52 protein-coding genes and 2 pseudogenes (1 of these 54 running past the window's edge) are annotated in these 57,671 nt (G+C 36.9%); 14 read left to right on the top strand and 40 right to left on the bottom strand.

The features are described 5' to 3' along the window. Together ilvD and CC204_RS00275 are read right to left on the bottom strand one after the other, a co-directional pair. Nucleotides 1-893, bottom strand: partial view of a dihydroxy-acid dehydratase gene (ilvD, locus tag CC204_RS00280; RefSeq protein ID WP_088268232.1) — the 5' portion only. 799 nt of this gene lie to the left of the window's left edge; only the first 893 of its 1,692 coding nucleotides appear in the window; it begins with the start codon at nt 891-893; the stop codon falls past the left edge of the window. A 414-nt stretch (nt 894-1,307) separates the two neighbouring features. Continuing rightward, a complete protein-coding gene (locus CC204_RS00275) occupies nt 1,308-1,823 on the bottom strand; it encodes a hypothetical protein (RefSeq protein WP_088268230.1) in 516 nt (171 codons plus the stop codon). Nucleotides 1,824-2,015: 192 nt separating this feature from the next. Between CC204_RS00275 and CC204_RS00270 the strand changes: the two genes are divergently transcribed. The 3 genes from CC204_RS00270 (at nt 2,016) to CC204_RS00260 (ending at nt 3,654) form a co-directional block, all read left to right on the top strand. Then, nucleotides 2,016-2,249, top strand: a complete 234-nt coding sequence (locus CC204_RS00270) for a TM2 domain-containing protein (protein ID WP_088268228.1) — start codon at nt 2,016-2,018, stop codon at nt 2,247-2,249. Nucleotides 2,250-2,429: 180 nt separating this feature from the next. After that, a complete protein-coding gene (clpP, locus tag CC204_RS00265) occupies nt 2,430-3,023 on the top strand; it encodes an ATP-dependent Clp endopeptidase proteolytic subunit ClpP (protein ID WP_087639577.1) in 594 nt (197 codons plus the stop codon). Nucleotides 3,024-3,132: 109 nt separating this feature from the next. Beyond that, nucleotides 3,133-3,654: a DsbA family protein gene (locus tag CC204_RS00260; protein ID WP_088268226.1), complete on the top strand. Its 522-nt coding sequence runs from the start codon at nt 3,133-3,135 to the stop codon at nt 3,652-3,654. A 16-nt stretch (nt 3,655-3,670) separates the two neighbouring features. Here the strand turns inward: CC204_RS00260 and CC204_RS00255 are convergent, their stop codons facing one another. From CC204_RS00255 to uvrB, 10 genes are all read right to left on the bottom strand, one after another. After that, complete coding sequence (locus tag CC204_RS00255) at nt 3,671-3,856, bottom strand: hypothetical protein (RefSeq protein WP_088268224.1); 186 nt, start codon at nt 3,854-3,856, stop codon at nt 3,671-3,673. Nucleotides 3,857-3,901: 45 nt separating this feature from the next. Further along, nucleotides 3,902-4,837: a DNA-binding protein WhiA gene (whiA, locus tag CC204_RS00250; RefSeq protein WP_088268222.1), complete on the bottom strand. Its 936-nt coding sequence runs from the start codon at nt 4,835-4,837 to the stop codon at nt 3,902-3,904. A gap of 27 nt (nt 4,838-4,864) precedes the next feature. Continuing rightward, complete coding sequence (locus CC204_RS00245) at nt 4,865-5,863, bottom strand: gluconeogenesis factor YvcK family protein (protein WP_162288306.1); 999 nt, start codon at nt 5,861-5,863, stop codon at nt 4,865-4,867. Next, nucleotides 5,860-6,744, bottom strand: a complete 885-nt coding sequence (rapZ, locus tag CC204_RS00240) for an RNase adapter RapZ (protein ID WP_088268220.1) — start codon at nt 6,742-6,744, stop codon at nt 5,860-5,862. Before rapZ ends, CC204_RS00245 begins: the two co-directional genes overlap by 4 nt. A gap of 369 nt (nt 6,745-7,113) precedes the next feature. Further along, nucleotides 7,114-8,667 carry a DUF4097 family beta strand repeat-containing protein gene (locus CC204_RS00235; protein WP_088268218.1) on the bottom strand — a complete coding sequence of 518 codons (1,554 nt, stop codon included), beginning with the start codon at nt 8,665-8,667 and terminating at the stop codon, nt 7,114-7,116. Then, a complete protein-coding gene (locus CC204_RS00230; protein WP_088268216.1) occupies nt 8,654-8,986 on the bottom strand; it encodes a PadR family transcriptional regulator in 333 nt (110 codons plus the stop codon). Before CC204_RS00230 ends, CC204_RS00235 begins: the two co-directional genes overlap by 14 nt. Nucleotides 8,987-9,207: 221 nt before the next feature. Continuing rightward, nucleotides 9,208-10,017: a YusW family protein gene (locus tag CC204_RS00225; protein WP_088268214.1), complete on the bottom strand. Its 810-nt coding sequence runs from the start codon at nt 10,015-10,017 to the stop codon at nt 9,208-9,210. Between the two features lie 346 nt (nt 10,018-10,363). After that, nucleotides 10,364-10,570, bottom strand: coding sequence for a hypothetical protein (locus tag CC204_RS00220; RefSeq protein WP_088268212.1), 207 nt, complete (start codon nt 10,568-10,570; stop codon nt 10,364-10,366). Nucleotides 10,571-11,000: 430 nt separating this feature from the next. Continuing rightward, on the bottom strand, nt 11,001-13,817 hold the full coding sequence (gene uvrA / locus CC204_RS00215; protein WP_088268210.1) for an excinuclease ABC subunit UvrA: 2,817 nt from the start codon (nt 13,815-13,817) through the stop codon (nt 11,001-11,003). Between the two features lie 234 nt (nt 13,818-14,051). After that, entirely contained in the window at nt 14,052-16,049 is a 1,998-nt protein-coding gene (uvrB, locus tag CC204_RS00210; protein WP_088268208.1) for an excinuclease ABC subunit UvrB, read from the bottom strand. A gap of 354 nt (nt 16,050-16,403) precedes the next feature. Here uvrB and CC204_RS00200 point away from each other — a divergent pair, with 354 nt between their 5' ends. The 3 genes from CC204_RS00200 (at nt 16,404) to CC204_RS00190 (ending at nt 20,541) form a co-directional block, all read left to right on the top strand. Then, nucleotides 16,404-18,563 carry an amino acid ABC transporter substrate-binding protein/permease gene (locus CC204_RS00200; protein ID WP_088268204.1) on the top strand — a complete coding sequence of 720 codons (2,160 nt, stop codon included), beginning with the start codon at nt 16,404-16,406 and terminating at the stop codon, nt 18,561-18,563. Between the two features lies 1 nt (nt 18,564). Next, nucleotides 18,565-19,302: an amino acid ABC transporter ATP-binding protein gene (locus tag CC204_RS00195; RefSeq protein WP_087639568.1), complete on the top strand. Its 738-nt coding sequence runs from the start codon at nt 18,565-18,567 to the stop codon at nt 19,300-19,302. Between the two features lie 135 nt (nt 19,303-19,437). Further along, nucleotides 19,438-20,541, top strand: coding sequence for an SLC13 family permease (locus tag CC204_RS00190; RefSeq protein WP_088268202.1), 1,104 nt, complete (start codon nt 19,438-19,440; stop codon nt 20,539-20,541). 43 nt (nt 20,542-20,584) lie between these two features. Here the strand turns inward: CC204_RS00190 and trhO are convergent, their stop codons facing one another. From trhO to CC204_RS00080, 22 genes are all read right to left on the bottom strand, one after another. Then, on the bottom strand, nt 20,585-21,526 hold the full coding sequence (gene trhO, locus CC204_RS00185; RefSeq protein ID WP_088268200.1) for an oxygen-dependent tRNA uridine(34) hydroxylase TrhO: 942 nt from the start codon (nt 21,524-21,526) through the stop codon (nt 20,585-20,587). 185 nt (nt 21,527-21,711) lie between these two features. Beyond that, nucleotides 21,712-22,083: a VOC family protein gene (locus tag CC204_RS00180; RefSeq protein ID WP_088268198.1), complete on the bottom strand. Its 372-nt coding sequence runs from the start codon at nt 22,081-22,083 to the stop codon at nt 21,712-21,714. 189 nt (nt 22,084-22,272) lie between these two features. Then, nucleotides 22,273-23,664, bottom strand: coding sequence for an L-cystine transporter (locus tag CC204_RS00175; protein WP_088268196.1), 1,392 nt, complete (start codon nt 23,662-23,664; stop codon nt 22,273-22,275). Nucleotides 23,665-23,923: 259 nt separating this feature from the next. Continuing rightward, nucleotides 23,924-24,313, bottom strand: a complete 390-nt coding sequence (locus tag CC204_RS00170) for a DUF1149 family protein (protein ID WP_087639561.1) — start codon at nt 24,311-24,313, stop codon at nt 23,924-23,926. A 123-nt stretch (nt 24,314-24,436) separates the two neighbouring features. Beyond that, entirely contained in the window at nt 24,437-25,780 is a 1,344-nt protein-coding gene (locus CC204_RS00165; protein ID WP_088268194.1) for a PFL family protein, read from the bottom strand. 169 nt (nt 25,781-25,949) lie between these two features. After that, entirely contained in the window at nt 25,950-26,219 is a 270-nt protein-coding gene (locus tag CC204_RS00160) for an ACT domain-containing protein (protein ID WP_088268192.1), read from the bottom strand. 171 nt (nt 26,220-26,390) lie between these two features. Next, the gene (locus CC204_RS00155; protein ID WP_088268190.1) at nt 26,391-26,822 is read right to left on the bottom strand and encodes a hypothetical protein; all 432 of its coding nucleotides are present in this window, start codon (nt 26,820-26,822) and stop codon (nt 26,391-26,393) included. Between the two features lie 62 nt (nt 26,823-26,884). After that, the gene (locus CC204_RS00150; protein WP_088268188.1) at nt 26,885-27,772 is read right to left on the bottom strand and encodes a helix-turn-helix transcriptional regulator; all 888 of its coding nucleotides are present in this window, start codon (nt 27,770-27,772) and stop codon (nt 26,885-26,887) included. Continuing rightward, nucleotides 27,765-28,166, bottom strand: coding sequence for a DUF3224 domain-containing protein (locus tag CC204_RS00145; protein ID WP_088268186.1), 402 nt, complete (start codon nt 28,164-28,166; stop codon nt 27,765-27,767). Before CC204_RS00145 ends, CC204_RS00150 begins: the two co-directional genes overlap by 8 nt. A gap of 219 nt (nt 28,167-28,385) precedes the next feature. Continuing rightward, on the bottom strand, nt 28,386-29,081 hold the full coding sequence (gene lepB / locus CC204_RS00140; protein ID WP_088268184.1) for a signal peptidase I: 696 nt from the start codon (nt 29,079-29,081) through the stop codon (nt 28,386-28,388). A gap of 16 nt (nt 29,082-29,097) precedes the next feature. Then, nucleotides 29,098-29,766, bottom strand: a complete 669-nt coding sequence (locus CC204_RS00135) for a hypothetical protein (RefSeq protein WP_088268182.1) — start codon at nt 29,764-29,766, stop codon at nt 29,098-29,100. Nucleotides 29,767-29,788: 22 nt separating this feature from the next. Beyond that, nucleotides 29,789-30,931 (bottom strand): WxLIP family cell surface protein, encoded by a 1,143-nt coding sequence (locus CC204_RS00130; protein ID WP_088268180.1) that lies wholly within the window; start codon nt 30,929-30,931, stop codon nt 29,789-29,791. Nucleotides 30,932-31,028: 97 nt separating this feature from the next. Continuing rightward, complete coding sequence (locus tag CC204_RS00125; RefSeq protein WP_088268178.1) at nt 31,029-31,814, bottom strand: WxL domain-containing protein; 786 nt, start codon at nt 31,812-31,814, stop codon at nt 31,029-31,031. Nucleotides 31,815-31,847: 33 nt separating this feature from the next. Beyond that, nucleotides 31,848-32,654, bottom strand: coding sequence for a WxL domain-containing protein (locus tag CC204_RS00120; protein WP_088268176.1), 807 nt, complete (start codon nt 32,652-32,654; stop codon nt 31,848-31,850). Then, complete coding sequence (locus CC204_RS00115; protein ID WP_088268174.1) at nt 32,651-32,977, bottom strand: LPXTG cell wall anchor domain-containing protein; 327 nt, start codon at nt 32,975-32,977, stop codon at nt 32,651-32,653. Before CC204_RS00115 ends, CC204_RS00120 begins: the two co-directional genes overlap by 4 nt. A 14-nt stretch (nt 32,978-32,991) precedes the next feature. Then, nucleotides 32,992-36,681, bottom strand: coding sequence for a pectate lyase-like adhesive domain-containing protein (locus tag CC204_RS00110; RefSeq protein WP_088268172.1), 3,690 nt, complete (start codon nt 36,679-36,681; stop codon nt 32,992-32,994). Nucleotides 36,682-36,703: 22 nt separating this feature from the next. Then, on the bottom strand, nt 36,704-37,390 hold the full coding sequence (locus CC204_RS00105; RefSeq protein ID WP_088268170.1) for a winged helix-turn-helix domain-containing protein: 687 nt from the start codon (nt 37,388-37,390) through the stop codon (nt 36,704-36,706). A gap of 223 nt (nt 37,391-37,613) precedes the next feature. Then, nucleotides 37,614-38,741 (bottom strand): tyrosine-type recombinase/integrase, encoded by a 1,128-nt coding sequence (locus tag CC204_RS00100; protein WP_088268168.1) that lies wholly within the window; start codon nt 38,739-38,741, stop codon nt 37,614-37,616. A gap of 640 nt (nt 38,742-39,381) precedes the next feature. Then, nucleotides 39,382-39,636, bottom strand: a complete 255-nt coding sequence (locus CC204_RS00095) for a metal-sensitive transcriptional regulator (protein WP_088268166.1) — start codon at nt 39,634-39,636, stop codon at nt 39,382-39,384. Next, entirely contained in the window at nt 39,626-39,931 is a 306-nt protein-coding gene (locus tag CC204_RS00090) for a rhodanese-like domain-containing protein (protein WP_088268164.1), read from the bottom strand. The genes CC204_RS00095 and CC204_RS00090 overlap by 11 nt, the downstream gene beginning before the upstream one ends. Further along, nucleotides 39,931-41,583, bottom strand: a complete 1,653-nt coding sequence (locus tag CC204_RS00085) for an FAD-dependent oxidoreductase (protein WP_088268162.1) — start codon at nt 41,581-41,583, stop codon at nt 39,931-39,933. Before CC204_RS00085 ends, CC204_RS00090 begins: the two co-directional genes overlap by 1 nt. Further along, nucleotides 41,583-41,897: a rhodanese-like domain-containing protein gene (locus CC204_RS00080; protein ID WP_088268160.1), complete on the bottom strand. Its 315-nt coding sequence runs from the start codon at nt 41,895-41,897 to the stop codon at nt 41,583-41,585. The genes CC204_RS00085 and CC204_RS00080 overlap by 1 nt, the downstream gene beginning before the upstream one ends. A 240-nt stretch (nt 41,898-42,137) precedes the next feature. Here CC204_RS00080 and CC204_RS00075 point away from each other — a divergent pair, with 240 nt between their 5' ends. The 5 genes from CC204_RS00075 (at nt 42,138) to CC204_RS00055 (ending at nt 47,934) form a co-directional block, all read left to right on the top strand. After that, nucleotides 42,138-42,707 carry a glycoside hydrolase family 73 protein gene (locus tag CC204_RS00075; RefSeq protein WP_088268158.1) on the top strand — a complete coding sequence of 190 codons (570 nt, stop codon included), beginning with the start codon at nt 42,138-42,140 and terminating at the stop codon, nt 42,705-42,707. Nucleotides 42,708-42,768: 61 nt separating this feature from the next. Beyond that, the gene (locus CC204_RS00070; protein WP_088268156.1) at nt 42,769-43,395 is read left to right on the top strand and encodes a hypothetical protein; all 627 of its coding nucleotides are present in this window, start codon (nt 42,769-42,771) and stop codon (nt 43,393-43,395) included. Nucleotides 43,396-43,410: 15 nt separating this feature from the next. Continuing rightward, a complete protein-coding gene (locus tag CC204_RS00065) occupies nt 43,411-44,055 on the top strand; it encodes a response regulator transcription factor (protein ID WP_088268154.1) in 645 nt (214 codons plus the stop codon). After that, the gene (locus CC204_RS00060) at nt 44,000-45,466 is read left to right on the top strand and encodes a sensor histidine kinase (protein WP_227011204.1); all 1,467 of its coding nucleotides are present in this window, start codon (nt 44,000-44,002) and stop codon (nt 45,464-45,466) included. The genes CC204_RS00065 and CC204_RS00060 overlap by 56 nt, the downstream gene beginning before the upstream one ends. Before the next feature lie 131 nt (nt 45,467-45,597). Beyond that, entirely contained in the window at nt 45,598-47,934 is a 2,337-nt protein-coding gene (locus tag CC204_RS00055) for a glycoside hydrolase (protein ID WP_088268150.1), read from the top strand. Between the two features lie 198 nt (nt 47,935-48,132). Here CC204_RS00055 and CC204_RS00050 read toward each other — a convergent pair whose 3' ends face one another. Both CC204_RS00050 and CC204_RS00045 read right to left on the bottom strand, forming a co-directional pair. Then, nucleotides 48,133-49,206 (bottom strand): endonuclease/exonuclease/phosphatase family protein, encoded by a 1,074-nt coding sequence (locus CC204_RS00050; RefSeq protein ID WP_088268148.1) that lies wholly within the window; start codon nt 49,204-49,206, stop codon nt 48,133-48,135. A 170-nt stretch (nt 49,207-49,376) separates the two neighbouring features. After that, complete coding sequence (locus CC204_RS00045; RefSeq protein WP_088268146.1) at nt 49,377-49,925, bottom strand: DUF1697 domain-containing protein; 549 nt, start codon at nt 49,923-49,925, stop codon at nt 49,377-49,379. Nucleotides 49,926-50,031: 106 nt separating this feature from the next. On the opposite strand from CC204_RS00045, the gene CC204_RS00040 reads away from it, so the two are divergent. Beyond that, entirely contained in the window at nt 50,032-50,403 is a 372-nt protein-coding gene (locus CC204_RS00040) for an iron chaperone (RefSeq protein ID WP_088268144.1), read from the top strand. Between the two features lie 187 nt (nt 50,404-50,590). On the opposite strand, the pseudogene CC204_RS00035 reads toward CC204_RS00040, so the two are convergent. The 3 genes and pseudogenes from CC204_RS00035 to CC204_RS00025 all read right to left on the bottom strand — a co-directional run bounded on the left by CC204_RS00035 (nt 50,591) and on the right by CC204_RS00025 (nt 53,999). After that, nucleotides 50,591-52,837: pseudogene (locus tag CC204_RS00035) on the bottom strand (ATP-binding cassette domain-containing protein). After that, complete coding sequence (locus CC204_RS00030) at nt 52,830-53,261, bottom strand: MarR family winged helix-turn-helix transcriptional regulator (protein WP_088268142.1); 432 nt, start codon at nt 53,259-53,261, stop codon at nt 52,830-52,832. The pseudogene CC204_RS00035 and the gene CC204_RS00030 overlap by 8 nt, the downstream one beginning before the upstream one ends. A gap of 105 nt (nt 53,262-53,366) precedes the next feature. Next, nucleotides 53,367-53,999: an LPXTG cell wall anchor domain-containing protein gene (locus CC204_RS00025; RefSeq protein ID WP_088268140.1), complete on the bottom strand. Its 633-nt coding sequence runs from the start codon at nt 53,997-53,999 to the stop codon at nt 53,367-53,369. A gap of 142 nt (nt 54,000-54,141) precedes the next feature. Here CC204_RS00025 and CC204_RS00020 point away from each other — a divergent pair, with 142 nt between their 5' ends. Then, a complete protein-coding gene (locus tag CC204_RS00020) occupies nt 54,142-54,318 on the top strand; it encodes a helix-turn-helix domain-containing protein (protein WP_088268138.1) in 177 nt (58 codons plus the stop codon). Nucleotides 54,319-54,744: 426 nt separating this feature from the next. Then, nucleotides 54,745-54,939, top strand: coding sequence for an Rgg family transcriptional regulator (locus tag CC204_RS21785; protein WP_418252891.1), 195 nt, complete (start codon nt 54,745-54,747; stop codon nt 54,937-54,939). Nucleotides 54,940-57,304: 2,365 nt separating this feature from the next. Here the strand turns inward: CC204_RS21785 and CC204_RS21440 are convergent. Further along, nucleotides 57,305-57,655 (bottom strand): annotated as a pseudogene (locus tag CC204_RS21440) (bis(5'-nucleosyl)-tetraphosphatase (symmetrical) YqeK); the annotation flags it as partial. Nucleotides 57,656-57,671 lie beyond the last annotated feature (16 nt).

Below are 57,671 nucleotides of genomic sequence, written 5' to 3'. Positions count from 1 at the left end.
TTGGCGATTTCGTTGACTTCTTCTAAGTTGTAATCAATTTCTGCTTCATTTGCGATCGCTAATGTATGCAGCACGGTATTCGTTGATCCACCCATCGCCATATCTAAAGCAAATGCATCATCGATTGCTTCTTTAGTCACGATATCTCTTGGTTTGATTTGCTTTTTGACCAAATCCATCAGATGAAAGGCTGATTTTCTAACCAATTCTCTTCGTTCGTCAGAAACTGCTAAAATCGTCCCGTTCCCTGGAAGTGCTAATCCTAGGACTTCCATCAAGCAGTTCATTGAATTTGCTGTAAACATTCCAGCACATGACCCACAAGTCGGGCATGCATTTTCTTCCATAAATTTAAATTCTTCTGCAGTCATTTTTCCTTCTTTGAAAGTACCGACTGCTTCAAACATTGAAGATAAGGTTGTCGTATGTCCTCTAGGATCAACACCAGCTTTCATAGGACCGCCGGAGCAAAAAATCGCTGGGACATTCGTTCGAACACTAGCCATCAACATGCCCGGCGTGATCTTGTCGCAATTAGGAATATAGAAAACACCGTCAAACCAATGGGCATTGATCACTGTCTCCGCTGCATCAGCAATGATCTCCCTACTTGGTAACGAATAGCGCATACCAATATGGCCCATCGCAATTCCATCATCAACCCCGATCGTGTTGAACTCAAAGGGAATCCCTCCTGCTTCACGAATCGCTTCTTTGGCAACATCTGCTAATTCTCTTAGATGAACATGCCCAGGTACTATATCAATATACGAATTACAAATTGCAATAAATGGTTTCTCCATATCTCTAGCATTTTTTACCTGACCTGTTGCATACAGCAAACTTCTAGCTGGTGCTGCTTCGATTCCTTTTTTTATTTGATCACTACGCATTGTTCATCCACTCCAATTCAATTCAGTTATCGTCTTTACAATACTTCCTACCAAAAAAACATCCCAATCATAATGAATGGGATGTCTTAGTAAGAATCCCATCTACCAAAGACAAACAGGACTCAAACATCTGCAAAATTTCTCAGTGTTCTAAGTCCTTCACGATAAAATAATGACTAATACGTGGTTGTTGTTTGTTTTTTTCATGGCAATGGTCTCCTCGTTTAAAATCTATAAAGATTAAAATTCAATGTGATAAATACAAGCTTTTGTTAACTATAAACCTAATAAATGAGATTGTCAATAAAAAATAGTGAAAAAAGTCAGAAAATTCCAAAAATGTTTGTTACTGTTTTCCGACTTTATGTTTTATAAATAAAAAAATCCGTACCTTTCACTTAAGGTACGGGCTTTTTAGCTCTTTTGGAAATAATACAGCGGTTTGTGCGACAAACGTCTCATCTGTCTTTTTTTATCTTCAATGATCGTCATCAGCTCTTCAGAGAATGTTTCTAAAATAAGCTTCCCACCTTTATACGTGCTGCCGCCCATTGAAATCACCTCATCAGGTGTCAGAATAACTTTTCTGTGCGCAATCTTCTTAAAAAATTCTTCGACTAAATACGTAGGAAGATAGAAATTGTTTTGAGCAGAAAAAGATTCTAAATAAATAAAATCGTCAATACTGATGTAGCAATCATCCATGGAAATAAAATTGACCGATTTATCAACATATATGTCTCTCTTTTGCAAAATTTCATTGATTTTTTTGTTCAAAAGATTCAATGTTTCGATTTCTTTGACGAAATGTTCCAGCTCACGATAACGTGCTGCTTTTCGTTCCTCAAACGTCACTCGTAAAGCAACGCTGATCGACACGATCACTGCGCCAACTAATACGCCTGTTATGCCTGCGATAAAAACAACCATCCGAATCCCCTCACTCTTCTTTACTTGCTTTTTTAGTATAACATACTCTTTCACAAGCGTAAAAACATAGAACAAAAAAATGAAAAGGAGTCATTTACTTAAATTTTTACAATTCTTTTTGAAACGAATACAGAAAATCTGCAAGACAAAATCAACATCAATATTGTCAATGAAAACAATAATACTCAATCAGTGGGCGGTTATGTACAACAAGGTAGAGTAGTCAATAAATGGATTTATTTCATATTAGCATTTTTCTTAGGCTGGATCGATGCTCATAAATTCTACTCTGGTTTTTCTGGAAAAGGCATCATGTATCTTGTTTTCAGTTGGACTGGTATTCCAGCTCTTATTGCTTTCTTCACTGCAATCATGACTCTATTGAAGCCTGCAGACCAAAACGGCAACATTGTTGTCACTTCATAATATTTATTTTGAGAATAATAACAGTAGAAGGCAGAAACCTGACTCAACGTTTCTACCTTCTATTTTTTTGGTTCGTTTAAGTTGACCTTTTTTGACCAATAAAGTATACTTTTTTTAAGCATTCAAGTATGCTTTGTGATAAAATGATTTGAAGAGCTTTTTATATAGGAGGAATATACTATGAACTTAATACCAACAGTCATTGAACAGTCATCTCGTGGAGAAAGAGCTTATGATATTTATTCACGATTATTAAAAGATAGAATCATCATGTTAAGTGGTCCGATCGATGATAATGTAGCCAACTCAGTTATTGCTCAATTATTATTTTTGGATGCGCAAGACTCTGAAAAAGATATTTACATTTACATCAATTCTCCTGGAGGAAGTGTTTCAGCTGGCTTAGCAATTTTTGATACCATGAATTTTGTTAAAGCTGATGTCCAAACGATCGTTCTTGGAATGGCTGCATCTATGGGCAGCTTCCTGCTAACTGCTGGACAAAAAGGCAAACGTTTTGCCTTACCTAACGCTGAAATCATGATTCATCAACCGCTTGGTGGAGCACAAGGACAAGCAACAGAAATCGAAATCGCTGCAAAACACATCTTAGACACTCGCGATCGTTTGAACAAAATCTTGGCTGAACGTACTGGTCAACCTTTAGAAGTCATCGAACGCGATACAGACCGTGATAATTTTATGACCGCTCAACAAGCAAAAGAATATGGCTTGATCGATGAAGTAATGGAAAATAGTAGTGCATTAAGCTAAAAATTTGATTCCCATGCCCAAAATTCTTTTCAGAATTTTGGGCATTTTTATTTAAACTCTGACTGAAAAGCGCTACACTAGAAGTAAAGAAATGAAGGGATGTATAAAAATGGATATTTCAATTATTGATGCAACAAAAGTTACCACGGAAAATGGTTTAGTTATCGGGAAAGAGACCGCTCCCGTAAAAATGGTCGAATTTATGAACGTGCGTTGTCCTTACTGTAAAAAATGGTTTGAAGAGTCTTTTGAGCTATTGGAAGGTTACGTCAAAGAAGGGAAAGTTCAGCGTATTATCAAGCTGTTCGATAAAGAGAAAGAAACCTTACAGCCTGGAAATGTGATGCATCATCATATTGACTATACTATGCCTGAAAAAGGATTACTTAGCTTAAAACAAATGTATGACACTCAAGATCAATGGGGTCATCTTTCTTTAGCCGATGTTGCGGTCTTTGCACAAGATAATCTGCAGCTAGCTGAAAAGAAAAACCCTGAGATGATCGATGCTGTGATCGCTGAAGCAAATGCAGCTAATATCAAATTTGTTCCAACAATCGTTATTGGTGAACATATCTTTGATGAATCTGTTACGAAAGAAGAACTGATCCGCTATATTGAAGGCAATTAACAAAAAAAAGACAAAGCTATTTTGGCTTTGTCTCTTTTTTGTTCTTCGCTTCCTTCTCAGTGAGTGAATCTTCGGTCTCTTTTTGAGCATCTTCACTAAAATTCAAGATTTTATCTACGTCTTCTTTGCCCAAAAACTCTCCTAAACCTTCACCTAATTGTTTGATTTGCCGCATAATAAAATCTTTGTCCTCAACACCCATCACATTCACCTGATTTCTATTTTTTTAGAACAAGGAACTTTGTAGTTATGCACTTTTTTCTCTAAGCTTTTCAGCAAATTCATTGATTTTTCTGATTCGATGATTGATTCCAGACTTTGAAATGGCTCCGGAAGGAATCATTTCACCGAGTTCTTTCAGACTGACTTCTGGATATTCTAAACGTAATTCAGCAATCTCCTGCAATTTTTCCGGTAAAGCGGTCAACCCTACGACGCTTTCAATATACTGGATATTCTCAATTTGTTTTGATGCGGCGTCGATCGTTTTATTTAAGTTCGCTGTTTCGCAATTGACCAAACGATTAACAGAATTGCGCATATCTCGTACAATTCGGACGTCTTCAAATTTTAACATCGAATTCGTCGCACCGATCAATGTTAAAAAATCAGCGATCCGCTCTGCCCCTTTTAAATAAGAAATATAACCGTTTCTTCTTTCTAATGTTCGTGCATTCAAATCATAATAATTCAACATCTGACAAATATCTTCATTATGTTCTTCATAAATAGAAAATATTTCCAAATGATAACGACTCGTTTCAGGATTATTGACTGAGCCTGAAGCCATGAAGGCGCCACGCAAATAGGATCTCATCTTTTGAGCATTTCCCATGATCTCATCTGATACATGCGTATTAAACATCATTCCATCCAAAATATCTAAGTCGGCTAGAACATCTTTAGTTCCCTGTTTTAAACGAACAATATAGACATTATTTTTCTTTAATTTCATTTTTTTCCGAACAAGCAATTCCGATCGAACATCATAATGATCCTTTAAAAGAGAATAAATACGTCTTGCGATCGCAGCATTTTCTGTCTGAACATTTAAGACAAATTGTTGATTCACGATGCTTAATGATCCATTCATCCGAATCAATGCGGCAAGTTCTGCTCTAGCATGTTCTCGATGAACCTCTAAAGTCGTTAGTTCCTTTTTTACATCTGAGGCAAAAGACATTTTTCTTTCCCCCTCTCTTTTTACCTTTTAATACCTTGCTCCGAAAACGATACGGAACAATTCGTCGACTACCTTATCTCCATCATGGAAAACGCCGCCATCCCTTAACTTCAAAAAGTCAGTTGAAATCACTCGGCAGCCTTCTGATCTTAATTTTTGAAAGTCATGTTCGACTTGAACAAGATACTCATCGTAAACTTCCGGATCCATATACCCATCTGGTACTTTTTCTGTATTGACTAAAACAGTGTCAATAAACTTACTTTTGAGATGATCGTGTAATACACAAATATGGTCTGCATCCGTAAAGTGCTCTGTTTCACCTTTTTGTGTCATGATATTGCAAATGTAAACGACTTCTCCTTCTGCGTTGATAATCGCATCTCCAATTTCACTGATCACCAGATTAGGCAAAATACTCGTAAATAGACTTCCAGGACCTAAAACGATCATGTCTGCTTCTTCGATCGCTTTCACTACTTTTCGAGCGGCTTTCGGCTGTTCATCGTCATTTGTATTGGTCACAAAAACATAATCGATCGTTTTTCGATCGACGGCAATGTTCGACTCACCAACTGCTACTGTTCCATCTTTGAAAACAGCATGTAAGGTCAATGGTCTTTCTGACGAAGGAAAAATATGTCCATCCACATGCATCATTTTTGACAACAATTGAATCGCTTCATACGTACTGCCACGCATTTCAGAAACGGCAGCAATAATCAAATTACCGATGGCATGATTTGCAAAATATTTATCTGATTTATCAAAACGATACTGAAAGATATCTTCATACAATTGCGGCATATCTGATAAAGCAACCAACACATTACGCAAATCACCGGGTGGAGTCAAATTCATTGATTCACGAATTTCACCACTACTGCCTCCATCATCAGCAACTGTTACAACAGCAGTGATATCCGCGCTTTGATTTCTCAAGCTTTTTAAAATAACAGGCAGCCCAGTACCACCACCGACAACAACGATCTTAGGCTTTCTGATCCGGTACGTTTTCATTTTCATGAGCGATTCACCGTCTCTTTCCGTTTTCCTTTATCACGATGCGTGATGTTCACATGATACTCCTTACCAAGCTCATCACCAACTCTTTCAGTCAAAGCAACTGAACGATGTTGTCCGCCAGTACAGCCGATTGCGATAGTGATACTTGATTTACCTTCTTTTTCATAGCCAGGCATCACGTGTTTCAATAGATCGATGAAGCGAGTATAAAATTCCTCTGTCTCTGGAAAACTCATGACATAGTCGTAAACAGATTTATCTTGCCCAGTCAGTGGTCTCAACTCTGGTATATAGTGAGGATTTGGCAAAAAGCGAACATCCATTACAATATCAGCATCGATCGGCAGACCATATTTAAACCCAAACGATACCATCTCCACACGAAAACCATGTGTATCTCGTGTCTTAAATTCTTCATTGATTCGCTCTCTTAATTGTCTTGGCGAAAGATCTGTTGTATCAATGACAACCTGAGCATCTCCTCTGATTTCTTCCAGGATCGCACGTTCTTTTCTGATCCCTTCAGTGACCAAGCCATCCATCGCTAACGGATGAGCACGTCTAGTTTCTTTATAGCGCGAAACTAATTCTTCATCTGTTGCATCTAAAAACATGATCGTCGTATCGATCAAATTCGTATTTTCAAGTTCGACCAGCATATCCTGAATTTCTCTAAAGAAATTACGCGAACGTAGATCGATCACTAAAGCGATTTTCGTTACTTTTCCTGATTCCTTGATCAATTCCCAAAATTTTGGAATCAGACTTGGCGGCATATTATCAATACAAAAATACCCCATATCTTCAAAGCTTTGAATAGCGACAGTTTTACCTGCTCCGCTCATCCCAGTGATTATTACTAATTGTAAATTATCAGCCATTTTACAGCGCCCCTTTAAAAGCATTTGACTAATTATAACATTCCGGGCGTATCAATGAAAGCTTTTCAACATGCCGCTATCTGTCTTTGAGAAAATGTTAAACATTTGATCTCAAAAAAAACAAACAGCTTAGCAAAAACCATTAGCTCCAAGAAAAATGAGAATGACAAGAAACACGAAAGTTACATTTCTGATGTTGAATGCCTCCTACACGGTGCTCTTCAAATTTTCATGACCAAATAGGTACTATACAACCTCAACTTATTTCTGAAGGCACAGGTTTTTTCTCGCCATTTATTCGAAAATCAAGCCCGAAACAAAACTGATTATTCGTTTTGTTTCGGGCCCGCCTGATTGTATTTATTATTCTTAGTTAGATTCATCTTTTTCGATGATCCGAATATCACCTGTTTGTGTTGTAATAGTAATTTTATTAGATGATTCTTTGTTATTCTCAAACTCATTAATGATCTTTCCAGATTTACTCGATAGATTGAACTCTACAGCAGATTTATAATTTTGTACCCATTTTACAATGCCGGTATTACTTGTAACGACAGCATCAAGTGGATCTTTTTCATAAACAATAACTTGTCCGTGCTGATTTTTCAGGTCCAACTCTCCTTGAAGATCCGTCAATACAATTTTACCATCTGTATTTTTGATTTTTGTCCTGCCAGTTTGATTTTCGATGATCGTAGTTCCCTCAATATTTAAAGCAGTCAAGGTTTTGATCACACTTGAATTGACGACATTTTTGCCTTTGCGATTATTGATCACTGTTGACCTACTGGTTAAATCACTCAAATTGATGAGACCAGTTTTAGAAGATATCTCTACTATTCCTTGACCTTCTTTTACAATCGACTTCCCATGATCATTATAAATTTTGATGTCTGAATAAAAATTATTGATTGTTGTATCTGCATTTTTACTTGTTATATCGATAGTCGTTGAATAGATATCATTCAAGCGAAGTTCGCCCGACTCAATTTTGATTCCTAGTTTATTCGCATGCAAATGACTTAACATCACAGTCCCATGTTTGATTTTAAAAGAAACATCTCCAAGTGTTTTTTGTCGTGGCAAATAAAAGACTACATCACTTTTTTTCATTTTTTTTAGCACATCAAAGTGGTCTCCAGAACCAATTTGAATCCTAGTTGTCTTTTTCTCTTCTTTGACTAGTTGTAATTGATCTGACTTTTTCATGTATCCTTCTATTTCAACCTTCGGTGCCTCTCCTTCAGCAATTGGGATCACTGTGATGTCCACTGGATATTGCGAAAGAAACAAGGCTTCTTTTGAAGTGAAATCAGTTAGTTCAATGGTCTTATCATAATAGCTACCTTCATAAAACCATTGGCCACTAAAAAAAATACCAATACTACTTACTAAGCTGATCATACTGATCATACCCAACCACTTATTATGTACGAACTGTTTTCCTCTAATTTTCCAGATAAAATAAATTAAACTACATAAAAAAAATACAGCCAATGTAGCTGGTCCAAAAGCAAAATATTTTTCAAAAATGCTATATACAAAAACAAACCCAATTAAATAAATGCTGAGTGCTAAACACAATAACCCAATAGCTATAAAAATAGCAAGTTGAATCTTCTTTAACACTTTTTTTCGTTTTAATTGCTGTTCCTTTTTATAAACTTTTTTTACGTCCTCGACTGCAACGATATCTTTCTCTGCCTTCAAAGCTTTATCTAGACGCTGGTCTTCATAAAAAGAATCGGCAATCATTTCAGGTTTACCCAAACCCGCTATTATTTCTTCTTCTGTTTTACCTTCTTCTAACTGTATCTCAATTTGTTCCAATAAATCCTCTTTGATTTCGTTAAAAGAATCCAAGTCTTTCTCTAAGAAATAAGTCTTCATTTCTTCAAAGAAACCATTAATTCTTTTCATTATCTTCCTCCATTTTTATCAATGATACGTTTTTCACAAAAATCGTCCACTCTGATTCTAGATCCGTCAAATATTCTCTGCCTTCACTTGTAATCTTATAATATTTTCTTGCTGGACCATTTGAAGACTCTTTTAAATACGTCTCACAATATCCTTCTTTAACTAAACGTCTTAAAATTGGATATAGCGCTCCTTCTGTTAGTGAAATATACTTATCAACTTTTTGTGTCAACTCATAACCATAGCGATCCCTATTCTGCAATAAATAAAGCACACACAATTCTAGTACACCTTTTTTGAACTGATTTGTCTTTCCCAAGTCGAGTTGCCGCCTTCCAAATGTAATTTCACTTTTTAACCCACAGTTTAGTTTAACTTATTTTGCTTATAAAGCAAAGGGCTTGTACGAGTCTAAGATAAAATACGAAAAATCTATCTAAAAAAGCAACGAAAGCAATTACCATCTGTTTCACCCAATAAAAAAGCAGACAGTCAGAAACTAAACTTAGTTTTTGTCTGTCCACGCTTCATTAAAATTGCTTATTTGATTTTGAAATCAACTTTTGTTTTATCTACAAATTTAACTTTAAAATCAAATTTCTTGAAGTTTTGGTTTGCATTCAACTTAGTGATTACATGATTTTTTATTTGAGTTTGGCTGCTGTTTCGAACATCAAGACCTGCAAAAATTGCTTCGATTTTTTGTTGCGCTCTGACGCCTGACATTTTTTCACCAGTAAACTCATTTTCAAATTTAGCTTTCACAGTTCCATCTGATTTTACGTCATATTCTAATTCAATATCTTTATTTTTATATTCGATATCAACATCGATTTCTTTCATTGATTGTTTTGCAGCTGCATTGTTATCTTCACTTGGCGTTGTTTCTTCTGTTGTGGACTCTTCTGTTGAAGATTCATCTGTTCCTGGAGCTGTACTTTCTCCCATAGTTCCAATATTTACGCTGCTATAATATGGTTTATTGATTGTAACAACTTTTAAAGAAACATGTTCATTCATTGCGATTTCAGTTAAAATACCCGTTGCTTGGTATTTGCTTTCAGAAAAACGAGCAGCAACTTTTTTAGCATCTGCTTTGCTGTAGCCCAATTTTTCCCAAACTTTTGCTTGTGATAAAGAAGTGTATACTTTGTTGATTGTTGACGCTGTTAATGATGTGCCAACAGCCTTATCTAGATCTGCTTTCGTGAAGCTGATGATTTTTTCATATGCTGTTTCAGAAATCACCGTTGAGGCCTCTGCTGATACACCACTAATAAATGGTGCTGCACTGATCGATAAAGCCACTCCTGCTACTAATAAAGATTTCGTTATATTTGTCATTTTCATTCTTTTCTTCCTCTCATATTTCCATTTCCTTTTTTTGTAATCGTCATCGGCCAATAACTAACTTACAACAGTAGTATACATTGTATAGTACTGTTCGTCAATCAGTAATTGACTTTTTTTTTAATAGAACTGGAATATAGCTCTATGAGGTGCAACTTAGTCTCTTTAAAAATGAATAGACGGTTGAAACAGAAAGAATCCCTTCTATCTCAACCTCGTCTTTCAATAAGTTCCCTTACTCTCATCAATAGAAAAAAACAAGATGATCCCAGCTGGTATCGTCTTGTTTTCTTTAAATTTATTTGGTTTTCTACTCTAAATCAAGCTTAGTTTCAATACGTATGCTTTAAACGTCTTCAATGACATTTAAGTAATCCAAGCTTAAAATCGGATCGTCACACTTGATATTCGAACGGTCGGTAGGGTGACATTTAAGAACTCTAACTTCCAGGTCTTCTTCTTTTTTAGAAATTGCTTCTCCAATAAAGAACCAAGAAAAGTTTGAGCCATGACAAACATAATGAGCGCCAATCTTAATTTCTCTTTTTTCCAAGAAAAATCATCCTTCCATACTTTTTTCGTATGTATAGAATATCATGATTTTATTAAAATGTACCGTCCAACATACGTATATAATTTACCTTTTTTTGACTATTTTTAAATTAAAGTTATTAAAAAACAAGAGTTTCTCCATTTTTTCCCTTTCATTCTCATTTATTTTTGATTTACATTTTTAAAATTTTAAATAAAAATAAGATAGAAAAAAACAGTTTTCAACTGAATGAAAAACTGTTTTTTTTCTTTTTCGAACGGGTTATTTATAGAAGGAAAGATATATACCAATTAGGTTGAACAATATATCTACCTGTGAGTGATTCTACTGTATGGAAATGAAGAAATCAAGACTACTCAATAAATTTTCTTTAATCTTCAAACTTTCTTTAAGATTTGTGAAATAACTTCCTAAATGGAGTAGACCAATATCATAAAACCCGCTTCAAATATTTACCAGTATAACTAGCTTTGACTTTGGCAATATCTTCCGGCGTACCAGTGGCAACGATCGTTCCTCCACCATCTCCGCCTTCCGGACCAAGATCGATCACATGATCAGCTGATTTGATCACATCTAGATTATGCTCGATCACTAAGACCGTATTTCCCGCTTCAACCAATCGTTCCAACACAAGTAGCAAACGAGCGATATCATCCGTATGCAAACCAGTGGTCGGTTCATCTAAGATATAGAAGTTTTTACCGTTGGAATTTTTGTGCAGCTCACTAGCCAGTTTCATCCGTTGCGCTTCCCCACCTGATAATGTCGTTGCAGGCTGTCCTAACGTCACATAACCTAATCCTACATCAACGATTGTTTTCAATTTACGATGAATCTTAGGAATATGTTGGAAAAATTCCACAGCATCTTCAACTGTTAGATCCAAAATGTCAGCAATCGTCTTACCTTTATAGTGGACTTCTAACGTTTCAGAGTTATAACGTTTGCCATGACAAACTTCACAAGGAACATACACATCTGGTAAAAAGTGCATTTCGATTTTAATGATCCCGTCTCCACGACAAGCTTCACAGCGACCGCCTTTCACATTAAAGCTGAAACGACCTTTTTTGTAGCCGCGTACTTTTGCTTCATTCGTTTTTGCAAACAAATCACGGATGTCATCGAAAACACTTGTATAGGTTGCAGGATTACTTCTTGGTGTTCGTCCAATTGGACTTTGATCGATATCAATGATTTTTTCGATCTCTTTATAGCCTGTAATACTCTTATGTTTTCCTGGTTTATTAGAATTACGATTGAGCTTTTGAGCCAACGCCTTTTTTAAAATCTGATTAACTAACGTACTCTTTCCTGAGCCAGAAACACCTGTTACTGCAACAAATTCACCCAAAGGAAATTCAACGGTTACATTCTTCAGATTATTCTCAGCTGCACCAGTGATCTTGATTTTTTTACCATTCCCTTTGCGACGCTCTTTTGGTACCGGAATAACTTTTTTTCCGGATAAATACTGACCTGTCAGGGATTTAGGATTTTCTGCTACTTCATCAGGCGTTCCAGCTGCAACGATTTCTCCGCCAAGGTGCCCTGCGCCAGGTCCTACGTCGATCAAGTAATCAGAGGCCCGCATCGTATCTTCATCATGTTCTACAACGATCAACGTATTTCCTAAATCACGCATCTTTTTGAGTGACTCGATCAAGCGGTCGTTATCACGCTGATGGAGACCAATGGATGGTTCATCTAAGATATATAAAACACCGGATAAATTGGAACCGATTTGTGTCGCTAAACGGATCCGCTGCGCTTCTCCGCCGGAAAGTGTCCCTGCCGCTCTACTAAGAGTCAAATAATCTAAACCAACATTTTGCAAGAAATTCAAGCGATCTTCCACTTCTTTTAAGATCGGCTTAGCAATCATTTGCTCTTGTTCAGATAACGTGACTGTTTCAAAAAAGTTTACCGCTTTTTTGATTGCCAACTCACTGATTTGCCCAATATTTGTATTATCGATTTTTACAGAAAGAGCTTGTGGATTTAAACGATAGCCTTTACACGTCGTACAAGTCAATTCAGTCATATATAAGCGCATTTGATCGCGCGTGAAATCACTATTCGTTTCATGATAACGGCGCTTGATATTCGTCAACACGCCTTCAAAAGGCACTTCAACATCACGAACGCCGCCAAAATCATTTTCATAATGGAAATGGAAAACTTCCCCATTGGACCCATTCAAAATGATATCCTGATGTTCTTCTGGTAATTCACTAAATGGTGTATCCATGTCGATATTAAAACTTTCAGCCGCCTGCTCCAGCATTTGTGGATAATATTGTGAGCTGATTGGATTCCAAGGAACAATAGCTCCTTCACGTAAAGTTTTAGTCCCATCAGGAATCACTAAGTCCTTATCTACTTCCAATTTATTTCCCAACCCATCACAATCAGGACAAGCTCCAAATGGTGCATTGAAAGAAAACAGTCTAGGCTCTAACTCACCAACGGTAAACCCACAATAAGGACACGCATAGTGCTCGCTGAACAGCATCTCTTCGCCATCGATCACATCGACCAAGGCATACCCGTCCGCTAATCGCAATGCTGCTTCAAATGAATCAAATAGACGTGAACGAATACCGTCTTTCACCACGATTCGGTCGATCACTATAGAAATATCATGTTTCTTATTTTTTTCAAGTTCAGGAGCTTCACTGACATCATACGTTTCTCCATCTACTCGCATCCGAACATACCCTTCACGCTGAATCATTTCGAAAATTTTCTTATGTTGTCCTTTTTTCTTCACGATCACAGGTGCTAGGATTTGGATCTTTGTTTTTTCTGGTAATTCCAGAACCTTATCTACCATTTGTTCAACCGATTGACTGGTGATCTCGATGTTGTCATTCGGACATATCGGATGCCCCACACGGGCAAACAATAATCTTAAATAATCATTGATCTCCGTCACTGTACCAACGGTTGAGCGCGGATTTTTACTAGTAGTTTTTTGATCGATGGAAATTGCTGGGCTTAATCCATCAATACTATCGACATCTGGTTTATCCATTTGTCCTAAAAATTGTCTGGCATATGCAGAAAGACTTTCCACATAACGTCGTTGACCTTCAGCGTACAGTGTATCGAAGGCTAATGAACTTTTTCCAGAACCCGATAAACCTGTTACTACAACCATTTTGTCCCGCGGAATTGTAACATCTATATCTTTTAAATTATGTGCACGTGCGCCATGAATGACGATTTTATCATTTGCCATTACTTCTCTCCTTTTTACTTATTGGTCCGATGTCCCTTACTTCTAAACGAATAAATTCGTAAGAGTAACGGCTCTCCTTTTTACTTATTAGTCCGATGCCCAATACTCTCATTATTTTTAAGCGATCCTTGCTCGTCTTCAGAGAAATATCCTTGAATAGCGGAAGGCGGCTAATGGAACTATCGATCTTGAATTTCCATTAGCCGATCTGCTTTATTTTTCAGTGAGTTCAGCCTAATCTGCTGCTTTTAGCTCTAAGATCGTATCTCTCAGTGTAGCTGCCGTTTCAAAGTCCAGCGCTTTTGCAGCATCTTTCATTTCTTTTTCTAGTTTCATCAATAAGTCTGCTTTTTCCTGACGCGTCATCTCATGATAAGATTTATCGATCTTGAATGGCTCATTCTTTTCATTGTTCGCCTTAGAAATCGATATCAATTCTCGAATCTCTTTGATGATCGTTTTCGGCACGATTCCGTGTTCTTCATTATATTTCTCTTGGATCGAACGACGACGAGCTGTTTCATCCATCGCTTTTTGCATCGAATCAGTTATTTTATCTGCGTACATGATCACTCGGCCGTCTGCATTTCGCGCCGCTCTTCCGATCGTCTGAACAAGTGAACGCTCACTTCTCAAGAAGCCTTCTTTATCAGCATCTAAAATAGCGATCAATGATACTTCCGGCACATCCAGTCCTTCTCTTAATAGATTGATTCCGACCAATACATCAAACTCACCTAAACGCAGATCGCGAATGATCTCGGTTCGTTCCAATGTCTTGATATCACTATGCAGATACTTGACCTTGATTCCTAGTTCTTTGAAATAATCTGTTAGATCCTCTGACATTTTCTTCGTCAGTGTAGTAACAAAAACCCGTTGGTTCTTCGCTACACGTTCATTGATTTCACCAACTAGATCATCGATTTGTCCCATGATCGGACGAACTTCGATCAACGGATCTAGTAAGCCAGTTGGACGAATAATCTGTTGGATCACAGTATCTGTCTGTTCATGCTCATAAGGGCCTGGCGTAGCGGAAACATAGACGATTTGATGAACATGCTCTTCAAATTCTTCCAATCTGAGTGGACGGTTATCTAAAGCACTTGGTAAACGGAAACCATAATCGACCAGCATTTGTTTTCTTGCTCTGTCTCCATTATACATTCCTCTAATTTGCGGCATCGTTACATGTGATTCATCGATTACCAACAGGAAATCATCAGGAAAGAAATCTAGTAATGTGTATGGCGGCTCCCCTTCAGAGCGTCCGTCCATATGACGAGAGTAGTTTTCAATACCAGATGTATAGCCCATCTCACGCATCATTTCGATATCATAATTTGTCCGTTGTTCTAAACGTTGGGCTTCCAGTAATTTATTTTCACTACGTAAAACTCTTAATCGTTCATCTAATTCGGCTTGGATCTGAGAAATAGCGTGTTCCATATGATCTTCATTCGTCACAAAGTGAGTCGCTGGGAAAATTGCCACATGCTCTGTTTCCGCAATTATTTCTCCGGTCAGCGCATCAACCTCTCTGATTCGTTCAATCTCATCACCGAAAAATTCAACTCTTAACGCATGCTCATCTCTTGAGGCTGGGAAAATTTCAACCACATCTCCACGCACACGAAAACGTCCCCGCTGAAAATCGATGTCATTGCGTTCAAATTGAATATTGACCAAATTCGTCAATAACTGACTACGGTCCATTTCCATCCCAACACGAATCGATACGACCTGTTCACTATATTCTTTAGGATCTCCCAAACCAAAGATACACGAAACCGAAGCAACTACGATCACATCATTCCTTTCAAGTAATGAGCTTGTTGCAGAGTGACGCAGTTTATCGATTTCATCATTGATACTGGCATCTTTTTCTATATATGTATCGCTGGAAGGAACATAAGCTTCTGGCTGATAATAGTCATAATAACTAACAAAATACTCGACCGCATTATTCGGGAAGAATTCTTTGAATTCACCGTAAAGCTGTCCAGCTAATGTTTTATTATGCGCGATGACCAACGTAGGTTTATTGACCTCGGTAATCACATTAGAGATCGTAAATGTCTTACCAGTTCCTGTTGCTCCAAGTAGAATCTGAGCTTTCTCGCCGCCTTCGATCCCTTCTGTTAATCGCTTGATCGCTTCCGGCTGATCACCATCCGGCTGATACTTTGACACTAGGTCAAACGTATTGGAGGTTTCTCTTTCTATCATCCAACATCCTCCTCTGTATAATTTACTGGCTGCTTCCATTCAATTATTAGCCAATGATAATAGGTCCAAATTTTCTAAAATCACTACTATTAAATCGAAGGGAAACCTCTGAAAATATTCTACCATACCGAACATATTTTCGCCACCTTTAGAATGAATTGCGTATACGCATTTTTTATTGATTTCAACTTTATTTTCTGATTTTTCCCCAAATTTTTTCACCCACCAATGTTACATTTAATTACATAAGATGTTAGAAAATGACATTTTTTTATGTTTCACTTGTCTAATGACTTGTGTTTTACCCTTTTTTTACTATATAATTATTCAATATGTAAATATAGGAGGTATTTTATGAAAAAGAAACACATTTTGCTTTCATTTATGCTAATGATGGCAAGTCTGCTGACATTTACACTTGGGCAATCGGCTCAGGCTGAGGAAAAAACATATAATATAGGAACAGATTTAACTTTTGCACCTTTTGAATTTCAGGATTCTAAAGGAGAATACATCGGTATTGATGTTGATTTACTTCAAGCCATTGCAGCTGACCAAGACTTTAAGGTCAATCTAAAACCGCTTGGCTTTGACAGTGCCATTCAGGCAGTTCAATCTAAACAGGTTGATGGAATGATCGCCGGAATGAGTATCACAGACGAGCGGAAGAAATCCTTTGATTTCTCAGACCCTTATTTTGATAGCGGCTTGCAGATGGCTGTCAAAAAGGGAAATGACAAAATCAAAGGTTACGATGATTTAAAAGGAAAAACCGTTGCCGCTAAAGTGGGGACAGAAAGTGCTACTTTCCTTGAAAAAAATCAAGATAAGTATGGCTATACGATCAAAAACTTCGACGATGCAACTGGGCTTTACCAAGCACTTGAAAACGGTGAAGCAGATGCTATTTTTGATGATTATCCTGTATTAGGCTATGCAATCACGAATGGTCAGAAATTACAGTTAGTTGGTAAAAAAGAAACCGGAAGTTCTTACGGGTTTGCTGTCAAAAAAGGGCAAAACAAAGAATTACTTGAAAAATTCAATGCTGGATTAAAAGATTTAAAAGACTCCGGCAAGTATGATGAAATCATTGCAAACTATATTTCTACAGGAAATGAATCAGAAGACCAAACAGATACAAAAATGAAAAAGATCCAACCGAAAAAAGATACTTATGTCATTGCTAGTGATTCAACCTTCGCACCTTTTGAATTCCAAAATTCTGATGGTGAATACGAAGGAATCGATGTTGACCTAGTCACACGAATCGCTGAACTCCAAGGATTCAATATTGAATTTAAATTTATTGGTTTTAGTTCAGCTGTTCAGGCAGTTGAATCTGGGCAGGCAGATGGGATGATCGCCGGAATGACGATCACTGACGAACGTGAAAAATCATTCGACTTTTCGACTCCTTATTTCAATAGTGGGATCCAAATCGCTGTCAAAAAAGGCAACGACAAAATCACTTCCTATGAAGACTTAAAAGGGAAAAAAGTCGGTGCAAAAATCGGGACAGAAAGTGCTGATTTTCTTGAAGCAAATAAAGATAAATATGGCTATTCAATCAAGTATTTAGATACAACAGATGCTTTATATAGCGCACTTGAGATCGGTGAGATCGACGCTATGATGGATGACTATCCTGTTATCGGTTACGGCGTTGCTCAAAAGCAACCACTAGTAACACCAATTCCTCGTGAAGAAGGCGGAAAATACGGGTTTGCTGTCAAAAAAGGCAAAAATCCTGAATTGATCCAAATGTTCAATGAAGGACTTGCAGAATTAAAACGAACTGGTGAATACGACGAAATCGTCGGTAAATATATTAAAGATGGTTCCACAGAAAACAAAGTAGATGAATCAACCTTCGTCGGTATGATTCAAAATAACTGGAAACGACTATTGAGCGGACTATGGATGACGATTCAACTAACATTGATTTCATTCATTCTTGCTTTGATCGTTGGTGTGATCTTCGGATTATTCAGTGCTTCACCATCGAAAGCTTTACGAGTGATAGCCACTGTTTATGTCGACATCATCCGCGGAATTCCATTGATGGTACTTGCTTTCTTCATTTATTTTGGTTTACCAGGAATTCTCGGCTTTAATATTCCAGTCTTCCTTGCTGGAATCATTACCTTGACGCTAAACGCCAGTGCTTATATCTCTGAAATCGTTCGTGGCGGTATCAATGCTGTGCCTACAGGGCAAATGGAAGCTTCACGCAGTTTAGGACTTTCCTATAATCGGACAATGCAAAAAATCATTTTGCCGCAAGCAATCAGAATCATGATTCCATCATTCGTCAACCAATTCGTTATTTCATTGAAAGATACGACGATCCTTTCAGCGATCGGGTTGATCGAATTACTACAAACAGGGAAAATCATCGTTGCCCGAAACCTACAAAGTACACTTGTTTATTTTGTGATCGCGATGATGTATCTAGTCTTGATCACAGCGTTGACAAAACTAGCAAAAGTCTTGGAAAAGAAGGTGAAATAATATGGCTGAAAAAATTCTAGTCGAGCATTTAGTAAAAAAATATGGTGATAACACTGTTTTAAACGATATTAATGTTTCTATCCAAGAAGGCGATGTCGTTTGTGTCATCGGTCCTTCCGGCTCTGGTAAAAGTACTTTCCTTCGTTGTCTGAATCAACTGGAAGAAGCAACAAGCGGCGATATTATTATTGATGGAGCAAACTTAACAGATAAAAATACCAACATCAATAAAATACGTCAGCATATCGGTATGGTGTTTCAGCATTTTAACTTATTTCCACATTTATCGATCATGGAAAATATTACATTGGCACCTACTGATCTAGGTCGTCTTTCTAAACAAGAGGCGGAAGAAAAAGCAATCCAGCTTTTAGAAACTGTGGGGCTTGCCGATAAAAAAGACAGCTATCCAGAATCATTATCAGGCGGTCAAAAACAACGTGTTGCTATTGCCAGAGCTTTAGCGATGAATCCAGATATCATGCTATTCGATGAACCGACCTCTGCACTTGATCCAGAAATGGTTGGTGATGTTTTGAATGTTATGAAAAAACTAGCCAAACAAGGTATGACGATGGTCATCGTTACCCATGAAATGGGCTTCGCTAAAGAAGTGGCAAATCGTGTGATGTTTATTGATGGCGGGAATTTCCTAGAGGATGGGAGCCCGCAGCAGATCTTTGAAAATCCGCAAAATGAGCGAACCAAAGATTTCTTGGATAAAGTTCTAAATATTTAAGACTAACTAAAAAGGCATGATTTGAATGATTGATTCAGGTCATGCTTTTTTTCGTTCAGATATTCTTTTCTTGATAAATCTCCTATTCTAACGTAAATTAAAAAAGAAGTTATTTTTGAAAGAAGGCTGCTGTTGATGAAACGTATTTTCTCATTTTTTATGGATGATCTCTTATTTTCTATTTCCCTTTTCGTGGCCCTTATCAGCTGTTTCTTCGGCAAATTTTCGATTGAGTCAATTGATTTTAAAGTCATCGTTTGCCTTTTTGGACTGATGCTGCTTGTCGCTAATATTGATAAATTGGGGGTTTTGACCTATCTTGCTGAAAAATTGATCGATGTTTCAATCAACACTCGAGCTCTCATTAGAAATATCACCTTGCTGGCTTTTTTTAGCTCGATGCTTTTAACCAATGATGTAGCTATTTTAAGTCTTATGCCGATCTACTTGACGATCACGAAGAAAGTTCCTGATATGAACCATAAACTGACCGGTGCTGTCCTTTTGATCATTGCAGCCAATTTAGGCAGCAGCTTTTTCCCTTTTGGCAACCCGCAAAATTTATTCTTATTTTCTTATTACTCATTGGCAGCTGGGACATTCTTCAACTGGGCTTTTCTCTTACTGCTTGTATCGTTTGTTTTTTTATTTCTTTCCTTTTTTTGGATCAAAAAGAGCCCTATTCCAAATCAAGAAGAGCCGCTGCCATCGATCGATCAACGTAATATCATTTATTTGAGCTTGATCGGCCTACTGATCCTGATCGGTGTCTTCGATCTTCTCCCATATTCTATCGTTATTCCTATAGCTATTTTACTTCTAGGTATTTACGATTCCAGCAGTTTGAAAAAAGTTGATTATCGTTTATTGGCTACCTTCATTTTTTTCTTTATCGCTGTCGGCAATTTTTCACAACTGGAAACTATTTCCTTGTTGATCAAAAAACAGTTTACTACATCCTCAGCTACATTCTTTGGCAGCATCGCAGTTAGTCAGGTTATCAGCAATGTTCCTGCTGCCATCCTTATCGCTCCGTTCACTGCTCAAACCAAAGCGCTATTTTTTGGTGTTAACGTGGGTGGATTAGGCACAATCATTGCCTCTTTAGCTAATCTGATTGGGTTTAAAATTTATAAGCAATATTATCCTAATCAATCAAAACAATTTTTGCTGATGTTTAGTCTGATCAACTTGATTTTTTTAATTGGATTTATTGTACTCTTTTATTTCATTCTATAAAAAAACAACCAAATGACGGTCATTTGGTTGTTTTTTTCAATTTTTAATTAGCGATTGCTTCCAAACGAGCTGTTACTTCCTGCTCTGTTAAATGATTTTTTTGTACATAACGATTAGCTGGATGATGGCGACACTCGTCTGAACAGCTACCAAGATATTTTGCTTCGTTTTCTTCTGAAGCTAAAATTTGTTTATTGCAGAACGGGTTAGCACAATTGATATAACGTTCGCAAGGCGTTCCGTCAAACCAGTCTTTACCAATGATTTTTTTATCGACATGGTTGATTTCCACACTGATCCGTTCATCAAAGACATACATTTTCCCGTCCCACAATTCACCTTGTACTTCAGGATCTTTTCCATATACAGCAATCCCGCCATGAAGTTGTGAAACATCTTCAAAGCCTTCTTTCAGCATCCAGCCAGAAAACTTCTCACAGCGAATTCCACCAGTACAGTAGGTTACGATTTTTTTATCCATAAATTGTTCTTTATTTTCTCTGATCCATTGAGGCAGTTCTCTAAAATTACGGATATCCGGACGAACAGCGCCTCTAAAATGCCCTAGATCATATTCATAGTCATTTCTAGCATCGATGACAACAGTATTTTCATCAAGCAAGGCTTCTTTAAATTCTTTTGGCTCCAAATATTTACCTGTTAATTCCAACGGGTTGACATCCTCTTCCAAGTTTAAAGAAACAAGCTCTTTTCGCGGACGAACAAACATTTTATGAAAAGCCATTTCTTCTGTTTCATCGATTTTGAAGTAAGTATCTTTGAATCGCTCATCCGCAAGCATTGCTTCCATATAAGCATCTGTATCAGCGATCGTTCCAGAAAGTGTGCCATTGATTCCTTCTGAGGCGACTAAAATTCTTCCTTTTAAATTTAGTGATTTGCAAAATGCTAAATGCTCTTTCGCAAATTGTTCTGGATTTTCTAGTGGTGTATATTTATAGTAAAGCAATACACGATAGTCCATTCTTATCTTTCCCCTTTTTTACAAACTGTTTACAAGACAGTCCTTAATTTATCCTCATACCTATTAAGTATATAAAAAAAGAAAGAGGAAAATCGAGATATTTGCTTGTGTATTAATGTACAATGTAAAAGCTTTGAAACCGGGTATCTTCAGTCAGGTTTCAAAGCTTTTATACTTACATAAGGTTATTGTCCAGAGACCGCAAAATAATTTTCATCATTATCCGCGAAATTAAACACCAGTCCCGTCGGCAATTGAACCATTTCACCTACTCGAACACCAGCATCTTTCATTTTCTTGTATAAACTCACAATGTCATCTGAGAAGAACATCAATGATGGTGTATTTCCCGCAACTTCTGGTGAATGTTTTTGAATGAACTCCAAATCATAGAGAACAATACTTGTATCGGCATTCTCTCCTGGTGACACTTCTACTACTAACGTGCCATCGACTGCATCTCTTTCCTTTTCCACAAAACCGATTTTTTGCCAAAACTGACTGGATTCCTCGACATTTATTACATACAACATGATTTTAATTTGATTAGTAAACATTTTTGAACTCCTTTTCTTGATAGCGATTATTCCATTTCTCGATTATTCCATTTCTATTATATACTTTTTACTATATCTTATACCAAGATTTATGAAAATAATTTTGCTTTAAAAAAGGAGATGCAGCTAATAAACAGCCGTATCTCCTTTTCATTTTAACTCTCTTGGGGAAGAGAAGTGGATCACTTCTTAGGCATTTTCTTCAATGACTAAATTGCTGTCATTTAGAACATCACGATCTAGTTCATTGATTCTAGAACTCGTCACGATTCCTGCAACCATGCTATCACTCACATTAACAGCTGTTCTTGCCATATCGATCAACGGTTCTACAGAAATAACTAACCCAACAATCGCAACTGGTAAGTTCATCGCACCTAATACGATCAAGGAAGCAAAAGTCGCTCCACCGCCGACACCAGCAACACCAAATGAACTGATTGTAACAATTGCAACTAACATCAAAATAAATTCTAAACTAAAGACATCGATACCAACCGTTGGAGCAACGATCGTTGCCAACATTGCAGGATAAACACCAGCACAGCCGTTTTGACCAATCGACAAGCCAAAGCTTGCAGCAAAGTTTGCTGTCGCATCATCTACGCCTAAAGCTTTTGTTTGTGTTTCAATATTTAAAGGCAATGCTCCTGCACTTGATCTTGATGTAAAAGCAAAGCTTAGAACTGGGAATGATTTTTTCAAATAATTCACAGGATTTACTTTCACCGCAATCAAAATCGCTAAGTGAATGAGCATCACAATAATCAACGCAGTATAGGAAGCTAATACAAATTTACCTAAATTCAGAATCGCTTCAAAATCACTTGTCGCTACCACATTAGTCATTAACGCTAACACGCCATATGGTGTCAAACGCAATACAAGTGTTACGATACGCATCGTAATTTTATAAAGGCTGTCGATCAGATTTGCGAAAAACTCTCCTTCTTTTGGTGCTTTGCGTTTCACACCAAGATAAGCTACACCAACGAAAGCAGCGAAGATAACAACGCCAATCGTACTTGTTGGACGAGTTCCAGCAAAATCTGCAAAAACATTTCTAGGAATAAAGGCTAAGATTTGTTGAGGAATCGATAGGTTTTCAACGGTTTCCTGTCGAGTCGCAAGTTCTGCGATCCGTGCCGTTTCTGCCGTTCCTTCAGTAAATTGTGCACCTTGAAGTCCAAACAATAATGTGGTTCCAATTCCGACCAAAGCCGCGACTGCTGTCGTGCCTAATAATGTTGCGAGAACATTAAAGCTGATCTTTCCTAATTGTTTGGATTCTTTCATTTTCGTAAATGCTCCGACAATCGAAACAAAGACTAAGGGGATTACGAGCATTTGTAAAAATGCTACATATCCATTACCTACAATACCGATCCAGTCCATTGCTTGTGTTGTAACTTTATCTTGAGTACCAAATGCGAATTGAATAATTGCACCTAAAACAATACCCACGCCTAATGCAGCAAAGACACGCGTTGAAAATTTAAGGTGTTTTTTCTGCATACGATAAAAGACGTATAACACAGCAACAAAAGCCAGGACCACTAAAACAGTGATGAGTGTTGTCATTTTTTTCCCTCCCAATTTTTAAAGCGAAAGCAGCTTTTAGAGCTAACCACCGCAAAATAAATGACAGTCCATCAAAGGAAGTAAAGGTTCCCGGGAATCATTCTTCAATGATCCGCCCTAAAAATAAAGAATCTTATTTTTAGTGATACGTCTATTTTAACTTATTTTAAATAAGAAAAGATACTTTTTTGTTTCGCTGATGATAGTAAAAAGAGTTTGTGATAGTTTCAGACTATCACAAACTCTTTTATTTTCGGCTTTATCCTTCTTGCGACGACTGAAAGTTCAATTGAATTCCTGGTTTGTCCAGTGCAATTTCAGTCACTTCATAGGCCATACGTTGAACAATGCTGAATAGAGGACTTACTAATTCATCCACTTCTTCTTGGCTGATATCTTCTTGTTTTTCAATTTTGTGATTGATGATATGGTTGATTTGACTCACAGATCCTGACAACACATATTCTTCAAATACTAAGCGAAACTCTAAACGAGCCGCGATAATTGAATTTTCTTTAGGATAATTCTCATCTGTTGATTCAATTGGTGAAAAACCGACTCTTAGGTCTGTTTCTACCTCGCCCATATCTTGTGTACGCATGTCGTAATGAAAAGCTTCTACGACTTCTTGCTGACGTTTTATTTCCACGTTTTTGTACTCTCCTTTATATTTCGGTTTGACAGTCACTATTTTACTGAAAAAATAATTGCTCTGCTTAAAATCATTATAACATATTTCGTTTTCTTAAAAATAGCTCCAACCCTTATTCAACTAATTTTTAAAAGAATGAATCGGTGCTGGAATCCGTCCGCCACGTAAAATAAAATCAGTAGATGCGTAGTCATTGACTTTCATCACAGGTGCTCTGCCTAATAAACCGCCAAATTCCACCATATCTCCTACTTGAGTTCCTTTAGCCGGAATGATTCTGACAGCAGTCGTCTTATGATTGATCACGCCGATCGCTGCTTCATCAGCGATCATAGCAGCAATTGTTTCAGCAGAAGTTTCTCCAGGTATCGCGATCATATCTAATCCTACCGAACAAATCGCAGTCATTGCCTCTAATTTTTCCAAATTCAAAGCGCCGTTATTAACCGCATCGATCATGCCAGCATCCTCAGAGACTGGAATAAATGCGCCGGAAAGTCCACCAACGTGATTACATGCCATCACTCCGCCTTTTTTCACCGCATCGTTCAATAGAGCCAATGCAGCAGTTGTCCCATGAGTCCCAACACTTTCCAAGCCCATCTCTTCTAAAATATACGCAACACTGTCTCCCACAGCTGGCGTTGGCGCCAATGATAAATCTACGATCCCAAAAGGCACATTTAAACGTTCTGAAGCAATTTTTCCAACTAACTGACCCATTCTTGTGATTTTAAATGCCGTTTGCTTTACGACTTCAGCTACAACGTCAAAAGGTTCTCCTTTGACTTTTTCCAGTGCCCGTTTGACAACTCCTGGTCCGCTGACACCGACATTAATCACACAATCCGCTTCCCCTACACCGTGGAAGGCGCCAGCCATAAAGGGATTGTCTTCGACAGCATTTGCGAATACGACTAATTTGGCACAGCCCATATCAGATCTTTCCGCAGTTTCTTTGATCACATACCCCATATGACGAACAGCGTCCATATTGATACCGGCACGAGTAGAGCCGATATTCACCGATGAACACACAAATTCTGTTTCAGCCAATGCTTGGGGAATCGAATTAATTAGAATATCATCACCATGCTGATATCCCTTTTCGACTAAGGCACTAAATCCGCCAATAAAATTGACCCCAACCGCTTGAGCTGCTCTGTCTAATGCTTTCGCGTATTTCACATAATCTTTATCTGGACTAGCTGCGGCAATGATTCCGATCGGAGTTACTGAAATCCGTTTATTGATGATCGGAATCCCGTATTCTGATTCAATCTCTGTTCCAACTTTAACAAGATTCTTCGCTAAGCGCGTGATTTTTTCATATATTTTTTGACAGGCACGATCACTATCACTATCAATACAATCCAGTAATGAAATCCCCATCGTGATCGTTCTGATGTCTAAATTTTCTTCTTCGATCATGCGAATCGTTTCTAAAATTTGGTTCGTTTCCAAAATGATTCCTCCTAATATTAAAAATAATGCGAGCTCACATGGTCTCGACTGGAACATAAGAAAATATGACTATGGTGATCTACTCCGTATTCATGTTTTTCTTTTTTCCAAGAGACTAGCTCCTGAAGCTAGATAATGTTAAAAACTCGAGCACAGACGACTATAGATATTATAGTTTGTGCATCACGTTGAATATTTCTTCGTTTTGAATACTGATCGTGACCCCTAATCGTTCACCTAACTCATTTAATGTTGCACGAATATCTTCAAAATTTGCTTGTTCTTTCGATAGTTCAAGTACCATCATCATCGTAAAATAGCTATCCATGATCGTTTGAGAAACATCAAGGATATTTATGTTCATTTCAGCTAATGTGTGGCTCACACCAGCGATGATCCCTACTTTATCTTTTCCTATAACTGTCAATACTGCCCGCATATAATTTCCCCCTCAATCATTTTTTCTATTATAACATAGCATGTTCACTTGTTAACAAAAAAGCGGAACAAATTCTACTAAAATGAATCGATCGTTCGTTTTTCAATAAAAAAATTGAAAATCAACTCTTCTTAGTCAATTTTCAATCTAATACTTTACATGTATTCATTTTTAAACTATCTTAAAAAACTGCTCTTGGCACTTCGAACAAGTTACTTTGATCTTGCCTCTTTTTTTCGGCGCGCGTAACTGCTGTTTACAAGCTGGACATTTAAAATAACGATATGCCTTACGATGGATAAACTTTGTCTTGATCATCGAAATAGATGTTATCATCTGCTGTCGGCTTGCCACAAAACGAGTATTTTCATTAGCTCTTGGATATATCCGTTTTGAAAAGAAACGATAATTTGACCATAACCACAAGCTAAATGCTACATAAAATGCAAAAGAAGTTGGTAAAAATAAATTTAATACTAGCAAAATCAAACTAAGCGTCAATAACGTACGATTAAGTTGATCGATTCGTGCATATCTTCCAGTTAATAATTTCTGTATTTTTCCATTCCAATGAAGCAATCGTTCAAACCATAGTTGTTTCATGTTATCCCTCTTTCTCTATTCCATGCTATTATCTCAATCAATAATCAGCAATTCAAGAGTATTTACGAATAAATCTGCTGAAGTTTTTGGACTTCCTCTTTAATTTGAATTTTGACTTCATCTGGCTCTATTACTTCGATCGCACTCCCAAAAGAAAGTAAGTAAGAAGTCAGCCAACTACCTTTAGGTTGCTGTGTTCTTACTGTTGTATACTTTTCATTAGGCTCTATTTCGAGCTCAGATAGCTCTTCTTTGATTCTGTAAAACAGCTCATTCTTTACTTTGAATACAACATCAGTTGTTTCAAATTCCGGCTGATATTCCTTATCCAAAAGTAATTCATCAATTTCAGTGTCTGTCATGATCAAATGAGTGATTCGCTTTAATTTAAACAAGCGAGTCGTTTTTCGAACAAAACAATATCCCGCAAGATACCAAGCGTTTTGCTTAAAGATCAGTTTGTTCGGCATTACTTCCCGGGATATTCCATCACCTTTGGTATTTCTATAATAAAAAGAAATACACTTGCCTTTGGTTTTAGCCTCTGTGATCAATTCGATTGCACGAGCTTCGTCTTCTTGTCCCCAAGTTGAAAAATCGATATCGATCCAAGGCTCTATTTCTTTATTAAATAAGGAGGAAAGTTTATTGACTAAAGGTTCGACATTATTCAGATTCGCTGCTGATAAGTTCTGTAAGCCTAATATAATTTGGTCCTGCTCTTCATCATCTACAAAAGTCGCTGGCAAATGATGTGTATCCAGCAAATGGATCCCGCCATCACGCCCACTTTTAGCGTATACGGGAAAGCCCTGAGCAGACAATACATCAATGTCACGATAAATCGTCCGCGTCGAAACTTCCAATTGTTCTGCCAGATAAGTCGCTTTCACTTTATTATGGAGCGTCAGGTAGTGCATGATGTAAAATAACCTTGATAAATTATTCATGTACTTTAAAATCCAAAATCAATTTGCTTGATTCACCAATAAAATCATACTGATATGAGCCAGACAGACCTTGTAATTCTCCTGTCCCTTTGATGATCATTCCAGGGGAATCCAGTGCGCCTTTATCGAATAGGCCTTTTTCCGCAGCTGTAAAGGTTCCTGTTTTTCCTTTATACTGTCCTTCGAAATGAAGAAATCCAGTAATTCTAGCTGTTGCAAGATGACCGTCTTCTTGATTACTTTCAATATAGTACAGTAGATATTCAACCCATGCGATTCCTTGCAAATCTCCTTCAAGCTCATACTGAGCATGAACTTGATTGAGCGGAAAATTTGTCTTTTCAGCATCAATCGCCTGTTCGTCCCACTTGGTCACGTTAAATGTTGTACTCATACTTACCCCTCCTTATAATTAAAGGATACCAAACATATGTTCTTTTTTCAAGCTGCAATTGTCAAATAAGCTATTTTTCACCAAAAAAATCTATTCCCCATAAACGAAAAAAGGAGGACAACGAAAATGCTGTTCTCCTTTTTGAATACTGATTTTTTTCTGAGTCGCAAGTAACAATGTTTAATCCAAAAGAGGATGTTTCTTCGTTCTTATTCTCCTTCAAAAGACTTTGAATTCATTGATCGGAAAAAACTGAGCCGTTACTTTTCCGATGATATTCTTCTTAGCTACGAATCCATAATGCCGACTATCTGTCGCATATGGTCGATTATCTCCTAATACAAAATAATATTGGTCAGGGACCACGACTGTTTTTCGTGTGAAGTCTTCCGTATAATTGCGGCCATTTTTTTGGTTTTCATTGATCTCTTCGATCAAAAATTTTTCATCGATCGGATGCTCATTAACGTATAAAATATCTGACTGATAATAAACTGTCTCTCCCGGCAAACCGATTATACGTCGAACTTGTTTTTTTTCTTTGCCTAAAGTAAAGACAGCTAAATCAAATCTTTTTAGATCACTCGTTTTTCTCGTTACTACCTTATCTCCTTCACGTAGAGTCGGAACCATCCCAAACCCACTCACGGTAATGATCCTAACAAAATAAAAGCTAACTAACAGTATAAGAATACTTCCACTAAAAAAAGCTAAAAATAACTCTTTAACGATTCTTTTACGCTTATGACGAGCTTGTTTCTTTTTGCTTGATGTAGTTAGTACGCGTTTCTTCTGTATCTGACGTTTATTTCTATGCTTTTTAGACGAATGAATACGGCGCTGTCCCTTTTCTTTAGCAGGGTTTCCGCTTATTTTCTTGACAGTTGAGGGATTAGGCAATGATTTTCTCTTCATGACTTTTTCACTCCGCCTACTTTTCTTCTGAAAAGGCTGTTTCATCGACTTTATAATAAGTAAATGCTGCTTTCTCGTAAACTTTTACTTTCTCTATATCTTCTAAAAAGCTATCAACGATTTGGGCATTTCCATAAAAATTTTTAGTTTGTGTACTGGCATTCATCCCAACTTGCTTGATCGCATTATAATAACGATTCAATGTCAACTGACCTTCTTTTGAATTGATTGTACTGGCTGTTTTTGTTCCGTAGCTGGCCATCGCTGTCGCTAAATAGCGGATATTTTTCTGCATTTTTTCTTCATTGTCGCCTTTTTCTTTAGCAACCGCTAATTGTTGTTCAAAATCACGTAAAAGATAATATCCCTTCACTACTGAATCTGAATCATTCGTCGTCAGGTTCATCGCTTGATAATAAGAAAGGTAACTGGTCGCACCAGCAAATAATCCTGTTAAAAATAAGAGCAGTAGAAAAAATCTAAAACTGATTTTTTGCTTTTTTATAAGCATTTTTCGCTTTTTCACTACTATTCGCTGCTTTTTTTTATTTTTTAACCGCCTGGCTGGCAGTCGTCTGATTTGCTGTTTTATTCGTATGAATCTCACTAAAAAATAACCTGATCCGAGGAGCACAACGATCGTCATTGCTATACCTATAATGAAAATCCAATCTATAGTAGACACTCACTTCAGCTCCCCTACTGCATTAATTGTTTGTTTTTTTCTGTTTAGTACTTAAATTTCCTGAAGCTTGTTTTTTCTGCTTCCTTGCTTTTTTATTCGTGATATTCTTTTTGTGCTTTTTTTTTCTAAAGAAATGAACAACTAAGAAAAGAAGGAAAATTCCTATAAGAAATGCTGCAACAAGTAATAGGATCAATTTCCAATCCAAACTTTTTTCCTGAACTAAACCGACATCTCGCTCATTGAATTTATTTGCATCTTCATCGGTAATTTTGAATGCTTGTTTCCAAGCCCATTTTTTATCCCCAGAAGTGATCAGAATATCTGCTTCATAATCTCCAGGGATCATTCGCTCGCCGTTCATGCTAACAGGAAAATCGATAAACGAATTTGGCGCCATCCGCATAGCTGTTTGTTTTCGCTCATATAAGACTGTTTCTTTCCCTTTTTCAGTAATTTGTACTTCTGCAGTCATATCATTTAAATAAGCAGCTTTGGTATTAGAATAGTTGATAAAAATTGCATTTCGGTAATTGTTTTGGCCTGCTTTTACACTATTCAATGATAAATCGGGTTGAATTACAGCCTCATTCTCCTGTAAAAGTACACCAATGACATAGGCGTATTGATTGATGATTTTAGATCCACCACTATTCGTTGTTGCCTCTTGTCCGGCACGCATCAATTGAATACCACCGGCAATGACTCCATCATACTCTGTCTCTGGCATTTTAACTGTCAACTCTAAACTTTTAGTTTCTCCTGGCGCTAATTCAACAGATTTTGGGCCTTCTACAAGGTCAATAAAATTGAATTTTAAGGATGGATCATTTTTGATCGCTGATTCACCATATTCGATCACACCGTTTTGATTGGTCTTTGCCCCATTCAATTTGACATCGATCACAACCTTTTCTGCACTTGGATTGCTTAACATAATACTTAATTGCTGTTCCTGTCCAGGCGTCATTTTCAACTTGTAATAACCTAATTCTTTATCTATTTGATTATCTGGAAAACTGATACTATAGGTAAATCCTGTTGCACCTGCAGAATTCTCCTCCTCAGCAGACACCGCTGTTGCTTTAGCTAAAAATAAAAATCCTACAATTATACTAAAAACCAAAATAGTATACTGCAGCGTAAAAGACTTATGTGTTTTCATAACCAACCTCGCTTATTTTGAAATGATTTTCTATGTATACAGGCCAACAAGATTCACTTGTTGGTCTGTAAAAACTGTTAGAATCAGTTTATTATGCTTATTGTGCTGCAACGATTTTCCATGTTACTGTTGCTGTATAATCAGTTGCTGCCATATTTGAAGCCGTTGCTGCCGGTACAGTTAATTTAACAGAGCTCGTATCCGTATCTGGAGTCCCTACTGTAGAATCTTTACTTTGACCAAATTCCATGATATAACGACCTTTACCTTCTTTTAAATCTTTGCTGGCAGTTACGATCGTTTTAGCATCATCTGCTGCTTCTGTTAATTGGAATGCTGTTTGTGCATTTGATGGCACTGTATTTGTATTGCTTCCTTGTGCAGAAACAAGTCCATTACTAAAATCAATTGTTGAACCTGTCAATACATTTGTTCCTGTAGTATCTTTGAATTGACTTGATAATTGTGCTGTCACAGTGTATCCATACGTACCGCCTGAACGAACATCTGCCCATTGAACATATGCGCCACGAGTTTTTGCTCCTGCTTCAAAGCTCATTGGTTTAGCAAAACTTGTAACTGCATCTGCAGAAGTTTTGATCGTACCAAAATCTAGATCAGTTGTTTTTTCAACAACTAAAGGCCCTTTATCAGAGTTTGTATTTTCTCCAGGTGATTCTGGATCAGGATCTGGTAATACTTCGTTAGGGTTTTCTGGATCGACTGTTCCTTGATCTCCACCACCGGCTGTTCCTTCTTCAACTTTGACTGTACCAGTTGAATTTAATTCTGTTGGAGCTGCAAATGCAGGTGTAGCACTTCCTAATAAAGTTACTCCTAAAATTGCTGCTAATGTTGTTGCACAAAGACTTCTTGCTTTCATATTGTTGTTCCTCCTAAAAGTGTGTGTAATTTATTAAGGCAACTTGGCTAATATCCAAGTTATCTCCGTTTGATATTCGACCGGATGTATCACCGTTGTTTCTGGTACGGTCAGAGTAATTGCTGAATTGCTATACACTGGCTTGTTATAGGTTTGATCTATAATTGGCTTATGTGAAGCATCAACGACTGGTGTTAGTGTATGAGGTTGATTATTCGTATTGCTCTCTGAAGCACCGAATGTGATCGTCCAAATTCCTTTACCACTATTTTTTCGTGCAGTCGCTACTTCATATGCCGAACCAATCGAATTCAAAGCAATCGTTTCGCGTGTTACTGTTGGGGCTTCACTAATACTACTAGAATTTGCCCAGCCTTTATCCAAAGACAAGACTGCCCCTTTCAACTCTTGTTCCTCAACGTTTTGAATGATCGGATTCGTAAATTGCTTCTCTTGTTTGACCTGTAATGTCCAGCCTGAGGAATCCGCCTGCTGATCTGTGATCTGGATATAACTTCCTCTTGGTCCTGTATCACCAAAAAATTGTTGCGCTCGTGCATTGTATCGACGAGCACCTTTCGTGATTTTACTTTCACCAAAATCAAGTGCTGATACATAATCGATCCGAAGTGGACCTGTTGTAGATGGGCTTTTCCCAGGATCAACTATTGTACCTGGATTTTCAGGATCAACAGGGTTTGTCGTTGAACTTCCTTTTACTGAGACTGATCCAGATTGCTCCATAGTATCGGGAGCTGCCTGCACAGATAAACTATTGATACTAAACAAAAGGACAAGACCCGTCATACTAGCTATAAAAGAAGTGTGTGTGAATCTCATTTCTGCTCCCCCTTTCTCCTGTTAGTAAAAAAGAGAAAGATTAGGACTAAAAGAAGCAAGCCGCCTCCAATTAGACTATAGTGTTTGATCTGTTCTCCCGTATTAGGAAGCGGTTTTCCAATCGATTTGCTTGGCGTCGCTGAACTGGGTTCTGTGCTGGTAGAACTGCTGGTCTCAGTCGTTCCTTCATAAAATGAAATTTTTCCATCTGTAATGACTTGACCACCATTTCCTTCATTTGCCTGAACAACGGTTTCTGTAGAAAAGACCCCTATCCATAGAATCAGAGAGCAACAGAACAAGATAACTCGCATTTGTTTCATTTTTCTCTCTCCTTTTATGGTTGTCCTGCCATCACTTTCCATGTAATGACGCCAACATAATCTCCTGTATATACCGTATCTGAGGAATTGATTTGAAGCTTGATTCCATCCGTATTAGGGGCAGTTCCCCAGCCGTTGCTGACAGTATAGCTCCCCATAGTCCCTTGCGTATTGGTATAAATAACTTGTGCATCTTGGTTTAAAATCGTTTCTTTTCCTTGATTCACATAGCGTAAAGCATTCGTCAATTCTTGCCCTTTGGCATTTTGCATTGGAGAAGACAAGGAAGCGGTCATACGCCAACCATTCGCTGCTTCTGCACGCGTGTCAGTCACAACAAGTTGCTCATCAAAAACTGGCTCTTCTACTCGTTTGGTTGTTGCATCATACGACAATGTTCCAAAATCCAACGCATGCGGTACTGAAGTTAAACTCAATACCCCCTGCAGTTTGTATCTTACAGTCACCGTTGTATTATCAATTTTTACTGCAGTCTCATTTTCTGGACGTTGAGCGATATCATACCCTGCTGATAATACGTTCTCTAATTGACCTTGAACTTCAGTATTTTTAGTCAGATCGATCGTATCTCCTACCTGTGTATCAAGTGTCACTGTATAACCTGAAAGTACTTGCTCTACTTCATTCACAAACTCGACATTCAACACTGCGTCTACGTCAACAACTGTGACATTGATCGTCGTAGAGATATCTGTTGGCAATCCTGAATCGCTAGCTTTGACTGTTAGCGTCACGGGATATGCTTTAGGTTGAATGGTTGCGATATCATTCAATCCACCAAAATCCGTCACTTTTATAAATGAACTAAGATCTGTTTTTTCACCATCCATTAATTTGTACGCGGTTGGTTGGCTATGCGTAAGAATGTAATTTTTCAGTTGTTCTTCGGATAAATTACGAATATCGACATAAGGTGCTTCTATATCAGAGCCATAAATTTCTTGTGTTGCCTTGTTCACAGTAAGAGTAGATACAACAGTCGTCATATTACCTGCTTCATCCGATAAGTCGACTTTTACAGTATGTTCACCAAGTTGACCCATAAAGCTGTCAACCAACGACTGCGGTGTTTCTGCATTAAAAGCATACGTGAAATTTTGTGGTGTTGGATTAGAATCGGTTGGATTACTTACAAATTTATCTGCAGTCGGTGCAGCTTCGTTTAAAGCAACATGATAATTTACGGACTCTCCTTTTGGAGGCGTTTTATCTAAAACTGTTTGATTCGTGTAGCTGTCCTTCCCATTTAACCATCCATAAGCTTTTATCTTTTGTCCTGCTTTCAACGTAACATTCTCAGGTAACTCAAAAGTAAACTTTCCTTTATCATCCGCGATCGTATGAAATTTTCGTGCATCGCCTTCAACTGGAGAAGCTACATCCGGAGTTGTTAACAATACATCTTTACTTGGATCGTTTTCATCTGTTACTAGATAAAACAGCATTGCTGCATCATTATTGACTGTCCCAGAAATTTTTTGACCGCTTTCTAGTGCTTTATTATCACTGATTTCATCTACTCCAACGATCACATCTGGAATATAATCATAAACAATTCTTGAAAAGTTTTCTGTTCGATAGTTATTTATGAAATTTGTTTGGATCGCATTTGTAATACTATTTCCTGAAACACTTGTTGTAGTAATACCGTTATACTTGATCGTCATTCCATACATCGGTGTCCAGTGGAATGTTGGTGTTACTTGTGCTGCATCCTGCTTACTCCAAGAAGAAACTTCCTGAATATCAGCTGTAAACGTCCCTGGATTCGTCATATTGATCAAATTTGCATTTGTATTCCCCCGTGAATCCAAGTCTATTTTTTGAGCATTCGAGAATTGGAAGGTAGTATTGCTACCAAAATCCAGCATATTCCGAACGCCAGTCCCATCTTTAATAACAGACTCAAAGGTTCCTTTATCACCAATAATAAAAGAAGAACCACTACCTCCATAGATCATTGAGCTTGTCGATGTTCCTTCATTTGTGGAAATAAACTTTGTTGCACCTTGATCACTTACTTTAAATTTAGAGCCATTAGAAAGATCAAGAAGACGTCCAACTCCCCCGTTTTTATTCAACGTCAGCTGCCCTTTTTCTGCGACATCAAATTTGGCGTTTTGTCCCATAGAAATGACCGGAGCACCAGCTGTCATCTGATTTGCATTGATAGTCATCTCTGCATTGTCACCGACATTGATAGCGGAATTTTGTTGAAGCATAAATCCTGCACGTGAACTAGTCGTCGCAATCGGACCGTTGATGTTCACATTGAAATGACTGCTTTCCTCCAGATCGATACTCGTCGTCCATTGAGAGGTTGCTGATTGGTAACCTAAACGTACGGGTACACGTGTTGTTCCATCTGCGGTCTCAACATTTAATGTGGCGTTTTTACCGACATTTATTTTTCCATTTCTTTGAACGCTGATCACAGAAGGAATATTGCCGCCATCAGTTTGCCAAGAATTTGTTTCTCCCGCGTTCCCTAACGTACGAATCGTTGCAGTAGCATTTTCTTCTAAAGTCAAAGAAGGTTGAATCGTTGCGACCGTATCATAGTTAGAGTACCAGCTACCTAAAATCACACCATCACCATTTTCTACTTCGATCGTTGTGTCCGTATTAGATGCAAATAAAAGTGTATGTGACTCTAAACCAGATTGATTGGTATTGGCCATATTGCGAGTAGCTCCATCATAAGAGGTGTAACTTGTTGCTTTAGACTTAATGACGTTTTTCCCTTCAAAGCGTAAAAGCGCTTGGAAAGAGGCCGTCACTTGTGAACCTGTATAATTTACATTTCGATACGTGATACTTGAGCCATAGGCATTTCTATCCCACATCGTCACAGGTCCATAATAGTGCCCTCCATACATATCTACATTATCGACAACTGCTTTGTGTACGATCGATGTATTCGTTCCCCATCTATAAGAATAGCCAATAAAATCAAGAGAGTAACCATTTCCTAATAACACATAATTTGGTCGGTTATCCGAGACAGTTCGATCCGTCCTGTTCGTTACAGTATTGGTCATAGAATTTTGCACATCGACAATCGTTACCGTGTTACTCATCAATGCAGCATCCAGTTGATCCCATGTACTTACTTTTGCTACATTTCCGACATAAACGATGACTTCACTTGTCAAATCGCTGCCTGTTCCTGACTCACTTGAAGGAACGGTCAACGTCAAATGAAACTCTTGTAGATCATTCGTTGCAACTGTATCAAGTCCTTTTAGATCAGATAGTTGGATCTTATCGGTTACTTCAACGATAGATCCGCCAGACACTCCATATGCTTTTGCCTCAGTATCTCTGAGAATCATCTGTTTGATTGCTTCAGTATCACCGTTATAGCTTTGAATATCCGTCATTGTTTTTGCTATATTCTTAGCTACGATCCCCGTCCCATTTTCTGATAATTCAAACGTTTCAAGATTTGTCATTTGGGGCTGTATAGTCTTTACATTCTTATTAGTCTCACCTAGCGTTGAAGATTCATTTTTAGTAACATCAGCTTTAGATGACTCGGTTGTTGAAAGGGGCGGTGTCGACTCTACAGTACTTTGACTGGTAGATTCTTCTGCTTTAAGCAATGGTGTACTATGGTAAAAATAGATGCCTACGATCGTAATGAAACTTAGAAATAAATAGAGTCTTTTTTTCCTTTTCATTTTTTCACCTCCTTTCAACTGCTTATAAAATCAATCGATACCCTTTAGATCGTACAGTCTTGATATAAATAGATGTATTTTCCAATTTATCTCTGATGTGAAAAACCAGATTAGCTACCCGATACGGCCGATCGCTGTATGGAATTTTCCAAAGAGCTTCATGGATTTCTTTATATGAGAAGGCTTTTCCAGGATTGCTGTATAATAGTTCCATAATCCGATACTCTAATTTTGTCAAAGCAATTTCTTTCACCTGGTTTTCACCTGTAACGACAGAGAGACTTAAATTTCTTGGGTCCAATTTCATCGAATTTATTTCGGAATCATTCATTTCTGTTTTTTGTTCTGCTGGAATTTGTTTCATTTTTCTAGTAAACGTGTTCCGTATAACTAATAAGGGTTCTTCAGGAAAGTAGTTACTATTAAATACATTATCGACCCCTAGTTGTAAATAAACTTGCCGATCGACAGTCGTTGACTTTTTAGAGAGAACCCAAATAAACACATCACTTTCTTTGCGAATCGACAACACCAATTCGCAAATGAGACTGATTGAATGTTCTTCTGTTTCTTCAATAAAAATGCCATCCAATCCGTCACTACAGATTTGTTCTTTGGTTAAACATGTCAGCATGAAACCATTTTTTTCAAACTCGGATATTATTTTTTCGGAATAATTTTTTTTTGATATAATTCCTAATTTATACATGACGTGCCTCCCAAATTCTGATTATTTAAATCAAGAGCATTTCATTCCCTATTGTTTTCAGAAATGTAGTATAATATCTAAACTCTTTCGTATAACTTCTACTTATAAGAAAAAATGGTAAAAAAATCATATATATCTAGATTCCAAGCCGCCAAATGACCATTGCTTTGACGGCTTTTAAAACAAAAAAATAAAACCAATATCAGGATCTATTGGTTTAATGTCATTTGAATAAAGGGGGTTTTTTCAACAATGCATCAACGGCTTTCATGACTTCTTGTCGATGCTCCAACAATGAATCGGCATAGGTGTCGAGTGTGAGCTTTGTCGATCGATGCCCCAAAATTCGACTCAAGCTAACAATATCAACTCCTTGTTCCAAACACCTAGTTGCAAATGTGTGTCTCAACACATGGAAATGAATCGATGCGAACTCTGTTTCACGAATCATTCGTTTAAAACGATAATTAATGACTCTTGGCTCCGCCAGTTTTCCTCGACAATGAATCACGTATTCAGAAGGAGAGGTTTCTTTTTTTTCAAGTAAATAGTCTTTTAAATTAGTTGCTAAAGGAATCACTCTGCTAGAATATGCTGTTTTTGGGCTTCCAGAGATTAGTTCTGTTTTATTGATCGTGCTATGTTCATCGATAATTCTTGAAATCGTTCGATGGACTCGAATCAATCCTTTATCAAAATCAATATCTTCCCATTTGAGTCCACTGATTTCTCCTATTCTCATCCCCGAATAGAGAGCTAAAATAATTGGGGAGCACTCCGTTTCACGGAAGGCCAGTTCTTCTAATTTTCTCTGCTCCTTACTACTTAATGAGTGAATAATCGGCACCGTGTGCTTAGGTAAATGTACTGAATTACATGGATTTTTATCTAAATACTCATTTTTTACTGCTTCTTTTAAGGATTTATTTACGATAGTAAAAATCAAACGAATCGTGCTGTTTGCTAGATTTTTAGCAAGTAATCCATCAACAAATTCTTGTAACAGTGCAGAAGTTATCTTTGCCAAATGATATTCTCCCAGAGTAGGCAAAATGTGCTTACTTAGCAATCGAAAATAATTTGAATAAGTTGTGGCTTTCACTGTTCGTCTTACAGTATTATTAAGCCAGTAAATAATCCAATCTTGATACGTTTTATGGGAAGAAATCACAGTCTCTTGAGTGACTAACTGTTTTGCTTTTAGAAAAATCAGCTTTTCTTTCACCTCACTATACTTTTTCCCATAGACGTATCCATAAATAATTTTTTTCGTTGGTGTTCGTTGTTTAATGTAACGACCTTCCCAGCGACCGTCTTTTCGTTTATAAATATTTTCTCCTTTTTTAGACATCTTTCATCATTCCCTTCCAACATTTCTTGACGATTATTTTGACGGCTCATTTTTATTTTTGATATAACGCTATGAAAACAATGTTTTTTAGTGATTAAAATCAGAAATTTGTTTTATAAGCAACAAAACTCTTTCATTATTCTCTTATTTTTCAAAAAAATATAAAAAAATTGATAAGATAAAAACGAAATAATACATTGACTTCAAAGGTTTTTTAGATTAAAGTTATCTTTGTTAAATGAATTCCGACTGAGATATAGACTCTATTTTCCTACAAGTAGAAGTTATAAGAAAATAATGACAAAAACATATTTTTTCAATTAAATAACTAAAATGGTTTCAAATTATTTTTTTCAACTATTTAACATCACTACTTAAACTATACTATATTTAATTTGTTTTTTTCAAAATAATTCAAATTTTATCGCTATTACGAATATTTTTTTCAGAAAAAACAAAAAAATAGGGCTATATGATTCTCTGAATAGTGTTATATTTTACTTCTTGAAATAGATCTATAAAAAAAAGTACGTGTTAATGATTTGGAACTAATTATTCTAAATCAGTACCTTACGAATCATCTATTCACTAAAAAAAACGTTAAACTTCAGGCCTCTGGCTAAAAAGTTTAACGCTTTTTTTATCTAGTTTTCACGATCATCTCTAAAGCTTTTGCTAGATCTTCATTGGAAAGATCGATCTGCTCATCTTCCATACATTGTTTCAAATTCTCTGTCACAACAAGTCCGATTACTTTATCGATACTGGAACGGACAGCCATCAGCTGAGTCACAACTTCTCGACAATCCTTACCTTCTTCCATCATTTTTAAAACGCCGCGAATTTGTCCTTCAGAACGTTTTAAACGATTGGCTAATTTAGGATCACATCCCACGAGTAACGTCTCCTCTCCAAGCGGACATTCCGCCCATCACATTCGTTACATTATACCCTAATGAAGCAAAATATTCACTAGCCATTTGAGAGCGTCCGCCAGAATGGCAAATAATATAATATTCTTGCGCTTTGTCCAACGTCTCAGCGGTCTCCTGCAGGGTGCTCAAAGGCATGTTTTTTGCTTCATTGATATGACTAGACTGATATTCGTCCACTTCTCGCACATCAATAATTTCTAATTGATTTCTTTTCTGTAATTGTTCAAACTCATCGATCATCATTGACTTATACATTATTTAATAACCTCCTGGGGGTAAATCATGCTATAAAGCTGAAATGCACCATCTAAATTTTTTACGGTAAAGCCATTATTTTTCAAGATTCGTTCTGCTAAGTAGCTTCTTTGTCCACTTTGACAGCTCACAATGATTTCTTGATTCTTAGGTAATTCATCTAAATGCGCTCTCAGTTCATCCAATGGAATATTTTTAGCTTGTGGTAGCGCTCCATTATTGGTTAGCTCATTTGGATTTCTCACATCAAGCAACAACGCGCCGTTTTCGATCGCTGCTTTTAGTTCATAATATTGAATATTTTCTGAAAACCCTTCTAGAATGTTTGCTGCAGCATAACCGATCATATTGACTGGATCTTTTGCTGACCCAAATGGTGGCGCGTAAGTAAACTCTAATTCAGGTAAATCGATCACAGTCATCCCAGCTTTGATCGCCGTTGCAATAATGTCGATTCGTTTATCTACACCATCTGCTCCAACGGCCTGAGCGCCAAAAATTTTCCCAGAAACAGGATGGAACAATAATTTCATTACGATGGATTGGCTCCCCGGAAAATAGCCTGCATGGCTTTTTGATGTAGTATGAACGACTTTATAGTCTATTTTATCATTACGTAATTGACGTTCACTCAAACCAGTGCTTGCAGCTGCCAAGTTAAAGACACGAACAATTGCTGTACCAATACTGCCTTGATTTTTCCGCTCAACGCCCATAATCACATCTGCTACTTGTCTTCCTTGACGATTGGCTGGCGAAGCGAGTGAAATCAAGGCAGCTTCGCCTGTAATTTGCTGTTTCACAACGATTGCATCACCCACAGCATAAATAGCAGGATCGCTTGTACGATAAGCTTCATCAACAAGAATTCCGTCACGTAACCCTGTCTCTAAACCAGCAGCTTGCGCCAATTCACTAGAAGGTTTGACTCCTATAGACAGAATGGTAAAGTCACTGGTGATCGTTTCTCCTGTGCTTAGCTCAATTATTTTCCCAGAATCCTTGAACGCCGATGCAGCAGCCCCTTTATAAACAGTGATCCCATTTTGTATCAGTTCTTTTTCAACAAATGCGGCCATTTCTTCATCTAATGGTGGTAAAATTTGTGGAGCTGCTTCTACTAATGTGACGTCCATTTCTAAATGTTTTAGACTTTCAGCCATCTCCAAACCGATAAATCCAGCTCCAATGACAACCACTTGCTTTGGCTGTTCACGTTTCACCGTTTCGACGATTTTGTCGACATCCGGGACATTTCTCAAGGTGTGTAGATTGGTCGCTTGGGACAAGCCTTCGATTTCAGGAACTATCGGTTGAGCTCCAGGGGATAAAATCAATTGGTCATAACTGATCGTTTCTTCTTTTCCTTTAGAATTTGTTTGAACTGTTTTATTTTGACGGTCGATTTCAACTGCTTCTGTTTCAGTGTACACCTTGATATTGAATCTCTTTTTCAGCTGCTCAGGAGTTTGTAAAATCAGTTCTGAACGCTCAGTGATTTCTCCAGATACATAATAAGGCAGTCCGCAATTAGCAAAAGAAACATACGGCCCTTTTTCCAAGACGATAATTTCGATATCTTCTGATAATCTTCTTAATCTAGTCGCAGCAGACATTCCGCCAGCTACTCCACCAATAATTACTACTCGCATTATAATTTTCCTCCTCTAACTGCACCTGACCAGCGGCTCATTCCACCTTTGACATTAAATGCTTGTATGCCTTTTTTTCGTAATATTTTCGTCGCTTGTCTGCTTCTTAAACCTGATTGGCAGATGACATAGATCGGCTGTTCGCTTTTTAAGCTATATGAGCCGATTTTACTCAGTGGAATATTTTTAGCTCCAGGTATATGCCCTGCTTGAAATTTTGACTTCTCACGTACATCAATGATTTCAGATTTCATGTCTAGCTTTTGCTGAAGTTCCGATAAATCGATCGATGTTTTGTTAAAAAATGAAAACATATGCTCCTCCTTTTATACCCCTATGGGTATTTACAGAACTTAGCATAAATCATTTTTTATAACTTGTAAAGGGGTTTGTTTCATTTTTTCGTTATCATCCATTTTTCATTCTTCAAAACTTTCTTAATCAAACTGAATTATTTCTTAAGAAAGCCAAACAATTATTAACTTATTTGGCATCTTTTTGTAACATTGAACCACTATACTAACTTTATTCACTAAAGGAAAAGAGGGGATGACATGAATCAAAGAATCCTTATCAAACGAAATATTTTACCGCTATTATTGATTTTACTTCTTTCAATTGCGAGTATTTTCTTAATTTTTAATAACGAAGAACAACCCATTCAAGATGAAGCCACTGCGTATCAACAGATTTTTATCGATGAAATCGCGGCTGAAGCCAAAATCTTACAAAAACAAACGCATCTATTTGCCAGCATCACGATCGCTCAAGCCATTTTGGAATCTGATTGGGGACGTAGTGATCTAGCAATTGAAGCGAATAATCTTTTCGGGATCAAAGGTGCATTCAACGAGCAGTCTAGTATTATGCCCACCGAAGAATTCATTGATGGTGAACAAATTACGATCGATGATTCATTTAAGAAATACACAACGATCCAAGAATCAATGGTCGATCATATGGAATTTTTAAATGGCGGAACGTACGAGTCGATCAAGACAAGTAAAAATTATCGTGAAGCCGCTATTGCTTTGCAAAATGGCGGTTATGCAACTGATCCAGAGTATGCCGAAAAATTGATCGCCTTGATCGAGGAATTTCGACTAGATAAATTTGATAAATAATTCTAATAAGAACACAAATCCACCTAACACTATCTATTGGTAGGTGGAGAAAGGTTGATTTATGAATACTTTGTCTTCTATTTTAATTGACAGTGGACGTTTTCTATTGAGGAATAAGTGGCACTCTTTCATTAAAAGTTTCTCGATCATCGCTTATTTTTTTATTTCGACGCTTCTCATTCGTATAGGACTTACACTGAAGCATTTTGAGACATTGGAACGTGAACATCTACTAAGTCAAACTGAAATGATCGATGCCTTTTCACAGACAGCGGCTCTTAGAAATTTGATTTTTTTATTGACCACGCTAAAAAATGGACTGCTTCTGATTAGTCTAGGATTATTTATCGCTGGTCTTTTTTACCTGTTTATTCATTTTCAACAGGTTCTGTTAGTGGATAAAAAAGAGTTGATCATCAAAAAATTACTTGGCAGTTCTGGTATTCGAGTAACGAGTGAGATTTTTTCAGACTTTTTACTTCTTGCCATTCCAAGTACTTTTATTGGCGTGCTTAGCACTGAACTGCTTTATGCGGATTTTTTTAGGACAAACACTTCATGGATCAAGGATTTTTTATATACCCCCGGCCGTTTTTTTCTTTGCGTAGACTTGCCATTGATGGGCGTGTTTGGGTTGGTTCTACTTTGTCAGTTTTTGCATATAAATAAACAAGTAACAAGGTTATAAAAGGAGCTGCTGCTTATGAATATTTTGATTGCGGATGATAGCCCAGAAATGGTGCAGATTTTAAGTGCTTATATGAAACAGGCAGGGTTTACTGTCTTTCCTTCCTTTGATGGTGAAGCCGCACTTGATCTTTTTTATACAGAAAAAATAGATTTAGCGATCATCGACTGGATGATGCCGAAAATCGATGGTATCGAAGTAATCAAAACCATCAAATCAGAAAGTCCAGTTAAAATTCTGATGTTGACTGCTAAAACAACTGGTGAGGATGAATTTCTCTCTTTATCCAGTGGTGCAGACGACTTTCTCACAAAACCCTTTCATCCTCAAGTGTTAGTTTTGAGAGTCAAAAAATTACTCGGTGTGACAGAATTGGTCACGGTAAAAAGCCTTGTGATCGACCCGACTAAACTGAGTGTCTGGAAAAACGAACGATCAATCGATCTAACAAAAAAAGAAATCGATCTGCTGCTGTTTTTCGTCAAAAATCGCGGAACGATTTTAAGCCGGGAACAGCTTTTAATTGGTGTTTGGGGTATGGATTACGAGGGTGTCGCTCGTACTGTAGATACACATATTCGACGATTAAGGGAAAAAATCGGTGATGAGATCATCACAACAAAAAGAGGAGTTGGGTATCTCATTGAAAAAGAAAACTAGAAAAATCAGTACAACACTGACTCTCACTTTTTCGTTGATCATCATTGCCAGTTTTTTTGTCATGTTTATTTTCAATACGATGATCGTTCCTTATTACTATAACGCTAAAATGGAGCATAAAGTAACTTCTGTCATGGAAATGATTCAGCAATCTTCTTCTAGTGAAGAACAACTGGAGCGCCTTGAAAACGAGCATCAAGTGACGATAACTACACAACCGATCGACGGAGCCTCACTTGACGACTTCAATGAAGCTTTGACACTGAACTTAAATAGAAAAAAAGTCGCTTTGAACCGCTTTTGGGTCACCCAGGAGACTTTAGATCAGCTGCGTCAAACGGCTCGACCGATCCAAAGAAGCTTTGATCAAGGAAAACAAAAATCTAGTTTTCTCGTTGAAATGATGGTGATCGATGACACGTTCTATTTGGTTGGCGTTTCTACCGTTAATTTTTCTGAAACAGCAGCCTTGATCAATAGCTTTAACTTGATTTCACTGAGTCTTACGTTGATTTTGATCATCTTTTTGATTTATGTTTCTGTTAGAAAAATTACTGACCCACTGGTTGAGTTAAAAAAAGTAGCTGAAGAGATCACCGCTTTGACCTTTGTAACTACTGAAAATATTCCTGCAAATGAAATTGGTGAGCTAGCGGTCAGTATCAACAAAATGAGTCACGCTTTGGCAACGTATCAAAAGAATCTACTTGCAAAAAATGACCAATTAAAGCAATTCACAGCTGATTTGACCCATGAATTGAAAACACCGATTGCCTTGATCAAAGCTTATGGCTCAGGCATCGAAGATGGTTTAGACGATGGCACCTATTTGACGATCATCCTCCAGCAAGCCCAACGATTAAATGAGATCGTTGACCAAATGCTTGATTATGCAAAATTAGAACAGCAACAAACACTACAAAAAGTGCCCATCCAATTGTCAGAGATTTGGCAGCAAACATTACGAGATCAAGAATCCTTACTGGAAAAAGAGATGATTTTACTATTGGAAGCCCAAACAGATACATCAATGTCCCTGATTGAAGCTGACCCTTTATTGATCAAGCGTACGTTTGACAATTTATTGACCAACAGCATCAAGTATACAACAGATAAAGAAATCCAAGTCAGCTGGCGGGAAACGAATGACTTTATTGAATTTTCGATCAGTAATCAAACCTCCTTACCTTCAGACTTTGATATTGAAAAACTGTGGGAAGCATTTTATGTTCATGAAAAATCTCGCAATAAAAATCTGTCAGGCACGGGACTAGGCTTATCGATCGTTCAATCGATCATGAATGAACATGGCTTTGACATCGAAGCACGACTCGTTCATAAAACGTTGATTTTCAATTTGCATTTCAATAAAAAAGCGAAAGCTGCCTTTTTTGATGAAAGAGTAGTATAAGCGCCTTCCTTATCTAGCACCAGAGTACGATCCTTCTTTGTGGATCGTACTCTTTTTTTGCCATATTTCTGTAACAGATACTTGTTACACTCCAATTGGTTCAATAAACCAGTTCATTTAGGAGGAAAATCATGAAAAAGAAATTTTTTATCACACTTTTAACCACGCTAACACTTTCATTAGCAGCTTGTCAGACGCCCGGAATAATGCAGAAGCAGGTACAAGAAAAAAGCTCAGTTAACCAAGAGCTAAACAAAAATAAATCTTATGCCAAAACTGATTTCTCATTTGACGTTGATCCTGAAACCTTTGCTATCACAATCACCGAAAACAACCAAAAAGAAACCGTTGCTCAACCTCAAACAACCAAACGAGTAACAAATTTAAAAAAAACGACTAACGAAATCAGCTGGACTTATCCAGATGAACACCTTCAAATCGCAGTAAAAAAAGAAGACGAGCACTTGGCTATTTCACTTACAAGTTTGACTGATGAGGACTTAACCTTCAACTGGCCAAAAATCGATGCTAAAAATTATACCTTACCCATCGCAGAAGGAAAAATGATCCCAAATGATCAAAAAGATTGGCTGGCTTATTTTCAACAAAACAATGAGTTAGCCATGAGTGAAGCTTTCTCCATGAGCTTTTTCACTGCTAACTATGAACAGTTTGCCGCAAGCTTTGTCACTGATGAAACCTTTAATAGTGATTTGCTCGCTGAAACAAGTAATCACCTAGCTTTTGAGGCCAGTCATCATTTTATCGGCTTCGACAAAAACAAAACCTTGAATTATCGCCTTTATATCACAGAAAATGACCCAGTTGCGATTGCCAAAACTTATCAAATGGATCGCATCAAGACAAATAATTTCAAGACATTAGACGACAAGGAAAAAGAGAATCCAGAAATCAAGAAAATGCGGGGAGCCATTCAAATTTATTACTGGAACAGCCGGATTTTAACTGAAGAAGATATTAACTGGAGCAAGCTTCCTGAACAAGTTGATGAGCCTATTTTTCAATGGATCGCTGAATTATTATCACAATATGGCGAAGATGGATCAGCAGAATACGAAAATGCTTTAGCTGCTTTCAAAAATAATGAAGGCTATCAGTATGAAAAAAACACCCTTTTAAATTCACTCAATTATGTTCTGCTTTACCCTCAATTTTTCAATAAGTCTATTTTTAAACAGCCGGATGAAACAGCTTCAAAACTGATTGAAAAAGGAATCGATACATTGAGTGAACAAGACCGTTATACATTAAATAAACATTTATTAGCTGGCGCTCTTCAAGACCTGACTCCCCCGCTTGAACAATGGGGCAAAGAGACATCCGTCGACGTCTTTAAAGAAATGAAAAATGCTGGGATAGAAAACGCTTGGATCGGTTTACCTAACTGGGCCAATGGCTTAATGAATCCTGCTATGGTAAAAACGGCAGCTGATCAAGGATATTTGATCGGTCCCTATGATTCGTATCAATCTATTCAAGAAAATGCCAGTATCGATTGGAATACCGCTTCTTTTCCCAATGAAAAACTCTATGAACAAGCAACTGTGACAAAGAAAAATGGCGAAAAAGTGGCTGGGTTTTTAGGCAAAGGTAGAAAGCTAAATCCAACGCAAATTTTTCCAGATGTTGAAGAACGCTTCATTGGTATTATGCAAAATAAGATTCCTTTCAACTCTTGGTTTCTAGATACAGATGCAGCTGGAGAAATTTACAATGACTACAGTCCTGATCACCAAACAACTCAAAGTGAAGATGTTGCTGGTCGTCTAAAAAGAATGGATTATTTCAATAAGAATGGATTAGTTGTCGGCTCAGAAGGAGGAAATGATTTTGCTTCAAAAGAAATGGTCTTCTCTCACGGAATCGAAACGCCTGTGATCATGTGGTCTGACCCGGATATGAGGGAAAATAAAGAGAGTGAATATTATGTGGGAAGCTACGCTGCTTTAGATGGCGGTATTCCAACAAAATATAAAAAAACCGTTCCGATCAAAGATGAATACAAAGCCATTTATACAGATCCAGCTTATTCACTCCCACTATATAAGCTTGTTTATAATCGCTCAGTCATTACTTCACATCAATGGGAATGGGATAGTTACAAAATCAAAGGACAAGTCGCTGAACGCCGTATGAAGGAATATTTATATAATACTCCGCCAATGTTCCACCTCGATAAAGCTGCGTGGGATGAACATAAACAGGATATCAGTGAAAATGCTAAAATTTGGGCACCATTTCAAAAAGCTGCTTTAGCACATGAAATGACCGACTTCACAGTCTTGACACAAGACCGTCTCGTACAAAAAACACAATTTGGAGATGATCTAGTAGTGATCGCTAATTTTTCTGATAGGAATTATGATACGGATGATGTCAAAGTGCCTGACCAAACAGCTCTGATTATCAATCATAGGCAACAAACAATTATTCAAGTAAAAGAATAATATTTCATCTCACAAATTGAATCCTATATAAAAAAAGATCAGACAAATGTTGCTTCGTTTTTTTAGTCCAATTACCGAAAAAACTGGTTTTTATCCGTCCGTTATCAAAAGCTAACAAGCCCGAAACAAAACTAAAAATCAGTTTTGTTTCGGGCTTTGATTCTGAATAAGCGGCGAGAAAAAAGCACTTTTATTCCATTATTTCAATTTAAACGTCATCTCAACTGGATTATGATCTGAATGTTGAAATTCCTTATCGATCACTTTTCCATTGATATTCTCAATATTATCAGACACAATAAAGCCATCGATCAACGCAACAAATGACTTGCCTTTTTCATAAGGTTTGTCTAAATTACGAACTGAAGGTACCGCTTCTTTGGTTTCACTCAATGCTGCTACACGAAGATTTTCGGGCAGTTCTGTTTTTGGAAAAGGCTGCAGCCAGGTATACTCTTCTGTCGGATCGTTTTTAAACGTTTCCGTAGAGGAAGGAAGCAAATCATGATTAAAATCTCCTCCACAAACCACATAATTTCCTTTTTTATATTCCTGTTCCATATGATCAAACAGCTTATGCACTTGCTCTTTTTGAATTTTCTGGTCTTTGATATATGCAGATAAATGAACATTATACAGCATCAATGATTTTCCGTTTGCAACTGGAATTTTAGAAACCGTAAACGCTCGGTCTAAATCAAAAAATTTATTAAAATTGGTTTCGATCGGTAAACTGTAACGTGTACTACTTTCCATTTCTGTATTACTAAGTGTTAAAATCCCAGATTTCGATTTTCCGATTGGATCTAACACCGGATACATTAAAAATGCGGAATCATAATTCACTGCAAATGCACTTGTGTGTTCTTTAAAACTCTGATTGATCTGCTGAACCTCATCTACTCCGCGGCTGCGTGTTGCTTTTTCATCTACTTCCTGAAATAAAGCAAAATCAGGAGCGATTTTCTTTGTCGTTTCGATCACACCGTCAATGTTAGTACGTACACTTTCCTTACTTACCGCTTTGGATTGCTTTCCACCGTCCATGAAAAATGTATAATCAGGTGTATATGAGCCGTAGCCAATATTGAATGTAGTTATTCTATATTCTTTGTTTGTAGTTAGGCTTGAATGTTCAGCTTTCTGTACCACTTTAATCGAAACATCATCTTCAATTCTTGAATAGCTGAAATAAACATACCCCACATAGATTAAAATAATAGCGATAATTGCAGCAAGTATACTGAACAGTATCTTGATCTTTTTTTTCATAATACTTTCCTCTTTCCATCCTATAAATAAAAACAGACTAACAACCATTATACAATAAATCGGCTGCTCGTCTATTTTTTATTCACTAGATATGTCGTTCATTTTTTTATGACGTGTTGATCGACCAACAAGGAAAGTATAAACCTCGGAGCCATGTCGAAGGCAAGTATTCATTTTTCTTTTTTGATCAGCTCCGCTATTTTCATAACTGTATTGGCATTTCTGATCGTGATTCGATCATAGTACGCTGAGCTGACGATCTTTGACCAGCGGGTTCTCGAAAATGTTTTTAATGGTGCTGACCAAAAAATCACTCGTTCATGATGATCGACCTGCTCGTACTCCGGTTTTGCTTCTCCAACAGAAAGCATGACCTCAGCTGTTGTCGTTGGCGAAATAATAAAAATTGCATTATGTTTTGATTCCTTGTCTGTATTCCACCATTTTGGCGCATGCTTGACCGCTTCCAGCCACGCTTCACCAGAAACGATCGTCACAGGAATATGCAGCCCTGTCATCCTTTCAATCAGCATTTCACACTCTTTAGTAATCATTTCTGATTCCTTTTTCTCCGTTGAAAAAATGACATTCCCGCTATTTAAATACGTTTTGACTTGTGTAAATCCATGCTGCTCAAATGACTCCCTTAATTCGGTCATCACCACACGATTTTTCCCTCCGACATTTACACCGCGCAATAAAGCAATATATTGTGGCATCTTCATTCCCCTCCTTCTACTCAATCAAATACCTATTCTAAATTCTTTATTCATATTATAATAAAAACAATGAAACAATCCTACCTAAAAGAAAAGAGGTTTCACGATGGCAAATTTAAATGAATTTACAGAAAAAATCAGTAATCCAGACCAACGTCAGCGTTTGAATGATCTGTTTAACTGGATCAAAGGAAGTTTTCCGCAGCTAGAAACCGTCATCAAATGGAATCAACCGATGTTTACCGATCATGGGACATTTATTATCGGTTTTAGCGTTTCGAAAAAACATATGTCGGTCGCACCTGAAACCGCGACACTTGCCGCGTTCAAAGAAGACATCGAAAAAGCTGGATATGAGCATACAGATAATATCTTCAAAATCACTTGGGCCCAAGAAATCGATTTTGCCTTACTCAAAAAAATCATCGACTATAACATCCAGGAAAAAATCGATTACACAAAATTTTGGAGAGAATAGCTGCCGATCCTTTTAAATACAGAGTTTCTTCAAAAAAGTAAGAAGGATAGGATTTTTTTGAAGTAGCAAAAGCAGTGAAAATCGTTTATGATTCATTCATAGAGAAATTACTTATCTTCCCCAAAAGATAAATAAATCATTTGATCCCATCTTGGCTGAGATGGGATTTTTTGTGCTACCGTTTTGCTTACTTTATATATCTTTGTAAATGTTTAGCAGTATATGAATCTGATACAGTCAATAAATCAATCGGGTACCCCTCAAAAAGTATTTTCCCGCCTAAATCGCCTCCGCCAATCCCCATATCGATGATCCACTGCGCATGACTAATAATTTGAAGATTGTGTTCTAAAACGATCAACGTCTGATTTCTTTTCAGAAGTCTTTTGAAAAGCTTTAGTAACTTCTTGATATCAGCCTCATGTAAACCAGTAGATGGTTCATCTAAGATCAATAAATCCGTCGTATTTTGCTGCATTACCTTAGCTATTTTCAAGCGTTGTAACTCTCCTCCCGAAAACGTAGCTAATGATTGGCCCAATTTGACATACCCTAAATTAACATCAATCAACGTTTGCATAGCTGCTACTAATGCACTGTCTTCAAATAGCTTGCGCGCTTTTTCAGCCGACAGCTGTAAAAGATCATAGATGTTCAAGCCGCGCCAAACTATGGAAAGTGCTTCATCACTATATCTTTTCCCCTGGCACTTTTCACAAATCTGTTTAACATCTCCCATGTAGGCTAAATCTAATTTTAAATAGCCCTTCCCTTTACAAACAGGACAAGCACCTTTCCCGTTATAGCTAAAAAGAGAGCTGCTTTTTCCGGAATCATGTGCAAAAATATTTCTTATTTTATCAAAAACATTAAGGTACGTCAGGACATTTGAACGATTACTCCCACTTATCGGATTCTGATCCAAGATACTTGCTTCGGGGTATTTTTGCTTGAAGAGCTGCCGAATCAACGTACTCTTTCCAGAGCCAGCCACACCTGTAACGACCGTTAATGATTGTTTTGGTATTTTTACTGAAGCCTCAATAACGTTATGCAGGCTAACTTTATTTAATGAATAGTAAGTAGAAAACAGCTTTTTTTCAGTATTGATCGTATTTATTGCAGATAAACTTTTCCCCGTGATTGTATCCGATTTCAATAATTCTTGATACGTTCCTTCAAAAGTGATCTTGCCACCTTTATCTCCTGCATATTCCCCTAGATCCACCACATGATCTGCGATTTTTATAATATCAGGATCATGGTCAACTAATACCACAGTATTCCCTTTCTTTTTCAGCCCAATAATAATTTTTGACATTCTTAAAATATCTTCTGGATGAAGACCAATACTGGGTTCATCAAAAATGTATAAAACATCAGTCAATGCACTATTTAGATGCTTGGTCATCTTTATTCTTTGGGATTCACCACCAGAAAGAGTAGCTGTTGGGCGGTTAAGAAATAATTAACTCAAACCAACGTTCTGTAAGCTTTCTAATTTTTTGATCAGATCATTCAAAACAATCTCAACGTTAGGAGAATGAATATGTTTAATGAACAACAGTAATTCTGTGATCGACATGGTTACGCAATCCGCAATAGATTTTCCATCAATTTTTGCAGATCGAACAATTTCGTTAACTCTGGTTCCATGACAGCCCGAACACTCTCTGACCTCAAGTATCCGATTCAATTGCTTCGTATATTTCGTCTCGTCTTTCTCTACAAAATTTTTAGTGATTCTTGGAATAATCCCAATATAGGTTGAGGTTTTTGGCCATTTTTTGGTTGGATTCTTTGGCGCGCTTCCGATATCGTGTAAAAGAAGCTCTAACTCTGACTGGCTATAATCTTGGATTTTTTTATCATTATCGAAATTTCCTGATTCTGTGTATCTGGTCAATCGCCAGCCGCCAGGTTGAAAGGTAGGGAAATCAATTGCACCCTCATTTAATGATTTGTTAAAATCAATCAGCTGATTCAAATTAATTTGTTTTGTTTCACCTAAGCCATTGCAAATCGGGCACATTCCCTGCGGATTATTAAATGAATAGACCATTGAATAGCCAATAAATGGCGTAGCGATTCTTGAAAATAAAAGGCGTAGACTCGAGTAAATATCTGTTACTGTACCAACAGTTGAGCGTGCATTGCCACCAATCTTCTTTTGATTGATCACTATCGAAACAGGTAGATTTTCTATAGTATCAAAGACAGGTTGTGGATAGTGAGGCAATAGCTGCTGAATATAGCTAGAATAAGTTTCATTTAAAAGTCGTTGGGATTCAGCCGCTAGAGTGTCGAAGACTAGAGAGGATTTACCAGACCCTGAAACACCAGTGACAACGGTTATTTGTTGTTTTGGAATGTCAAGAGACAGATTTTTGAGATTATTTGTTTTGGCTCCTTTAATCGAAATAAAGTTATTCATGAGCCTTCAACCTTTCTGATTTAAGCGCATTGGAGAATTTTTCAGCCAGCTGTGAAAATTGTTCTTGTTCTTCATTGGTAAATACTTGGTTGGCAACTTGATGAAGTTGTTGATGCCCTTGGTCGAGATCCTTAAGCAATTGATGACCTGTTTCAGTTAAAACCGTTCGTAATTCTCGTCCATCTTTTTCATTTGGTTTTTGTTGGATATAATACATGGTCTTCAACTCTTTTAAAGCCTTAGATAGCTTTGTTCGACTGATTCCAAGTAAAATACTGATTTTTGATGGCGCTAGCTCTTTTTCTAAATCAAGAAGATGTAAAACGTCATACTGAAGCCAGCTGATCCCTTGAGGATTTGTCCTATTCCTTTCCGCAACTAGTTCACACTGTAGATTCATTAACGTATCTTCAAGCGTATTCATTTGATTCGCCTCCATAAAATGATTTCTATATGGAAATTATAATAAAAAAGAAACTATTTTACAAGAGCCTTGACTCATGTAAAATAGTTAAACACTAGAAAAAATTCATATACGTCGATTAAACAAAAAAATAGCACACCCAATCAGAACAATTCCTAGAAAACTGATGACTATTGGACTTTTTTCACCGGTCTCAGGTAATCTATTAGACATTGATGTATTGTTTGAAGAACTGGTTGGATTGTTGCTTGGTGCTTCTATTCTCTCAACTTTGCTCGTTTTTACTAATGGTTCATTAACGTCAGTTGAACTTTCTTTGTTACTAGCACTTGTCTGTTCATTTTCGATAGATGATTCAACGCTGGTCGTTGTTGAAGTCTCTATGCCAATAGCAGTCGAGGAAGGCACACTTGTCTCTTTTTCTACGCTGGCAGCGGATAGTGAGCTTGTCGTCTCTGTGGTCGTTTCTTTCGTGCTATCTGAAGCTTCAATGGTCGTTGTCTCTGTAGTCGATTCCGTAGTAGTCGATTCGACCGCCGAACTTTCTTCTGTCGAAAATAGACTATCAGAATTTATTGGTTTACCATCGTTATACCAAGTATGCCCATCTAAATAATAGTCTTTTTGATCTTTAATGATATGGCTTGGTGTAACAATGATCGTTTCTGCTTCTGCTGCTATTGCCCAAAATCCTGTCAAAAAAATAGCTAAAGCGATAATAAAATATTTTTTAAACATGTTCTCGTTCCTTTCTTAAAGCTTTGATCTATCATGAACAAAATAATTTCTTATATAGATTAAAGTCCTATATCTAGGACTTTTCAGCAAAAACTGCTACACTCTTTTTATCAACAATCATAGCTTAGAAAGGATTTGAATTATGAAAGAATATGGACTGGTCATACGCGAGATCCGTTTATCTAAAGGTATTTCTCAAAAAGAATTATATAATAACCTGATTTCAAAATCTTATGCGATCGAATTTGAAAAAGGCCGTCATGATCTATCCTTAGAATTATTGGAGCAAGTCTTAGATTGCGCTAAGAATAACAGCTGATGAATTCCTGTTTATCTATAATCAATATACCATTCCAGAAACGACTACCTTTTGGACTTTATTAGCTAAAGCCTCAAATGAAAATAACCTGAATGATTTGTTTAAACTGAAGAAAGAAATCCAAACACAAGCAACTTCTGATACCAAAGAACTTTTTTAGCTTTAGTTGAAGGACGCATTCATATCGTCAATCATTTTCTTCACTTTAACAAAATCGATTACACCAAAATCCCAGCTGAACAAATGGCTATCGTAGTTCAATTTTTGTTGAAACGAGATCTTGGACACTCTTTGAATTGCTGATCTTCACAAATACACTTGACTACTTCTCACATGATCAAAGAATGATCTTTAAAAAAAATATATATATAACTGCTAAAAAAATACCGCAACTATGACCGTGGCAAAGAAATTTTACAAACATTATTGATCAATTTTTCTGAACTATGCTTAAAAGAGAATGAACTTTCGACGGCAAAAGAGTTACTTGATCAGCTAAATCACTTGAATACTGATCTTAATAGTGGGCTTTTTAGAATCATTGAGCGTTTTTTTAGAGGAATACTTTTGATTTTAGAAGGTCAAATATTATCTGGACAAAAGGTTGTGAAAAAGCTCTGAACACCCTGCGATATCTTGAATATGAGCAAATAGCTAAAGTTTATCAAGCGGAATGGGCAATTCTTTTATGATTCTTATTTCACACTCGCTCATAAAATAAGAACCTCCTAAAGTATCTTTCCACTTTAGGAGGTTTTACTATTGTTTTTTTATTTGAGTAAAAACGAACAATACGTTTTTTGTAGAATCATCGAAGTCCATGATTTCAAATACTATTTATTAAGGCGTCAGTAACTAGACTATTTTTATCTACAAGTGTTAGACAAATTCAAGAATCATTATACAGACTATCGTTGCAAATAAATATAAAATGTACGAATCCACAACCATTCTACCTGAATCAATGTTTTTCCACTTGTTCAAATGTGTTTTTTGATAAGCAATAAATAACATCACTACTGTAAGTAAAATGACACTCAACTGTCTAAAAAAGCAAAAATTAGGTTCCACGAATAAGAATAGGTAGACACTTGCATTCTAGGTAAAAAATAGTAAATGACAATAGCTAAGTTGGTTCAAAAAATAAACCCTTGATTCGTTTTATTCATAGTATCTCCTCATTCCTATTTCATTGATCTTAATGTCATTTTATTCCTTTCGTTTCAATCATCTGTTACTTTAAGTATACAATGAACGCATATTAGTATAAACATTTATTTATATGAAAATAGCATTTCCATCTGATCAATTCTCTTTCTTCTTCATCGTACTTAAATTTTTACCTTCATAAGTACTTTTCCTATTTTATTCGTTCGTTATTGTACGTTTTTCGTACCAACGATATAACTAAAGGATGAAATATTCATAAAGCATCGCTTATGAGAAGCTGTCCTTTTCCCCGCTACCATCAGCTTTCCAGACGTTTTTCACTGGTTTGTTTTACTTGCTAAAAAAAATTTCCAGCCTGCTTTTTTGTTTGAGTACTTTTTTACTCTAAATCAATTTTTTTTACTATTTGCAAAAGGACTTGACTCTTATCTTGTCTTTAAGTTAAGATAACGTTACAAAACAAAATAAAAAAAGGCGCCCTGCAGGAGACAGCAAATCATCCCGCAGAGCCCTGTATTATCAGCCACAACTAATAATACAAGTTGCCTTCCGTCAATATGTTATTGACTTCTTTCATTGTACTAAAAGTAAGAAAAGATTACCAGCTTTTTCTGACTTTTCTTTGAATTGGTTAATTTCTATTTACTGAACGTTTCATGGTATTAGTCGCTGACAAATACCATTTTTTTGCGTTTTGTCATTTGAGTTAATAATTAGAGCGAAAAACAAAATAAATAAGGCACTCTGTAAAAAGGACAGCAATCCTTCTACAGAGCCCTGTAAAGTCAGCCACAACTGACAATACAAGTTGCCCTAGTCAATGCGCATTGACTTATTCATTTTACCTAAAATTTGTAAGAAATACTAGTGTTTTTTTACATCTTTTAGTTTTGAATAGGTGAATGGTTATTCATTGAACTTTTGCACGGTATTTGTTGGTGACGAATATCGTTTTTTTTTCGCTCTTTTTAAATAGTACCATCAGGTTCTCCTTTTTTCCTAACATTTTTTTCAATTCCATCCCCTGATGTGTGCGAGCTGCTGGATAAAAATCAATGACTCACCATGTGTTTTTCATCTCGTCTAAAAAAAGGTGTGCTTACGTCAATGCGTAATAGAATAAAAATGAAAAAGTAAAAATGAACATGCAAACAATTATTTTCCGAGAATGATCCAGACGTCATGAAAGTCACAGATTATAATTTTTATCCTGTAGTAATAGTAAGAACCTAACTAACGATAGTCAGGATCCTACTAAAAAAACAAGCTGGCCTTGCAGAACCAACTTGTTTCAACTCTCCGCCTATCTCAACTCCATTCCTTTTGAAAAAAGACCATACCAACCATTTTTTTAACATGGGAGATAGGCGGGGAATTGTTTAAATTTTCAACAATGATAGTACAAATTATGACATGTTATGTGTCTAATTTAAGCGTTAACTTTTAGAAAAATGATTATCCCATATACAATTAAATTTGATAGAATAAGTGCATTCCTGACTCTAGTCCACAAAGACACTTGATAGTCTAGTCTCCATTTTGGATCGTGTCTTCTTTTCCAATAAAATGAAAATGTATGATAGGCCATATTTATACATCCTTTCTTTATAAAGTTTCACTCATTGATTTGAATAACTACTCTGAACAAATTTCCTGATTTTTTCCAGCAAATACCTCTCACTTATAGTCTATCACAAAAAGACATTTATTTTAATCTAATCATTAAGTAAAAACTGATCTATCTTGTAACAAAAAAACACTGTAATTTCTTTTCACAGTGTTTTCCTTTCATATAAAAAATCAGCTATTTTTCTATTTATAAATCAATTTGGAGTTTATTTGTTAATTCCCTATATGCGTCCATCAGCCAAGGATGGATAACCTTTATATCATTACTTAACAAGTATTCAATATAATAGTATGCAGCATGTTCCAATGACTGATCTAACGCAGCCATCAAACCATCAAGATATGGCGGCTCGCCTGCTTGATCCCATTTTATTTTATCTGCTACAAAACACGACTAAATCTAAATCAGAGTAACCACCCTTCAATGTTGTGTGACATTCAATCGCAGATAATATTTCCGAATCAGTAATTTTGAATAAATCAAGTGCCATTTTTCTGGAAATCTTTTTTGATGAATGATCATAGGAAACTTGATCTCTTCTTACATAGTTGAA

Source organism: Enterococcus wangshanyuanii, assembly GCF_002197645.1.
Lineage (GTDB): Bacteria > Bacillota > Bacilli > Lactobacillales > Enterococcaceae > Enterococcus_L > Enterococcus_L wangshanyuanii.
The sequence above is the reverse complement of the archived record's forward strand: the minus strand, read 5'-3'. Positions and strand labels throughout refer to the sequence as shown.

What these genes read in the sequence shown, in the direction of transcription:
- CC204_RS00055 (WP_088268150.1), top strand. Translation starts at nt 45,598, where the DNA reads ATGAAAAAGAAATTTTTTATCACACTTTTAACCACGCTAACACTTTCA.
- CC204_RS00260 (WP_088268226.1), top strand. Translation starts at nt 3,133, where the DNA reads ATGGATATTTCAATTATTGATGCAACAAAAGTTACCACGGAAAATGGT.
- CC204_RS00115 (WP_088268174.1), bottom strand. Translation starts at nt 32,977, where the DNA reads ATGAAACAAATGCGAGTTATCTTGTTCTGTTGCTCTCTGATTCTATGG.
- CC204_RS00175 (WP_088268196.1), bottom strand. Translation starts at nt 23,664, where the DNA reads ATGACAACACTCATCACTGTTTTAGTGGTCCTGGCTTTTGTTGCTGTG.
- CC204_RS00155 (WP_088268190.1), bottom strand. Translation starts at nt 26,822, where the DNA reads ATGAAACAACTATGGTTTGAACGATTGCTTCATTGGAATGGAAAAATA.
- CC204_RS00180 (WP_088268198.1), bottom strand. Translation starts at nt 22,083, where the DNA reads ATGTTTACTAATCAAATTAAAATCATGTTGTATGTAATAAATGTCGAG.
- CC204_RS00200 (WP_088268204.1), top strand. Translation starts at nt 16,404, where the DNA reads ATGAAAAAGAAACACATTTTGCTTTCATTTATGCTAATGATGGCAAGT.
- clpP (WP_087639577.1), top strand. Translation starts at nt 2,430, where the DNA reads ATGAACTTAATACCAACAGTCATTGAACAGTCATCTCGTGGAGAAAGA.
- CC204_RS00105 (WP_088268170.1), bottom strand. Translation starts at nt 37,390, where the DNA reads ATGTATAAATTAGGAATTATATCAAAAAAAAATTATTCCGAAAAAATA.
- CC204_RS00190 (WP_088268202.1), top strand. Translation starts at nt 19,438, where the DNA reads ATGAAACGTATTTTCTCATTTTTTATGGATGATCTCTTATTTTCTATT.
- CC204_RS00225 (WP_088268214.1), bottom strand. Translation starts at nt 10,017, where the DNA reads ATGAAAATGACAAATATAACGAAATCTTTATTAGTAGCAGGAGTGGCT.
- uvrA (WP_088268210.1), bottom strand. Translation starts at nt 13,817, where the DNA reads ATGGCAAATGATAAAATCGTCATTCATGGCGCACGTGCACATAATTTA.
- CC204_RS00040 (WP_088268144.1), top strand. Translation starts at nt 50,032, where the DNA reads ATGGCAAATTTAAATGAATTTACAGAAAAAATCAGTAATCCAGACCAA.
- CC204_RS00125 (WP_088268178.1), bottom strand. Translation starts at nt 31,814, where the DNA reads ATGAAAGCAAGAAGTCTTTGTGCAACAACATTAGCAGCAATTTTAGGA.
- CC204_RS00275 (WP_088268230.1), bottom strand. Translation starts at nt 1,823, where the DNA reads ATGGTTGTTTTTATCGCAGGCATAACAGGCGTATTAGTTGGCGCAGTG.
- CC204_RS00245 (WP_162288306.1), bottom strand. Translation starts at nt 5,863, where the DNA reads ATGAAAATGAAAACGTACCGGATCAGAAAGCCTAAGATCGTTGTTGTC.
- CC204_RS00025 (WP_088268140.1), bottom strand. Translation starts at nt 53,999, where the DNA reads ATGTTTAAAAAATATTTTATTATCGCTTTAGCTATTTTTTTGACAGGA.
- CC204_RS00080 (WP_088268160.1), bottom strand. Translation starts at nt 41,897, where the DNA reads ATGTTTTCATTTTTTAACAAAACATCGATCGATTTATCGGAACTTCAG.
- CC204_RS00075 (WP_088268158.1), top strand. Translation starts at nt 42,138, where the DNA reads ATGAATCAAAGAATCCTTATCAAACGAAATATTTTACCGCTATTATTG.
- CC204_RS00150 (WP_088268188.1), bottom strand. Translation starts at nt 27,772, where the DNA reads ATGAATAATTTATCAAGGTTATTTTACATCATGCACTACCTGACGCTC.
- CC204_RS00160 (WP_088268192.1), bottom strand. Translation starts at nt 26,219, where the DNA reads ATGCGGGCAGTATTGACAGTTATAGGAAAAGATAAAGTAGGGATCATC.
- CC204_RS00070 (WP_088268156.1), top strand. Translation starts at nt 42,769, where the DNA reads ATGAATACTTTGTCTTCTATTTTAATTGACAGTGGACGTTTTCTATTG.
- trhO (WP_088268200.1), bottom strand. Translation starts at nt 21,526, where the DNA reads ATGGACTATCGTGTATTGCTTTACTATAAATATACACCACTAGAAAAT.
- CC204_RS00145 (WP_088268186.1), bottom strand. Translation starts at nt 28,166, where the DNA reads ATGAGTACAACATTTAACGTGACCAAGTGGGACGAACAGGCGATTGAT.
- CC204_RS00100 (WP_088268168.1), bottom strand. Translation starts at nt 38,741, where the DNA reads ATGTCTAAAAAAGGAGAAAATATTTATAAACGAAAAGACGGTCGCTGG.
- CC204_RS00045 (WP_088268146.1), bottom strand. Translation starts at nt 49,925, where the DNA reads ATGCCACAATATATTGCTTTATTGCGCGGTGTAAATGTCGGAGGGAAA.
- CC204_RS00130 (WP_088268180.1), bottom strand. Translation starts at nt 30,931, where the DNA reads ATGAAAACACATAAGTCTTTTACGCTGCAGTATACTATTTTGGTTTTT.
- CC204_RS00085 (WP_088268162.1), bottom strand. Translation starts at nt 41,583, where the DNA reads ATGCGAGTAGTAATTATTGGTGGAGTAGCTGGCGGAATGTCTGCTGCG.
- CC204_RS00060 (WP_227011204.1), top strand. Translation starts at nt 44,000, where the DNA reads ATGAGATCATCACAACAAAAAGAGGAGTTGGGTATCTCATTGAAAAAG.
- CC204_RS00065 (WP_088268154.1), top strand. Translation starts at nt 43,411, where the DNA reads ATGAATATTTTGATTGCGGATGATAGCCCAGAAATGGTGCAGATTTTA.
- CC204_RS00090 (WP_088268164.1), bottom strand. Translation starts at nt 39,931, where the DNA reads ATGTATAAGTCAATGATGATCGATGAGTTTGAACAATTACAGAAAAGA.
- CC204_RS00050 (WP_088268148.1), bottom strand. Translation starts at nt 49,206, where the DNA reads ATGAAAAAAAAGATCAAGATACTGTTCAGTATACTTGCTGCAATTATC.
- whiA (WP_088268222.1), bottom strand. Translation starts at nt 4,837, where the DNA reads ATGTCTTTTGCCTCAGATGTAAAAAAGGAACTAACGACTTTAGAGGTT.
- CC204_RS00195 (WP_087639568.1), top strand. Translation starts at nt 18,565, where the DNA reads ATGGCTGAAAAAATTCTAGTCGAGCATTTAGTAAAAAAATATGGTGAT.
- CC204_RS00235 (WP_088268218.1), bottom strand. Translation starts at nt 8,667, where the DNA reads ATGAAAAGAATTAATGGTTTCTTTGAAGAAATGAAGACTTATTTCTTA.
- lepB (WP_088268184.1), bottom strand. Translation starts at nt 29,081, where the DNA reads ATGAAGAGAAAATCATTGCCTAATCCCTCAACTGTCAAGAAAATAAGC.
- uvrB (WP_088268208.1), bottom strand. Translation starts at nt 16,049, where the DNA reads ATGATAGAAAGAGAAACCTCCAATACGTTTGACCTAGTGTCAAAGTAT.
- CC204_RS00020 (WP_088268138.1), top strand. Translation starts at nt 54,142, where the DNA reads ATGAAAGAATATGGACTGGTCATACGCGAGATCCGTTTATCTAAAGGT.
- CC204_RS00030 (WP_088268142.1), bottom strand. Translation starts at nt 53,261, where the DNA reads ATGAATACGCTTGAAGATACGTTAATGAATCTACAGTGTGAACTAGTT.
- CC204_RS00255 (WP_088268224.1), bottom strand. Translation starts at nt 3,856, where the DNA reads ATGGGTGTTGAGGACAAAGATTTTATTATGCGGCAAATCAAACAATTA.
- rapZ (WP_088268220.1), bottom strand. Translation starts at nt 6,744, where the DNA reads ATGGCTGATAATTTACAATTAGTAATAATCACTGGGATGAGCGGAGCA.
- CC204_RS00110 (WP_088268172.1), bottom strand. Translation starts at nt 36,681, where the DNA reads ATGAAAAGGAAAAAAAGACTCTATTTATTTCTAAGTTTCATTACGATC.
- CC204_RS00120 (WP_088268176.1), bottom strand. Translation starts at nt 32,654, where the DNA reads ATGAGATTCACACACACTTCTTTTATAGCTAGTATGACGGGTCTTGTC.